Below are 57,671 nucleotides of genomic sequence, written 5' to 3' on the forward strand. Positions count from 1 at the left end.
ATTAATGTCGCTTTCGATTCAAAAATCACTTCAACTTCTTTAAGGCCGTTAGCTTCAAGCGTTGCACCTGTGGAGACCAAATCAGCAATTGCATCTGCGAGCCCAGCACGTGGAGCCACTTCCACTGAACCGGTTAACATACAAGTACTGAAATCGATACCTTGACGATCCATGTAAGCTTTCAGTAGTTGTGGATAGCTAGTCGCGATACGTTTGCCCTGAAGATCTTGAGGACCGTTGTATTCTTCATCTGAATCAATCGCAATCGATAAGTGACACCCACCAAAATCCATACGGCGTAATGTTGTAAAATCGTTAGGTTCATTAAGTGCTTTACGATCGAGGCGTACTTCTTCTAGTTCGTTTTCGCCAATAAACCCTAAATCAACAACACCATCCATAATCAGACCTGGAATATCATCGTCACGAACGAGCAATAGGTCAATTGGCATATTTACCGAGTGAACAACTAAACGTTCACCCATAATGTTGAAGCGGACACCACATTGTTTTAATAAGCTTTGGCACTCTTTTGATAGGCGGCCTTTCTTTTGAATCGCGATACGTAGACGTTGTGATTGCATACATTCTTCCTTTGCAACTTTTTGAATTTAAACCAGTTCTTGTTGGACCAATATGAAAAAACCCTCGGGATTTAATGCTCCCGAGGGTTTGAAATCTGGCTATAAACTGATTTGACCACCGGGAGATTCCTGCCTCCCGGGTATGCGTACATCTCCCGAAAGACTGATTAGGGATGATGATGGTGATGATGAATGTTCATATCGAAGTTACGCATACTTATTTACTGTTTTTCGTTGGAATGGAAACACACTAACTAAGCTTGGCCCTTTTTTCAAGCCCTAATCCGACTTTTTTTATGACTTTTTTATTTTGTTTGGATATGAAATTGACAACATAAAAAAAGGAGGCTTAAGCCTCCTTTGATTAACAATTCTTTAAACTAGCAGATTATTTCGCTAAAGATTCTTTTGGTAACATTTTGCATCTTGAGATGCGTATCATCACACAACAAACCACAGCAAAAGTCGCAAAAGTCGCCAAGAATGAGATGCCAATTGAATCAGTCATACCCAGTACGATGTAACCAACCAACGCAATAAATGCTGTTGCTAATGCATAAGGCAACTGAGTAGCTACGTGATCGATATGATTACAACGCGCGCCCGTCGATGACAGAATCGTGGTATCAGAGATTGGTGAACAGTGATCACCAAATACAGAACCAGCCAGCACAGCACCCAGCATAGGCAACATAAGGGCAATGTCCGTCGCTCCGGCCATGTCACCCGCAATTGGCAACATAATGCCGAAGGTACCCCAAGAGGTCCCAGTCGCGAATGCCATAATACCTGACAAGATAAACAAAATAGCAGGAAGCCAGTTAGCATCGATATTATCTTGCACTAACGACGACATATAAGCCCCCGTCTTCATATCACCAATCACAGAGCCAATGGTCCAAGCAAACACTAAGATGATAATAGCGCCAAACATGGATTTCGCCCCAACCCACAGAGTGTGACGAATTGCAGCCATCGCTAAGCGTTGTTTGAACACTGTGTATAGCGAAACAATTAAGCCAATCAGGCCACCGAATACCAAAGAAGTACCCACATCTGTATTTTCAAATGCTCCGAGCACGGCGAATGGCTTACCATCAGCGGCAAGAACTTGATTCCCCGTAAAGATCATCGCACTGACTGTCGCGATAATTAACATTACGATTGGCATAATCAAATCTGATACTTTGCCGTGATCACTTTCTTCAATATCAAGATCTTCAGTTAAATCTTTAATATTGCTATCACTATCAAACCCTACCCCATGAGAAGCATCAATTTCATGTTGACGCATTGGGCCTACATCCATTTTGAACCACACAACGGCAAATACCATAAGTAGTGCAAAGATAGCGTAAAAGTTCATTGGTACTAAGCGCATATAAGCGCCCAAAGGCGAATATTCTGTAATGCCATGAGAGACTAAGATTCCACTTACAATAGTCATAATGTAAGCACCCCAGCTCGATGCTGGCATAACAACACACATTGGAGCAGCGGTCGAATCCAGAATATAAGCCAGTTTTGCGCGCGATACGTAAAAGCGATCAGTGACAGGTCGTGCAATCGAACCCACTGCTAGGCTGTTAAAATAGTCATCGACAAAAATGAATACGCCTAAAAATGCAGCCAGTAATTTAGAACCACGTTTACTTTTAACGCGAACTTGTGCCCAATTTGCAAATGCACGTGTACCACCAGATAGCGTTAATAACGCTGTCATCATACCCAGCAATAACAAAAAGCACAGAATACTCATGTTCCACGTATTAAGACCACTATCTTCTATAAAGACACTTTTTACCTGTGTCCCTATATAAACAGCAGCATTAATTGGGGAATAATTAGCAAGCAGAAATGCACCTAAACAAATACCAACACCCAGTGATACCAAAACTCGGCGAGTGATAATAGCAAGACTCAACGCGATTACCGGAGGTAACAGCGCCAGTGGTGAGGCAGAAAAATCGATTAAATTCATGATCTTCAAAAACCAAAATAGTTGGCGAGAGATCTACTGCAGACTATTACACGTAATATTTTTTATAGTAACGCGTAATAATGTTGAACCAAGCGAAAGGGAAGCGAACACTTCACCCAACCCTACAGTAGCGCTCCATAGTTTAACAACAAAATAGACTATGGCAGTGTTGTATTTATTTAATACAACCCCAGCAGATAAACGTGATAGGTTTATTCACTTCGGCGGTATTGCCTTTTACTATGATTCATTGACATCACTCCAATCATAGCTACTGATCAATCCCGCGCCTCTACGTTGACGAAAACAATACCCTTATATAAATATTGAGTATTTAAGCTTCATCACATTAGGTGGCGCTATTGTACTTATAGAAAACATCAATGCAACTATCGATTTTTGTGATTAATGTTTAATCACACCTTAGTCTATTCATATTCTATTAGCTATAATTAAGTCACTTATGCAATAAAATTCTTAAAAAAGAGTATGATTTACGTTTGTTGACATTTATGAAAAAAAATAATTAGCGTTAATTGACACACTAATGAACTTTTTTATCCTTATTCAGTCTGAGTAGTTATATTTTTGGAAAATTTTACATATTAATTTCAATTTGAATGTTGTCAGAATAAATATCACGGTTTAGAATTACGTTGTTATTTAAATTATTTAATGGGAAACAGTAATGTCGGAAGTAACGAAAACTCTACTGAATATTCGTAGCCTACGTGCTTACGCTCGCGATTTAACTCTAGAACAACTAGAAGAAGCATTGGATAAATTATCCACTGTTGTTGAAGAACGCCGTAAAGCAGAAGAAGAAGAACGCGCAGAACGTGAACAACAAGAAGCAAAACTTTCAGCTATTGCAGAACAAATTGCGGCTGACGGTATTGACGTTGATGCTTTAATTTCAGCACTAGCTGGCGAAACTAAAAGCAAAGCAAAAGGTAAACGTGCGCCTCGTCCACCTAAATACAAATATATAGATACTAATGGCCAAGAAAAAACTTGGACAGGTCAAGGTCGTACTCCTTCTGTAATCCAGAAAGCGCTAGATGAAGGCAAATCCCTAGAAGAATTTGCACTTTAATCTCAATCTCTTTTATAAAAAAGGCTTCCATTGAGAAGCCTTTTTTTTGTCAATTATTTTGACAATTCTAATATAAGTTTTAGTTAATTTATCAAATTAGTTTGAATTAAGGGAACCATTCCTATTTTTGAAACCGTTCCCAAATTAATTACCTTATAACCTATCAGGAATTATCTTTCCCAATACGATTCTTCTAAACTGTCTTCTCTCTCAGGTAAACCTTTTGATAAACGTGGAGAATGTTGAGCGAGTACTTCATAACTTGCTCGATTAGAATATTTACACACTTGTGAAAAAGAAGAATAGGTCAAGAATTCATGCTGGTGCTTACTTGAATTAGGCACAATCTCTTTATGGTATTTATTAGCAGCCATATCGTGCAGTAATGCCGATAAAGCAGCGTCCCCTGCTCCATTGGTATTTTTAATTTGTTCAGGTCCCCCCATATAAGGAGCGATATGCGAATACACTTTTATCGGGTTTCGGCAGGTTATCTTCTTCGCAGGACGGCTAAATTCAAAGCGATTAAATTCAGGAATAGAACCCGGTAGTAAAGGCAGAGAGGTTTCACGTTTACTTTCATCTTCTGTATATCCAGCCATAAATAATCCGATTGGTCCGGCAGTACACAATACTAAATCGACCCACTCTAACGCTTTATTCGCCGCCATTAAAGGATCATGCTCACCCGTTAACGCTTCCGCTTCATCTTCATTCATAGCGACAACTGACACGTGCTCATTTAAAAAGTCACGCCAGAATTGTGGATCATCTTGAATAACAAACTTAGTTCCTAACGTTAATACAACGGGAACATGATGTTTTTTTGCATATTCAATCGCTCTCATCGTTGCAAGTGGCATAGGATCGCCTTCTTTACAACGAACTAAATACGCCGTTAATACTAAGGCTGACGCATTTTCGAAAATAGATTCAGGAATATTATCCGCATGCAATTGGTTCATTTGACCTTCACTAATTGCAAACGTTCGCTCTCCATCTTCTGTAATTAATGCAAAGCAGCGTCCAATTGCTCCATCAACACCTTGTAGATAATTTAAATCCACACGACTTGAGGTATTACACAAATAGCGATATCCATAACTGCCTATTTTAATGTCATTGCTCATTACCCCAAGTAACGTTGAGCGATCATCCGCTAATACAGAATAGTTATGCAGCGTATTACCAATAGTGCCACCAGCGTATTCATTAGTAATGAGTTGTTTTGTTTTTAATTCGTTATAAAGTTTTTCAGCAGTAACATCGTCAAGGACTAACGAATGCCCTTTACTTAATCCATAACGTTCAATTAATTCGCTTTCAACTCGTGCTTCAATATCAACCAATGTCTGATCAATACCTATTACGTGAGTACTCGACAAATTAACTTTTTCTTGTGCTTTAACAACTAATGGATCACGAGCGTGAACAGGAAAATAATGTTTTGACTTACGCCGGCCTGGAAATTTCATAATACCCTGCAATTCAATCTAGACAGATAGGGAGGGCGATTCTACATCGCAGTCTGATTCACGACAACTCACTGTATTATAGCAAACGATTTCATGATGAAAATTTTCACGATGCTGAGTTAAGTAACCGATTACAATAATAATTGTTTTCATTTAGATATATATTTATATCAACTGTTATTTCATTTAATAATAGATGTAATATCTAATATAGCTACAAATGTAATAGTACCTACCACATCTCATATTTGTATCGACTTTGTATCGACACCAAGACTTTCACATCAAATTTGCCAATTTTGTCAGCCACAGGGTGGTCTTATCTCTACTTTTATCCGACGAAACTACGCTATAACGTACGGAATCAACTGTCCTCAATTTTTTCTTTCTGTTAGAATCTGGCTCCAAGTTAATTTAGTGGTATTAAGTTATGTCAGAGAACCTCAACGCAAACAGTCAGAAAAAAGTGATTGTCGGCATGTCAGGTGGTGTTGATTCGTCCGTTTCTGCTTATCTTCTTCAGCAACAAGGCTATCAAGTAGAAGGCTTGTTCATGAAGAACTGGGAAGAAGACGACGGTGAAGACTACTGCACTGCCGCGCAAGATCTTGCCGATGCGCAGGCTGTTTGTGACAAACTTGGTATCCATTTGCACACAATTAACTTTGCTGCAGAATACTGGGACAACGTGTTTGAATACTTCCTTGCAGAATATAAAGCAGGACGTACTCCGAACCCAGACATATTGTGTAACAAAGAAATCAAGTTCAAAGCCTTCTTAGAATTTGCTGATGAAGTGTTGGATGCCGACTATATTGCTATGGGGCACTATGTGCGCCGTACATTCCCAGAACATGGGGAAAAAGCACAGTTACTTCGCGGCCTGGATGGCAATAAAGACCAAAGTTATTTCTTACACGCATTAACGGAAGCTCAAGTTGCTCGTAGTTTATTTCCTGTCGGAGAACTTGAGAAACCTGAAGTGCGTCGTATCGCTGAAGAGCAAGATTTAATCACAGCGAAAAAGAAAGACTCAACAGGGATCTGTTTTATTGGTGAGCGTAAATTCACTGAATTCCTTTCGCGCTATTTACCCGCTCAACCGGGTAAAATCGAAACGCCTGAAGGTAAAGTCATTGGTGAACACCAAGGTTTGATGTACCACACTCTCGGTCAACGTAAGGGTCTTCATATCGGTGGTATGAAAGATTCTAGCGATGAACCATGGTACGTCGCTGAAAAAGATCTTGAGCGTAATGTGTTAATCGCAGTTCAAGGTGCCGATCATCCCCTTTTGAAATCTAAAGGTTTGATCGCGTCTCAGGTGACTTGGATTAGCCAAGAACCTTTGCAAGATACCTTAACATGCACAGTAAAAACTCGTTATCGTCAAACGGATATACCATGCGTAGTGACCCCACTCGATGATAATACCGTTAGAGTGATATTCGATGAACCGCAAATTGCCGTTACACCAGGACAGTCCGCTGTCTTCTATCAAGGTGAAGTTTGCCTTGGTGGCGGTGTGATTGAAGAGCACTTGTCGTAACCGTAACTTAGGAGTAATTACGTGGCTAATACACTTTATGACCGTACAATTGCTTTTGCTGGGATCTGCCAAGCAGTAACATTAGTCCAGCAGACTGCAAGAAATGGTCAATGTGATTCAGACGCGTTTGAAGTTGCACTCCGTTCAGTTCTATGCATGAACCCAAAAAACACACTTGATGTTTTTGGCAATGAGGCCAACTTAAAAGTTGGCCTTGAATGCTTAGTGAAAGGCATAGACAGTACACCAGCAGGCAGTGAAATTACTCGCTATGTAATTAGCCTGATGGCATTAGAACGTAAGCTCACTCGTCGTCGTGATGCCCTATCACAACTTAGTGATCGTCTTGATACTTTAGAACGTCAAGTCGCTCACTTTGACCTTCTTGATGATCAAATGATCAGCAATTTAGCTAGTGTTTATCTTGATGTGATCAGTCCTATAGGTCCTCGTATTCAAGTCACTGGCACCCCTTCTGTATTACAACAACCTGCCAACCAAAGCAAAGTTCGTGCGCTATTATTAAGTGGAATCCGCTGCGCTGTTCTTTGGAGCCAAGTTGGTGGTAAACGTCGTCACTTAATCTTCGGCCGTAAAAAAATGGTTGAAGAAGCGCAACAGATCCTTAAGAGAATCTAAGCCATGACGTCGTCAAATCTTATTCACTCTCAACCTTAACTCATATATTCAGGAGAAGAACATGGAACTGTCAGCATTGACTGCTGTTTCACCGGTAGACGGCCGCTACGGAAGTAAAACGATTGCGTTACGCAGTATCTTCAGTGAGTATGGCCTCCTAAAGTACCGTACTATCGTTGAAATACGTTGGCTACAGAAGCTTGCAGCCACAGCTGAGATCGCGGAAGTCCCTGCCCTAAGCGATGAAGCGAAACAATTCCTTGATAATATCGCAGCAAACTTCAACGAAGAAGACGCAGCTCGTATCAAAGAAATTGAACGCACCACTAACCACGATGTAAAAGCGGTCGAGTACTTCTTAAAAGAGAAAGTGGCATCTGTTCCTGAACTACACGCAATCAATGAATTTATTCACTTTGCATGTACGTCTGAAGACATCAACAACACTTCACATGCGTTAATGCTTAAAGAAGCACGTGATACAGTGTTCCTTCCTGAAATTCGCAACATCATTGATGCGATTAAAAAACTTGCACATGATTTCCGAGACATTCCTCTATTGTCGCGTACACACGGCCAGCCAGCTTCTCCATCAACTATGGGTAAAGAAATGGCAAACGTGGCGTACCGCATGGAACGTCAATACAAGCAGATCGCTAACACTGAAATTCTAGCTAAAATCAATGGCGCGGTAGGTAACTACAACGCTCACCTTTCTGCTTACCCAGATTTAGACTGGCACAAATTCAGTGAAGAGTTCATCACTGAATCACTAGGCGTAAACTGGAACCCATACACCACTCAAATTGAACCGCATGATTACATTGCTGAACTATTTGATGCTATCGCACGTTTCAACACTATCTTGATCGATTTCGATCGTGATATCTGGGGTTATGTTGCACTGGGTCACTTTAAGCAAAAAACCATTGCTGGCGAAATTGGTTCTTCAACCATGCCACACAAAGTAAACCCAATCGACTTTGAAAACTCAGAAGGTAACCTAGGTCTAGCAAACGCGGTCTTGACTCACCTAGCACAAAAATTACCTATTTCTCGTTGGCAACGTGACCTAACTGACTCAACAGTTCTACGTAACCTTGGTGTTGGTGCTGGCTACTCAATCATTGCTTATACTTCAACATTGAAAGGCATCAGCAAGCTAGAGATCAACGAAGCAGCATTAGCTGATGAACTAGACCACAACTGGGAAGTTCTTGCTGAACCAATTCAAACAGTGATGCGTCGTTACGGTATCGAAAAACCGTACGAAAAACTGAAAGAGCTAACTCGTGGTAAACGTGTTGATGAAGCAGCAATGCACGCATTTATCGACGGTCTAGAACTACCAGAAGATGAAAAAGCTCGCCTAAAAACAATGACTCCAGGTAATTATATCGGACAAGCTGTTGAATTAACTGACAAACTATAATTCTATTGGATAGTTTGACTTTGAGTTAAAGGGGCTGCATATGCAGCCCCTTTTCTTTTAATTGGTCACTATTCGATACCGAATCATCCCTATCACTCCTTACTGAAAAACAGTGTCACCTTCCCCACTTCCACGCCCCATTTCGTAATCGAGGTTAAATTAAATAAGTGCTTGTCATCCTGACGATACATCCAATCATCGAAATGCACTTGGATTTCTCTTTCATCCGTTTTTAGCAAAAAATCGTAACGCCAACGTAACGCATTCCCGACTTCCACCCCAGTTGCATTGCCAATGATATCGGCTGCTTTACCGATATAGGTTCCATCATGATGACGAGTTATAGTCCACAGCCGACTGTCAGTTTCACCATCATCATAAAGAAACTGCTCATCCAGCGTTAATATGCCATCATTCACCGTACCAGTAATCACGACATGAAAGCGGCGTGTTTGTTGGTTGGTGTAATCTTGTACCATACCCCAAGCTTGAGTCTGCCCCGTAAAATATTGAAACAGATCAAACCGAGGTGATGTGCCTTTATAATCATTGATATCTGCACTGCAACTGGTTATCGATGCAATCATAAGAAACAGGCCGATCCAACGGAAGGCCTTAAATGATGAGCGAATAGCTGTCATTATTTTTCCCCGATCAACTGTAAGCGTAAATCTGGATATTCAGTATTAGTGGCAAGCCAAATTCCCAAAAATGCTCGATCCAATTCAGTATCGTTGATGGTGCCAACAAACTGTAATGTCTGTTTAACAGGATGGAAGTAGAGCTTGCCTTGCCCGCCTTGACTGACATAAATCAGTTGATCACCCTTAACTACAGATGGGAATAAGGTGGTAAGGTAGTTTATCCAACGATCAATCAGCGATTCGTTATAATCCATCTCTAACCACTGTTTACGTGTTGCTTTGAGTAGTTCTTGTGCGGAAATTTTGCGCTGGTATTCAATTTGCAAAGCTGCGGTTTTCCCTTCTCCATGATAAATACCATCAGGCGTTCTTAATGTTGATCGATAGACATCGAACCAAAACCATGTGAACTCAGCCTGCCCAACAATCGGCCATGATGCCCATCGATTATCTGCAACCTGTAATTGTAAGCCATCAAATGTCTTGGGCGATGAAGCAAAGCTCGTTGAACTGACTAACAACAACAGCATCACTAAAAAAACCTTTATAGACGTTGTGTACACCACTTATATCGCTCCTCAACAAACACTAGGCACAAGGTAACGACACTCCATTGCAAAAAAAGTATCGCTAATGTAACAGTGAGTGAATAGGTAAATGTAACGGCACCGAGTTCTAATCCTGCATAATAACTGGTGACGCCGCCTAGCCCACCAACCATTGCCATCAATAGCTTAGGCCAACGTGATAATACTGGCACCAGAAAATGGCAGTACCAAGCAAACGCAATCCACACACTCATCAACCAAATGGGAAATCCATCTGCGGCGAAACGAAACAGGTCAAAATGGATATTGAGTCCATCCAAACCAATGCCTAGTCCACTAAAGATGACAAGATGCCAACACCATTTTCCCCAAACGATGTGTAATAACCATGTACCGACCGCTCCGCCGAGCGCCCACCATTGCCACTCTGTTTGCCCCATCACACAGAGGAACCACAGTAATTGGAACCAAACCGAGGCGCAAAACACCACCATCGTATTACTGCGGGCGCTCTAAAGTCATATGAATGACCGAAATCGTGCGTGCACGAAACCCTCCTTCACAGTAACAAAAATAGTAACGCCATAAGCGAATGAACTTTTCATCATAGCCAAGAGAACGAATCGTATCTAACTGCTGTTCAAAGCGTTCGCGCCAAGCGTGGAGAGTTTTGCCATAATCAAGGCCAAAGTCATAAAGGTCACGGACTACAAAATCGGTATGGTGTGTTGCACAACAAGTCAGCGCAGTAATGGAAGGGAGAAAACCACCAGGGAATATATATTTTTGAATAAAATCAACATTGCTACTGTAGTAATCGTAACGTTGGTCAGCAATGGTGATAGCCTGAATAGCCATTTTACCACCAGGTTTGAGGCGCTCTTGGCACTGACGCAAGTAGCCTGCAAGATAACGTTTACCGACTGCTTCAATCATCTCTATCGACACCAATTTATCAAATTTCCCATCCAATAACCGGTAGTCCTGTTTAAGTAAGGTTATACGATCGTTCAATCCCGCTTGGTTAATTTTCTCTTTTGCGTACAGATATTGTTCTTCTGAAATGGTCGTGGTTGTGACCTGACAGCCATATTCCTGCGCCATATAAATCGCCATCGCTCCCCAGCCAGTTCCTATTTCTAACACTTGATCATCGGGCTTTAGATCTAACTGTGCACACAGCCGCTGCATTTTATTCACCTGAGCTTGCGTTAGAGACTCTTCTTCATGAAGATACAGGGCGCTTGAATACAACATGTGATGGTCGAGAAACGTTTCATACAAATCATTTCCAAGATCATAATGATCCATGATATTACGTTTCGCTTGCTTAACTGAATTGTGTTTAAGCCAGTGACCAAGCTTAGTTAGCCACTGTTTTATCTTGCCCGATTGCTGTTCGACACTGTCTAACATCGTGAGGTTTTTGGCGACTAATTCAACGACTGCCGTTAAGTTCGGACTATCCCATAACCCTTCGATATAGGCTTCTGCACCACCGATACTACCACCACGCAATACACGTCTATAAAACTCAATATCATGAACATGAATTTCAGCTTGAAGCTCAGTTTGTCCAGCACCAAACAACACAGTTTGCGGTTCTCCAGACGCAAAATATTCCACGATAGATAAAGAGCCAACATTAAGTCTTGCTAACCCTTTCAATAACAGTGAACGCGCTCCTTTTTGCATCAACGTTTCTTTTTTTGGTAACGGCATTGAGGAACTGCTTAACATGAAGGATTCTCCTTATCTTGCTTATCCGTTTTTTTAGTGCGATTGGGATGATCGTATATTGGGGCACCTTTCCACCATAATTTGCAGGCTTCCCAGTAAATCCCGGCCATAACCTTAACCGTCATGATAGGTGTACGTAGCAACAGACGAATTAGTTCAGTTGATTGGAAAGGACGCGCGCTTAACAACATCGTTGCATCGAATTCTTTTTGATCTCGATAACAGGCTAAATGAATAAACAAACGCTGTTGAAGTGGTTTTAAGCGCCAATGATATTGCTGTTGAATTGGGTTAAAAGGTGACACGTGAAATGCCTTATTGTGCACCCAATTTTCTCTATGCTCACCTTCATCTGCGGGTATCGCATAATAATGACGCTCGTTCCATGGGGTATTACTGACTTCGGCCAATAAGTATTGCCACACATCGTTTTCATCATATATGTAATAAAAATTAACCGGGCTAAAATACAGCCCGAGGTAACGTAAGTGCAGCACTGCCGACACTCGTCCAGAAAAACGTTCACCGGTCAGTTGATACACTTTATCGAGCACCGCTTGTTTTAAATCGCCGTTCCCCACATAATCACTACGCTTGAGTCTCGCCCAATGCCACCAGCGTTCTCCCAAGCCCCACACCCTTGATTGGAGCTCGGGCCATTCATCCAGGTCGATACATGGCATGAACAGTCCATATTTTAGTGAGTGCTTAATCGGCACATAGCGGCTGTGCTTTACTTCACCAACAAATAAGTGACTATGCTTGATAGCCATCAGGCTGCCCCTTGCGTATGTTTTGCATCAAACTGAGCTTCTAATTGCGCGACAACGTCTAACGCACTTCGCACGCCATCTTCATGAAAACCGTTATACCAATACGCGCCACAAAACCAGGTATGTTGCGCACCATTAATCACAGCCCGTTTGCTCTGTGCAGCGATAGCCTCGATGGTAAATACTGGGTGCTCATAGGTAAATTGACGCAAAATTTTACTTGGATTGATCGCTTCGGTGCGATTGAGTGTGACGCAAAACGTTTGTGGTGCACGAATATGCTGCAAAATATTCATATTGTACGTAACAGCTGGCAGCCGGGCCTCTTCCCCTTGTTTTCCCTCTAACCAATAATTCCATGAAGCCCAGGCACGATGACGTTTAGGCAAAAGATCAGTATCAGTATGCAACACCACTTCATTGGGCTGGTAGGTCAGCGAACTCAATAGATTGGTTTCGTCTGTGGTTGGATCATCAAGCATTGCCAAGGCTTGATTACTGTGACAAGCAAATATCACTTCATCAAATCGTTCTTTCACCCCATTACTGACCACTTCAACCCCCAGTTGCCCTCTAATGACGCGAGTAACTGGACTATTGAGCCGTATTTTATGCGCAAACCCTTTGGTTAACGGTTCAATATAGCTTCGAGATCCTCCCTCTATCACATACCACTGGGGACGATTAGTAATATCAAGCAGGCCATGGTTTTGAAAAAAGCGGAGAAAGAAGTCCAATGGGAAATGGCGCATATCTGCCATGGTTGATGACCAAATGGCTGCCCCCATGGGTAAAATGTAGTTTTCACAGAAGTAGTCACTAAATCCATTCTTTAACAGAAATTCACCTAACGTAGAGTAACGTTGGTGAGTTTTGGCTGACTCTTTAGCAAGCTGATTAAAACGCAAAATTTCACGGATGAAACGATAAAATGTCACATTAAACCAATTGCGTTTCTGCGCAAATAACGTGCTTAGCGTATGACCGTTATACTCCAACCCATTACTATCATTACGGACACTGAAACTCATTTGAGTTGGGCGGCGCTTAACCCCAATTTCATCCATCAAACGGATGAAATTAGGGTATGTGCGATCGTTATAGACAATGAACCCAGTATCGATTGCATATTGCTGTCCTGCGACGTTGATATCAACCGTTGCGGTATGTCCCCCAATGTAATCATTCGCTTCATAAACGGTAACATCATGATGAGCGTGTAGATAATACGCTGATGTTAATCCTGAGATTCCTGAACCGATAATCGCAATTTTCATTTATTGCTCCCCTGTTCGCGGATCAAATTCTTCATTAATCTTTGCTGCCATGAGTATGGTAGCAGCGCGATAAGTCTAATCATGGTTGTAAAAACGCGAGGTACATAAATGTGCGGTTTACCTTTAGCGAGGCCCTTTCGGATGCCTAGTGACGCTTGCTGTGCTGAAATCATCATTGGCATAGAGAAGGTATTTTGGGCAGTTAATGGCGTTGCAACAAACCCGGGATAAACAACTGAAATTTCTACATGACTCGGACGCCATGCCACTCTTAATGCTCGAGCCAAATAAGTAATTGCCACCTTTGATGATCCATAGGCTTCTGCGCGAGGCATAGCCAGTTCCCCTGCGATAGAGCTTACAATGGCCACCCTATGCCCTGAGCGTACAAGAGGTTGAATGCCTTCGATACAATTAACAACACCTTGAAAATTAACCGCCATAACTCGAGAAATTAGGTTGCTATCAATAATGCCGTTATCAATATATTCACAGACCCCAGCATTCAAAATCCACAACTCAGGTTGAAAAGGCAGGCATTGCAACGCTTTCTTTGTGTCATCGATGTTGGTCACATCAAACGCTAATGGTGTGATATTAGGGGCAACCTGCTGCAAATCATGCAGCGCCTGTTGGTTACGACCACACGCTATGACCTGTGCTCCTTCCTTGGCGTAGTCGGTCGCAAGTTGCTTACCGATACCTGAACTAGCCCCAGTGATAAAAACCTTGAGGCTCATTGTCCTAACCTCTGCTTAATGGTTCGAATGATAGCGCCAACGCAAGGTACATTTTCGTAAACCATTTCTCCTAAATCAAAATAGTCACGGTGGTAAATAACTTTGTCGTGCTCAAAACGAATTTGCGAAATCCCCTTCACTGAAATGGTCGCTCCCCCCTTGAGCTTTGGGTGCTCTAATGCCATTGTCCAGACCAAGAAACCTCCATTGCCGGTTTGATGAGCTTCATGAATCGTAAAGCGGCAACCGGTAACATTAAGATATAACTGCTCAAAATAATGTTCGAGTGAAGAAAGCCCATTAATCTGATGGGCTGCATCTTCAAAAACGATATCAGGGTGGTAGATTTGCGACAGGGTATTTAAATTACTTTTACCGAGCTGTTGATAAAACTCCGCGACCGATTGAACATCCATGCTTAACCTCAAGCTTATACAAAACAATCTTCGTATAACTGATTTAAAATTAGTTCAGCTAAACGAGTTGCACAAAGAAAAATGAATAACTTGTGATTGATGTTTACGATAACGCGGGAAAAAAGATCAGTGAGTAAAGAAATGACTAGCAATAAAAAAGCCAGCATAAGCTGGCTTTATAGAATTAATGTGTGTCGGTTAATTATAAACGACGTAATGCATCAATTCGTTTTTCCAATGGAGGGTGGCTCATCAGTAACTCAGTTAAACTGCGTTTACCGTTAATGCCAAATGCCATCATAGAACCTTCCAATTGAGATTCATGGCTCATTTTCAAACGCTCTAGTGCAGCAATCATCTTCTGCTTACCCACTAACGAAGCTGAGCCTGCGTCCGCATAATATTCTCGGCGACGGCTATACCACATGGTAATAAAGCTTGCTAGGAAGCCAAACACTAATTCCAATACCGTCGAGACAAGGAAATAAACCATAAAGTTATTACCGCCCTCACCCTCTTCAGAATCGCGGCTAGAAATAATATTCGCCACAAATCGTGACAAGAAAATCACGAAGGTGTTCACCACGCCTTGCATCAAGGTCATGGTCACCATGTCACCGTTGGCGATATGGCTAATCTCATGAGCCAACACCGCTTCCGCCTCATCGCGCGTCATGCTATGCAATAACCCTGTTGAAACCGCCACGAGAGACTCATCGCGTTTGGCTCCAGTCGCAAAAGCATTCATATCAGGCGAATCATAAATTGCAACAGTCGGCATTCCAATACCCGCTTGCTGAGCTTGACGGCTCACTGTTTGCACTAGCCAGTGCTCCATTTCATTACGTGGGTTCTCTATAACGGAACCACCCACCGACATAAGCGCCATTTTCTTTGACATCAATAGCGAAATGAACGCGCCACCGAAACCAAATATTGCAGCAAAAACCAGTAATCCGGTCAGACTACCTGGTTTCATTCCGGTCACGGCGTAAACAATATTCAAAACAACACTTAGCACCAATACAACAGCAAGGTTGGTTGCTAGGAATAACAGGATTCGCTTCATTAACTTTCTCCAGATAAGACAGCTTTATTGTTAGCATTAGCACACTTAATTAGCTGAAGTGCACTGAACAGCTTTTATAGTTCTCTAATACATATAGTCTTAAATTTAAAAACAAGGTTAAGCAATAAATTGCAACAATTAGTTACTAATCAAGTAGAAGTGTAAACTCATCTCTTTAATCGGCAGCACTATCTCGAGTGACATCAAGAACCGAACCGCATTCTAAATCGAAAATGCATACACTGCATTCATAAAAAATGATATGCACATCAAATTGATGCAACACCTACTACTCTAGTCGAATTGAGCAATCTTACATCGTTATCTAAATTAAAAACTGTGTTTTCAAACTATGCCTGTTTCACATGTCCATTCAAACAGGCTAGCCTCAAGGTAAATCAGTAATGATGAGTATTACTGATTTGCTATCGATGTCTTAAGGATACTTGTCTCACTAAGGAAACTATCATGGCTGAAATGAAGAATTATCAAATGGCAATCGATTTACTGCGCTGCCACTTAGGGCTCACCGAAGAAGAAGCTAAACATCAACTCGGTTTAGACAAAACAAAAACGGTTGAGAAAAAAGATACGTCTGGTGGTATTAATTGGTTGGATTACTCGGAAGAGTAATATTTACATACGATAAATTCAATTGAAAAGGCCCTGAGATACAGGGCCTTTTCTTGATTCCTCTAGGATAAACTACGCGGTAATTTCCTCCACAAGCGCATCTAGGTGAATATATTTACCTAAATCTTGTCTTCTTGCACTTAAAAGATAAGGAATCTCTCCAAGTTTAGGTGCACCTAAACGCTGTTCTAAAATGTCGATAATATCCGCGTAATGTTCAGTACCAGGATTGATTCGGTTAGCAACCCAACCCGCTAACTCTAACCCATCTGCTTTAATCGCTTCTGCGGTTAAAAATGCATGGTTTAAACACCCCAATTTAATACCAACGACTAAAATAACCGGGATTTTTTCCTTTTTTACCCATTCCGACAAACACTCGGTTCTCGAGATAGGCACACGCCATCCACCCGCGCCCTCTACGACAACCACATCGGCTTTCTTTTTATTCTCTTTTAAAGCAGAACTTAATACTGAATATTCAATACTGATATTTTCATAATCAGCAGCAATATGTGGTGACGCAGGCAACTCAAGCGCATAAGGGTTCACCTTTTCATAGGGTACCTCTTGTGTCGCCGCTTTCATGAGTTGCAATGCATCATCATTACGAAAGCCCTCGGTGGTTTTCTCACATCCAGCGGAAATGGGTTTATAACCGACCGTAGTTAATCCTTGGGCAGAAAACGCCTGAAGAATCGCTTTAGACGTCACTGTTTTGCCTACATCGGTATCCGTACCCGCTATAAAAAATACATGACTCATCGAAGAATAACCCCTAAACAAACTTGATAGGTAGCAGGCAATACACCGTCATCATTTTTGAACTCTTGATATGACTCTTCTAATCGAGCCAAAACCTGCTTATTGAATGCTGCCGTGATACGACCCGGAACGTGGTTAGCACCAATTCCCTTGAGATCTTTCATCAAAGAAACTGCAGTGTTATACCAAACCGTCATTGCTTGAAAGTTTAGAGTAGTGTCGAAATTGCCAGATTGCGCTAACGCAATTTTTACCTGATTAGCCGATAGGAAATGATTAATGTGTTGATATGAATCAACTGTTGACCATGCGATTTTTAATTCGTTGAGTGATCCATCCACCAAGGTAGAAAAAAAGCCTTTCCCTCCCTTTCTAAGTATTCTGTTCATTTCTTTCAATGGAATAGCGAGATCATCACACCACTGTAATGCTAAATTTGAGAAGACATAATCAATACTCTTATCAGCGAAAGGCAGTAGCTCAGCATCAGCAAGGTGATAACTCATCTGATTATTGCCACAACGCTCTTGGGCTTTAGTCAGCATATGGGATGATAAATCAACACATATCACCTGTGCTCCCCGAGATTTCAGTTCAGAAGAAAAGTAACCGGTGCCACAACCAAGATCGAGTACACACCGCCCTGTCAGATCGTCAGGAACCCGCTTTAATAGTTCGTGACCTACATCGCATTGAAAATGGGCATGGTTATCATAGTTATCTGCAGCTTTTGAAAAGGATTTCGCCACTTGCTGTTTATCTACCGAGAAGGTTAACACATTAGAATTACTCGTCATTTAAGGCCTCTTCATACAGACTTTCTAATACTCGACCAAGAGCAAAAACTTGCTTGGTAGTATGTGATGCATTAAGAGTAATTCTTAAGCGAGCACTTCCTTTTGGTACAGTAGGAGGCCGTATTGCTGTGGTCCAAAATCCTTTTTCTTTAAGGAAATGAGACCATTCCATCGCTGTGATATTACCTCCAACGATAAAAGGCTTGATTGGCGTTTCGGTGGCCACATAACCGGGTAAATGACTTGTGGCCTCACAATACGCTTGGTTGAGCTCAGCGAGATGTTCTCGGCGCCACGATTGAGTCTGTAACATAGTGAGCGAATGCGATAGCGCATAGGCTTGCGCCGCTGGCATTGCGGTTGAATAAACATAATGGCGAGCAAATTGCAGTAGATATTCAGTCACTGCATGGCTCGCTAACACAGCGGCTCCCGATATTCCCGCCCCTTTACCAAAAGTAACCACCAAAATATCAGGACTTATCCCTGCACGAGCACAACTTCCTCGACCATCGGGGCCCCAGACGCCAAGGCCATGAGCATCATCAACCATCAGCCATGCGCGGTCTTTCGTTTGCTGCATCATCTGTGCGAGTGGCGCTGCATCACCATCCATGCTAAATACGCCTTCAGTGACAACAAGCGTGTCCTCTTTCTCCGGCAGTAAGCGTTGTAAATGCCCAAGGTCATTATGTTTAAAACGGCGCATGGTCGCGGTAGATAACATGCCTGCTTCAATTAATGAGGCGTGATTAAGTTTGTCTTGTAAAACTACATCATCCTTTTCTAAAAGAGTCAGTAACACTGCTTGGTTAGCACTAAAACCCGAGTTAAATAGCACTGCACCTTCAAATCCCAACCATTCACATAACTGATCGGTTAATCGGGCGTGAGCTGGACTGAATCCAGTCACTAGTGGCGATGCGCCACTGCCACATCCGTACAAGCGAATGCCCTGTTGCCAAGCATCTGCCAGCTCTTTAGAGCTGGCTAACCCTAAATAATCATTACTTGAGAAGTTAATCGCTTGCCTCTGGTTAGAGGTAATTACCTGCTCTTTCACTCGTTCAAGTACCACTGGGCTGCGAGTCAATCCTTGTGCTTCACGCAGCGACAATGCCTCTTGAATGCGCCGTTTAAAGACTGGCATCATAGAATAGATCATCCTCACTAGGGCGAGCTACAACACGTTCAATCACTTGATCTAATAGTTCATTAGCCGTGATGTCATCCGGTTTTTGTGCCACTTCATGCCGATTAATACCGAGCTTTTTAAATAGTTGTAAGTCACTATCCTCATTCGGATTAGGCGTTGTTAGCAATTTACAGCCATAAAATATTGAGTTAGCACCCGCTAAGAAACAAAGCGCCTGCATTTGTTCATTCATCTTTTCTCGCCCGGCAGATAGGCGCACCGCAGAACGTGGCATCATAATTCTCGCTGCAGCGATAAGGCGAATGAAATCAAAAGGATCAACGTCATCAGAATTTTCTAACGGTGTACCTTTAACTTTGACCAGCATATTAATCGGTACACTTTCTGGCGGAACGGGCAAATTGGCGAGTTCGACTAGTAAGCTAGCCCGGTCTTGCTGGCTTTCCCCCATGCCAATAATGCCACCTGAGCAAATCTTCATTCCCGCATCACGCACATGTTCTAAGGTATCTAAACGGTCTTGGTAGGTACGAGTGGTAATAATTTGACCGTAATACTCAGGGGAGGTGTCTAAATTATGGTTATAGAAATCTAACCCTGCTGCCGCAAGCTCCTGTGCTTGGTGTTCATTAAGCATGCCGAGAGTCATACACGTTTCTAAACCTAGTTTTTTCACGCCAGTGATCATTTGCTTGATATAAGGCATGTCGCGCTCTTTCGGATTCTTCCACGCAGCTCCCATACAAAACCGGGTTGATCCTGCTTGTTTCGCTTTTTGCGCCGCTTCCAGCACTTGCTCAACTTCCATTAAGCGCTCTTTCTCCACCTGAGTCGTATAGTGCGCACTTTGTGGGCAGTACTTACAATCTTCAGGGCATGCACCTGTTTTGATCGATAACAAGGTACTGACTTGTACATGATTATGGGGATGATAAGTCCGATGTACGGTTTGAGCCCGATAAACGAGCTCCATAAACGGTAAATCGAGTAACTCAGCAACTTCAGAAACAGACCAGGTATGACGAACTTCCACGTGTAATTCCCTAATTTTTTTAGTTTTCTTGTTGGCTAGTCTATAACTAACCGCTAAACTGTCAACAAAATTTAATATTTAAAGTTTACAAGTGATCGCATTATGACAATTGATTTGGACTTTGATCGCCAACATATCTGGCATCCTTATACCTCGACCGTTGATCCACTCACTTGCTACCCCGCTCACTCAGCGCAAGGTGTATATATTTATCTTGAGGATGGTAAAAAACTGATAGATGGGATGTCGTCATGGTGGGCTGCCATTCACGGCTATAGCCACCCTCGCTTAGTTAACGCTGCCAAAAATCAAATTGATAAGATGAGCCATGTCATGTTTGGCGGGTTAACACATCAACCAGCCATTGATGTCTGCGAGAAATTACTGGCGTTGACCCCCGAACGTCTAGATAAAGTATTCCTCGCAGACTCGGGGTCGGTTGCCGTTGAAGTCAGCTTAAAAATGGCATTGCAATATTGGTATAGTCGCGGTGAATATCGCCCACAATTTCTGACAATTAGTAAGGGATATCATGGTGATACATTCGCAGCGATGTCGGTCACCGACCCTAATAATTCAATGCACAGTATGTATAAAGGCTTTTTGCCTCAACACATTTTTGCTGATGCGCCGCAATTAGGATTTAGGGATACGTGGGATTACCGCGATATCGAAAGTTTTGCTGACCAACTACGGGATAATCACCACAAGATCGCGGCGGTCATTCTAGAACCTATCGTTCAAGGGGCAATAGGGATGCGTATTTACCACCCGCAATTTTTGACCGAAGTTCGCCGATTATGCGATCAATATGGTGTGCTACTAATACTCGATGAGATTGCCACCGGATTTGGTCGAACAGGGAAATGTTTTGCATTCGAACACGCAAACATCGTTCCAGATATCCTCTGTGTAGGAAAAGCGTTAACGGGTGGGTTTATGACGCTATCTGCAACGATCACCACGACAAAAATTGCTGATACAGTCAGTGGTGGCAAAGCGGGTTGCTTTATGCATGGCCCAACCTTTATGGGGAACCCTTTAGCCTGTGCAGTCGCGGCTGAGAGCTTGAGTATGATAAGTGAGGGAACATGGCAGCGTGAAGTACAGCGCGTAGAAAACATTTTTGCCGATGAACTTCCCCGTATTAGCCAGCATCCCCAAGTTAAACATACCCGCTGGATTGGTGCCATTGCCGTGATTGAAACTCACCACCCCGTCAATATGGAAATTATCCAAGCACTATTTGTGGCTAATGGCGTCTGGATACGTCCATTTGGTCATCTTATTTATCTGATGCCTCCGTTTATCAGCCAAAATGAGCACATTTATGCGCTCATTTCAGCGATTGAGCTTGCGCTGAATACGCCAGAGTGCTTTAAGCCAATCGCAGCTTCTATTGATTAATTAAATCAACATAATGCTGCCACATTTCAAGTGCTTCATCGTAGGCTTTATCGCGATCTTGATATTCGGTAAACAGCAGCGCCGCTACCGTAGAAACAACACTATTTGCCATTGCGATATGCTGATCTGTAGGTGTGCCTAATTGACATTGAATGGGTGTCGATAATTGTTCACTATAGCGCTCTTGCCAGTAATGTTCTTCAACGCCTTGCGGCGTACTCACATAGAGAGTTTGGCTAACCTTGGGATTATATTCAGCTTCTCCAGATTGGCCTTTGATTGAAATAACCGTATGAGAGTTCTGCCCGACTTCATTTTCAACTTCAGCATGTAAACGAGCAAAACCGGGGTGGAAGCTACCACGAATGCCATAAGTGCCACCACCGGGATTTAAGGTACGTACCACCGTATTGATTGGCGATTTCAAACCAAACTTATGCTTCCAATTCAACATATGTAATGCTTTAGGGGCAAAAGCATGGAGTGGCAGATACACAATGTTCCCTTGGAGGAATAACTGTTTTGCATCTTCAGCCGACTCTGCCACTGGAATACTCAACGCCGCTAAATAGGGCTCAGCATATTCCCGTTCCACAGCAGGATCGTCGTAACCATGCAATAACACCTTTTTACCTTGCTTTGCCAATAAGGTAGCGGCAATCAAATACCAAGGTAAACCGGTCGCAGCGCGTTTTCCCGCATAAACTGGCCAGTCAATATCACAGCCAATAGCAGGAATTCGTTGCTGGAACGCTTTTACGAAGCCAGCAATTTCTTGTTTTGATTCATTTTTAACGCGAATAAGCATTAATAAAACACCCATCTGGTCATCATCAACCTGACCATTTAAATAATCATCCATCACTTGATAGGCTTGTTCAAACGTCAATGATTGACGACTACGCTCCCCACGCCCAACGGTGCGAATGCATTCCACTATATGACTCATTAGAACCTCAAGATAATTCCCTTTATGGTGATACTTATCGCAGACAGTAACCATAATTTAATCAGGGTTTTATTGTTATTACGCCACAGTTTGTCTGTTTATAGGGGGAGTTGCAATGAAGGTTTTACACTAATTTATTCTTAGATATACCAGAATCGCAGCCATTTTTATGGCAATAAAAAGGCGCAGCTTCAAAATGAATTCTGCGCCTTTGACAACAAGTTATCTTTAATCAAAGTAAGTAATGCACAACGCGTACCAACATCTACGTACGGAAATACAAGCCTTATTGACAATACTCTATCCCAATCACCCCAATTTGGTGCAATCAAGCGCCAAAAAGTTACTGAGATTTACTTTGGTTAATATCTTCATCAGAAGATTCGCGACCGATCGTCACAAATTCTTCAATTAAATCATCATCGCTATCACCGCGCAATATCTCTTCTTCGACTCTCTCAGCTTCTTGTTGAGCCAGTAACTCATCTTCAATGGGCTGAATTAAGGACTTCAATTCAACTAAGCAAGACCCACAGTTGGTCCCACACTTAAGATTTTGCTGAAGATCATTTAACGAAACTTGATTACTTTCTTCTATTGCTCCCAAAATATGATGATCTGTCACTCGATAACAAGCACAGATCAGGCGGCGGCGTACTTTTGAACTGGAAAAGGCCATTAACGGATCAAGGGCTAATGGTTGTCCAATTAGCGCGACACCTTGTAGATAATCCATTTCAATTGGCGCATCCGACACGGCGAGCAAGCCAGTAATTCTCATAAGACCAAGTGGTTCATCTCGTTTTACCGTGATCATCATCCAGCACTCGTCCAGTTCCCAGCGTAAAATCTTCTCACCACGAATCAAACGAAAGTCATCTTGAGTCAGCTGTTTTATGTTGGCAAAACGCCAAATGCCACAATGATGTTCCTGCTGAAAACAGCGATAATCGCTACTTGGCAAAGGGCGTTCATGACCGATATACAATCCATATGAGCCCATCTCTACCGCTTCAATTTCTACTGGCCAAGATTTGAAGGCGGGTTGTCCAGACAGATCATCAACCTCACATCCAATCGCACGATTCACGTTCGATTTTCCACCATAACGATTTGCCCAGTGGATGGACATGAACAATTGCTGACCGCGTAAACCATCATCTACGGCGACACGTGCGTATACAGGGGCAGAATATTTATCACGCCGAATTTGAGCAATATATCCAGGCGTTAAATAGAGCCGCTTTAAGCTAGCTGAATTTAGATAGACAGTGGGTTCGACCTCATTAGAAGCTAAGCGAGGGATAGAGCCAGTTCGGGTCATGGTATGCCATTGGTCGCGATGTCGCCCTGAATTCATCCACCACTGATCATTATTCACCTCTGGCGGAGAAACCCAGACAAAACGGGCGCGTCCATCTGGTGTAGAGAAAACACCGTCAGCAAAGGGACGTTTACTCTCAAAAGGCCACGCTCGAGGCTGCCAAGTAGAATATTGCTGATCAGTAATACCAGCCAAGCGCGATAAGTGAAACTGATACGGACTGGTTTCATTAATTGCGGTGAGTCCGGCATATTCGCGGAAAATAGCCGCTTCGTTAGGAAACTCAAATCCATTATGCGTCGCGAGTAACTCACACAGTTTTCCACCAACTTGGCAAATAGACCACCAATCCGGTTTGGCCATGCCAGGTGCTGAGGTAAAAGCACGCTGCCGGCTTAATATTCGGCCAGCATTCGTCACCATTCCGCGCTTTTCTCCCCATCCTGAAGCTGGCAAGACAACATCAGCGTACTCGAGCGTGTCACTATCAGCGCTAATATCGGACACAATGACGCAAGAGCAGCGCCTTAATATTTGTCTGACCTTGTCGCTATCTGGCATTGATATGGCTGGATTAGTACCAATAATCCACAGTACTTTGATCTGTCCAGCTTCGATAGCATCGAACATATCAATCGTTTTCAAACCTGGTTTATTGGCAATAACAGGCGATTGCCAATAATCTTGGACAGCTCGGGTAGATTGCGGATCGAACCCGCGATGCACCGCAAGTTGAGTCGATAGCACGCCAACCTCTCTCCCCCCCATCGCATTGGGTTGCCCAGTTAATGAGAAAGGTCCACATCCTGGTTTTCCAATTTTTCCAGAGGCCAGATGGCAGTTAATGATTGCGTTAGCTTTATCTACCCCAGTTTGAGATTGATTCACCCCTTGGCCAAACATCGTAATAGCGGTCAGACTGGTCATAAACCAATCATAAAACTTACGTAAATCATCCCATTCGACATTGAGATTGGCACCAATCGCATGCAGTTGATATTTCACTTCTTGTAAATGGCGCCATACATCGCCAAAGCCATCAGTACTTTGCTTGATGTACTTCGAATCAACCGCCCGATTGTCGATCATGTAACGTAGCAGGCCATTAAATAGCAACACGTCGCCTTCACTTTCAATGCATAAATGCAGATCAGCTTGACGAGATGTCACCGTTTCACGTGGGTCAATCACCACCAGCTTGAAATTGGGGTTGTTGGCGCGCGCCGCTTCAATACGACGATACAATACCGGGTGCGTCCAAACAGAGTTAGCCCCGACTAAAATGAGCATTTCAGTCTGTTCTATATCATCGTAATTAACCGGAACCACATCCTCGCCAAAAGCACGAATGTGGGCCGATACAGCCGACATCATACAAAGGCGAGTATTCGTTTCGATATTGGAAGAGCCAACAAACCCTTTCATCAGCTTGTTCGCAACATAGTAATCTTCGGTCAATAATTGTCCCGATAGATACATAGCAACCGATTCAGGACCATATTGGGCAATCGCGGAGAACATCCGCTCCGCTATCTCATCGGTGGCCTGTTCCCACGATACTTCTGTACCTTGAATTGTCGGCACAAGAAGGCGCCGAGGTGATTTGACACACTCCGACAACGCGGCTCCTTTTGTACAAAGTAGCCCTGCATTGGCCGGATGTGATTCATCCCCAACGATATCTGTTCGTTTGATTTCGATTCCGCATCCAACCCCACAATAAGGACACGTGGTTTTCATTGAATCTTTGGACATAAAGAGGCCGCTGAATCTCCTGAGCGAAAAAAGACTACTATTTTTATGGGAACGAATATTGGTACTAATGAAATGTCACATTCGCCCATTTTTATTGTAGACGTCGTTCGACGACTTAGGGTATTGCGGGGAATGTTTTAATGTACGGGGTAACTATATCGTTGGGTTATAGGAGTAAAATACCTCTATGGAGGTAAAAATAAAAAAAGCCAACGCTAGGCGCTGGCTTTAAACAAAGTCAATATCACTTAAGGGCGATTCATATTACCCAAATGTGTGATTAACCAATGTGAGTTTGACCATTCATGTACTTCTGTAGAACTTGTGGAATCTCTACACGGCCATCTGCTTGTTGGTAGTTTTCCAACACAGCAACCATAGTACGACCTACAGCCAAACCAGAACCGTTTAGGGTGTGTAGCAGCTCAGGTTTTTTCTCGCTTTTACGACGGAAACGAGCTTGCATACGACGCGCTTGGAAATCCCACATATTTGAACATGAAGAAATCTCACGGAATGTATTTTGCGCAGGAACCCAAACTTCCAAATCGTAAGTTTTACGAGCACCAAAACCCATATCACCCGTACATAGAACGACTTTACGGTAAGGAAGCTCAAGAAGTTGCAGCACTTTCTCAGCGTGACCAGTGAGTTCTTCAAGTGCGTTCATTGAATCTTCTGGTTTCACAATTTGAACTAATTCGACTTTATCGAATTGGTGCATACGAATCAAACCACGTGTATCACGACCGTAAGATCCTGCTTCAGAACGGAAACATGGTGTGTGAGCGGTCATCTTAAGAGGCAGTTGATCTTCCTCTAGAATTTCGTCACGAACCAAGTTAGTCACTGGCACTTCTGCAGTTGGGATCAAAGAAAGACGGCGTAGCTCTTCATCATCAACTTTTTCTGTTAGTGGTTCTGTGTGGTAAAGATCAGCGCCAAATTTTGGTAGCTGACCAGTGCCGTACAAGCTGTCTGCGTTCACTAGGTAAGGAACGTATAGTTCTGTGTAACCGTGTTGCTCTGTGTGCAGGTCCAACATGAATTGTGCGATTGCGCGATGCAAACGAGCAAATTGACCTTTCATTACTACAAAACGTGCACCGGTCAATTTGGTTGCGCTAGCGAAATCTAGCCCATCACCCATTTCACCGAGATCAACATGATCTTTCACTTCAAAATCGAAAGTTTTTGGTGTACCCCAACGTGAAACTTCTACGTTGTCGTTTTCGTCTTTACCATCCGGTACTTCATCCGCAGGGATATTAGGGATGCCAAGAGCAATTGAATCGAGTTCAGTTTGAACAGCGGCCAATTCCACTTTTTTTGCATCCAAATCGTCACCTAAAGTGCCGATCTGTTTTTTGATCTCTTCAGCGCCATCTTTATCGCCGGCAGACATCAATTGACCAATTTGTTTGGAGATGGAGTTACGCGTGGATTGTAAATTTTCAACTTCGACTTGAATGGATTTGCGTTTCTCTTCAAGTGTACGAATAGTGTCTACGTCGAGCTTATAGCCACGACGCGCGAGTTTTGCTGCTGTTTCATCCAGCTCAGCACGAAGTAATTTAGAATCCAGCATTGCTAATCCTATGCTTTATTTGATTAACGAAAAGATACACTTGCGCATTTTTTGACCACGTAAATGTATATTGAAATTTACCTTGTCAAAGATAACGAAAAGCCACTATTTTTCATAGCGCTTTTGTTGGCTTTTTGCGTCTAAATCGGCCAAATACTCTAACTTTTGTCCAATTTTAGTTTCCAACCCTCGATTTGTTGGTTGGTAGTAGCAAGTTCCGGTCATTTCTGGGGGTAAATAACGCTCACCCGCAGCGTATGCACCCGGTTCATCATGGGCGTATCGATATTCAGCGCCGTAGCCCATATCTTGCATCAAAGAAGTGGGGGCATTTCGCAAATGCAACGGAACGTCATATTCAGGCCCGTTTTGAGCATCAGCAAGTGCTTGTTTCCAAGCGCTATAAACCGCATTACTCTTCGGTGCGCAAGCTAAATACACAATGGCTTGAGCAATGGCACGCTCCCCTTCAGCGGGTCCAACACGAGTAAAACAGTCCCAAGCAGACAGCGCCACTTGCATCGCACGCGGATCGGCATTACCAATGTCTTCTGATGCAATAGCCAGTAAACGACGGGCGATATAAAGAGGATCGCATCCAGCTGTCATCATCCGAGCTGCCCAGTAAAGAGCGCCATCTGGGTTAGAACCACGAATTGATTTATGCACAGCAGAAATAAGGTCATACCACATATCACCTTTATTATCGAAGCGGGATACTTTTTCTCCAGCGACTTCGGCTAATAACGCGAGTGTAATCTGCTTTGTACCTAATGCATCCTCTTGCGCCATATCATAAAGCAACTCTAGATAATTGAGCGACATACGGGCATCACCATTAACTAGCTCAGCCAAACGCTCTAGGGCATTGTCATGGAATTGGGCTGATATGTTACCTAAACCCCGCTCTTTATCGGTAATGGCTTGATTTAGTGCCTCGAGAATTTCTTCTTTATTGAGTGATGTCAGCTTGTAGACACGAGCGCGTGAAAGCAATGCATTATTGAGCTCAAATGAGGGATTTTCTGTCGTCGCCCCAATAAAAGTGACCGTGCCATCTTCAATGTGTGGCAAAAAAGCGTCTTGTTGCGATTTATTGAAACGATGCACTTCATCGACAAACAGAATCGTCCGTCGCCCCGTCATCTTGTTTTCGCGCGCCTTCTCAATCGCAGCGCGAATGTCCTTCACCCCTGAAGTTACAGCAGAAACACGCTCGACTTCAGCATTGGCATAGTGAGCTGCCACTTCAGCCAAAGTGGTTTTCCCCGTGCCTGGTGGTCCCCACAAAATCATAGAGTGAATATGACCAGATTCTAAAGCTCGACGCAGTGGTTTACCCACGCCTAAAATATGTTGCTGACCAATATATTGCTCCACCGTTTGTGGACGCATACGTGCAGCAAGGGGACGAAAATCTTCGTCCCCTGAAAAATCTAAACTGTAGTTATTGTTCACCGTCACGACTCCCCTATTTCAGCTCACTGAGAGCGTCATACTGAGTGGGTGTTGAATAGGTGGGATTATTTACGTTGGTCGTCAACTTCTACGCCTTCAGGCAGTTGGAATATAAATAAACCGGCCTCTGGTTTTCCTACCTTAACATCACTAAAAGTAAACAAGCTTTTTTGCCCATCCTGCTCAATCACATTAAAGCCTTTAACGATACCTTTGGCAGTAATGTCGATTTGAAACTGGCCTTGGTTAGTATCCGCATCGGTAGGAATAAGCGTAAAGACATCGCCTTTTTCTTGGACTCGGTAAGCATCCCAGTCACTCTTACGATTACGGGTTAATAACACAAATGGTGTCTGTTCAGTCGCTTGATCAGGATTATAAATAGTGACTTGTTCAATAAATGGATTGTAATACCATAACGTTTTACCATCAGAAACTAGCAGGTTTTCATCCGGAGTCTTAGTTTCCCAACGAAAAAGATTCGGACGAGAGATGTTCACATAGCCATTGCCATCTACGACGACTTCTCCATCTGGGCTGATGACTTTTTGTTGAAACTTAGCACTGAACCCATCGGTCAACGCCAAACGATCACTTAATACATCTTTTGGTGCAGCCAAAACAGAAAAACTACAAAACGCCAATGCGGCAACCCATTTTTTCATTATTTAATCTCTCCAAGATTTTTAAGCCAACTGATATTTTATGACTAACGATGACTCGTGCATTACGGGGCGAGACCCTCATATATAATAATTATTGCCAACGTTAGTGTCAGTGTCGTGTTTGAATTTTTGTTTTAACGTCCACAACACTGTTTGAATTTTTTCCCGCTACCGCAAGGGCAACTGTCGTTACGCCCCACCGTTTTATACGGATTAATTTTCTGCGCCTGAGCCCCTAATAAACATTCATCGGCTGCCATAGCGACTTCCTGTACCATCACATCAAGCTGCGGTAGCAAATCACTTAATTGCGGTGGATGTTCAATCCCTGCAGCGCGCATTTGTGCTTGGGTTTGCTCTTCATCAAGCGCCAACATAAATGTGGTTAATAACGCTTGCAACATGCGCAAGGCACCATCACTGACGACAGCCTGCTGCCACTTGTCTTCAATCAGCGGCCATAAAGCCATAAAACCCGAGGCAAGTTCACTGAGGACATCAGAATCACTTTGAATAAGCTCAAGCAACGGATATTGATTCGCTTTAATGACTTGATATTGAGTTTGCAGATGATCATGAACTTGTTTAACAAACACCGAGTCTGCATCAGGAAACAGCTCTGATAACCAACGATTTGGATCTAAAGGTTCAGTGGTAAAGTTAGCCGCTAAGACTACCCCTTCAATAAACGGCGCCGACACATCATATTCAGCCACATTCAGTTCAATAAATTGGTAACTCATACCGCTCTCTTATCAATAGTTAAGTCGAGCATTATACCCAAGTGTTTGCCAGATGCACGCATCGCCCGTGGTTGCCTATGCTTTAACCAAACTGAAATCAACATCGACCAAGTCGTGACATTTGTATCACTCCACACTACAATCTCGCGTCCCAAATACCAAGATAGACGATTATGCGTGTAATTTTAGGCCCGATGGAGGGCGTGTTAGATCATTTGATGCGAGAAATGCTGACAGAAATCAACGATTATGATTTCTGCGTAACAGAGTTCGTGCGGGTCGTTCACCAACCACTCCCCGACCATGTGTTCTATCGCCTCTGCCCAGAGTTAAAGAACGGTTCACGTACGCAAGCTGGTGTGCCCGTTAAAGTTCAACTCCTTGGCCAAGAGCCTAAATGGATGGCAGAAAATGCCGTTCGCGCCGCAGAATTGGGGGCCTATGGTATTGACCTCAATTTCGGTTGCCCAGCTAAAACCGTCAATAAAAGCCGCGGTGGCGCAGCACTCCTGCAAGAGCCTGAGTTAATTTATCAAGTGGTTAAAGCTTGCCGTGATGCGGTAGACAGCCGTATCCCAGTTTCGGCAAAAATTCGTTTGGGTTGGGAAGATCCTAACGACTGCTTTGAAATCGTTGATGCAATCGATCAAGCTGGATCAGATGAGCTAACGATACATGCCCGCACCAAAGTTGGCGGTTATAAAGCGCATGAAATTAAGTGGGAATACATCGACGACATCCGCAAAAAAACCGCGATGCCGATTATAGCGAATGGAGAAATTTGGTCTTATCAAGATGGCCAAGATTGTATCGCAGCCACTGGGGTGCAAGATGTCATGGTATGTCGAGGGGCATTTAATATTCCTAACCTTGGTAATATGGTGAAACGTAACGAAGCTCAAATGCCTTGGGTAGACGTGGTTGATTTGTTATTGCGCTATTCCCAATATGAAGTTCGCGGCGACAAGCACAAATACTATCCAAACCGAGTTAAACAGTGGTTCACCTATTTACGCAAAGCGTATCCGGAAGCAAAAGAGCTGTTTCACGATATTCGTACGTATATGGAAGTAGAACCGATTGTGGAACATATCGAGCGTTATCGCGACAGTTTAGACAAATAGCAGAGATATAAAAAGAGAGCGCAACCGCGCTCTCTCATCATTGGAGGCAATAGAAAGGTACTAAGACAGTAGCAGAGCATCGTCAGTCAGCTCTTCTCCACGTACTTTAGTAAACATCTCTAACAGATCTGGGACATCCATATTAGCGCGTTGCTCTCCTGCGACATCAAGCACAATATTCCCCTGATGAAGCATCACTGTACGATCACCACACGCTAACGCATCTTTCATCGAGTGTGTCACCATCATGACCGTCAACTTAAATTCTTCAACGATGCGTTTCGTCAAGTCGATGATAAACGCGGCCATTCTTGGGTCCAACGCTGCGGTATGTTCATCAAGTAACAGCAATTGACTATCGGCCAGTGTTGCCATCACCAAACTGACCGCCTGCCTCTGACCACCAGACAGTAAGCCAATACTGTCACTCAAACGATCTTCCAGCCCTAATCCTAATATACTGATGCGCTCTTGAAAGAGCTTACGGCGATTCCCTGATAGAGAAAGGCTCCAGCCACGACGTTTACCACGCATGTAGGCTAGCGCCATATTCTCTTCAATGGTTAACGATCCGCAGGTACCGGCAAGTGGATCTTGGAAGACTCGCGCACAGAGGCTAGCACGTTGATCAACAGTAAGACGAGTCACGTCTTTTTCACCAATCAACACTTTGCCCCCCACCATAGGGGTTTCACCGGTGACGGCCCCTAACAAGGTCGATTTACCCGCCCCGTTTGAACCAATAACCGTCAAAAACTCACCTTTTGGCACTTCTAAATTCACGCCACGTAAGGCCCTATTTTCCAAGACAGTACCCGGGTTAAAGGTGACTTGAATATCTTCTAAACGAATCATGCCGCACCTCCAGATACTTTTCTCGCTTGTAATTTTCCTTTCATTTTTGGCATAACGAGCGCAAGTGCAACCAATATGGCCGTTACTAAGTTAAGGTCCGATGCTTGTAAACCGAACATGCCAGAACTTAGCGCAAATGCTACAGCTAACCGATACAACACCGAACCGACAATCACCGCTAAGATAGCTACCCAGATTTTCTTGCCGGGAATCAAAGTTTGCCCCAAGATGACGGCAGCCAATCCCACTACAATCGTACCGACACCTGAAGTCACATCAGCAAAGCTATTGGTTTGGGCAAATAGTGCCCCAGCAAAACCAACAAAACCGTTTGATAACGCTAAACAAAAGTAGGTGTAGAAACCCACACTGGCCCCTTGAGCCGCTACCATACGTGTATTTACGCCAGTCGCACGCATCCCAAGGCCAAAATCACTGTTTAATAAACGCACGATAAACCATGCTGAGAACAGTACTAATACCCCCACCACAATTGGCCGGACATACATAGGATCACCCCACGCTTCAAATGGCGTGAGTATGGTATCTTGTCCTAACAGTGCAATATTAGGGCGTCCCATAATACGAATATTGATTGAGAAGGCAGCAATACTTGTCAAAATAGATGCCAATAAATTTAGAATGCCACAACGAACCGTTAAAAACGCCGTCACCCATCCTAGTGCTGCACTGACAATGATCGCCATGATAGTGGCAACCCATGGATTAATGCCCGCGACAATGGCTGTTGCAGCAACAGCGGCACCCATAGGAAAGGTACCATCGACGCTTAGGTCGGGAAAATCCAACACACGGAACGTAAGGTAAACGCCAAGAGCAACCAATCCGTAAATTAATCCGAGCTCTAATGCACCAAAAAACGCAAAAGCAGACATACTTACTCCCTTTTCTGCTTAATAAAATAACGAGGCTTGGGTCTTGTCATCACTAATGATGAGAGACAATGAGCACTCCTTAGCTCATTAATATTCAATCACCAAAGCGAAGGCGACCCGCCTTCGCTTTGGTGTATATCACTATTTAACGATGAATTGTTCTTATAATGTCTTAGTCGCGCGATCTAATACCGATTGTGGAATTTTAAAGCCGAGTTTGTCTGCAGCGGTTTTGTTAATCACTAAGTCAGACCCCGTTGCAACTTTCACATCAATATCACCGGGCTTCTTACCATTTAAGATATCAACGACATAATCCGCAGTTTGCAAACCGATTTGGTAATAATCAAAACCAAGGCTAGCAATCGCACCACGTTTCACGTAGGAAGTTGCCGCACCAAACACAGGGGTTTTAGCCTGATTGGCAGCCACAACCATGCCCTCAAATGCACTGGCAACGGTGTTATCAATCAAAGCATAAATAATGTCGGATTGGCCAGCAATTGCCTGAGTCGCAGATTGAACGTCAGCACTTTTCAACGCAGTGGCTTTCACAATTTTAATGTTGTTTTTTGCTGCTGCGACTTCCAAAAGTTCCATCAGACTGACTGCATTAGCTTCACCCGGATTGTATACCACTCCCACTTTTTTCACGTTTGGCATTAACTCTTTAATTAACGCGATATGCTGTGCGACTGGTGAAAGATCGGAAAGTCCGGTTACATTTTTTCCAGGGTGTTTCAGCGTTTTCACCAGCTTAGCACCAACAGGGTCGGTCACAGCGGTGAATACGACGGGAATTGTCCGTGTCATCGCAACTAGCGCTTGAGCGGTTGGCGTGGCAATACCCACTAACACATCTGGCTTTTCACCCACAAACTCGCGGGCAATTTGCACGGCTATCGCAGGATTCCCTTGTGCAGTTTTATAATCGAATTTGAGGTTTTTACCTTCGATATAACCTTTTTCTTTTAAACCATCGAGTAGCCCTTGGCGAGTTGCGTCTAAAGCGGGGTGTTCAACAATTTGAGAGACGGCAACCGATACTGTTTTGGCAAGAATGGTTGGGGAAGAGAGTAATGTCGCCCCTGCAAGAACTGCGGTAGCGAATAGTTGGCCTGCTTTCATCTTAACTCCTTGATTACATACCTAAACGTACACGTCAATCACATCAACAACCTTGTCAGTGATTCACAACGAGTGTTCATGCCTTGTACGGCACATTAGGTAATAAAGCACACATATTCTTCTGAACAATTTGGCTTTAATAACGCGTATCATCGACATTACAGTAGATAGACGCGGTTACCTCAGCCATCGTGATTAATAATAATTTTTCATACAAAAACTGCATTCACTGCAGTTATGCCATTATTACCAGCATCAATAGACAAAAGGAAGCATCAAAGTATCAATATGAAAGAAAAACAGTAAGGAAAAAGATAAACGAGGGAAAAACAATTAGGCACTTGAATAATAAGCAGTCTAGCTACCACTCAGATCACAAGCACCCGAATTTAAATTTGTGTGCGAAAACAGACTATCACGCCTCCCCTGCACACAGGTTATCCAATCTCTTCAATTCAAAACCAACGTTCTAAAGAAGATTCATCTAGATGGCGAAAAGCACGGTTTAATACGGTTGCTAACTCTTTATAGCGCGGCCGTGATTTTGCAGGTTCTAAAGCAAACCCAGATTCAGTGATTTTCTGATGAATTTCACGATACCAAGACGCTAAACTCGGTGGTAAGTGAGTGTTTGCTCGCTGTCCTAACCACCACATCCCTTGCAAAGGCATACTGAGCGCGAACAGAGCGATGATAATCGATTGAGGCATTGCTCCCGCATTGTGGAATACCATTTGCGTTAACACACTAATCGCAGCAACAGCAGGCATGACTTTGATACCGAACTTGGTCGCTTTAATAATGCGCTGTTCCGGAAAAATGAGGTTGAGCTCCTTGCGTACAGGCCAGATATCCATGTATTTCTGACCATCTTTTAAACAGTAGATGATGCCGACTCTGTTACTCATAAGCAGTTTCTCACTCTCTAATGCGGCCATTTCTTAAAAAATAGTTGAATGATTCAACAAATGACGCAAAAATTTGACTAAAGCTAATATTGATTCAAATTTTTTTTGTTATATTAGCCCATTGTCGCTATCCTTTGCGGACTTTTTTCGCTTCATTGTTGCTCGATATACTAAGTATGGCAACTAAGAAGCAAATTAGCACGGAATGCTAAGACGATTTTTTGACTTTATCACGTCTTTTACAGATGGATTTTATTTTTTTATTGACCAAGATTAGTACGTATCCCCAAGGATTGCACTACTCTTGGGAAAATTTTTACCCTTACGAATAAACAGGTAGTTACTCATGTCTAAGCTAGTTTTAGTTTTAAACTGCGGTAGTTCTTCGCTTAAGTTCGCAGTCGTGGACGCTGATAACGGCAACGAGCACCTTTCAGGTTTGGCAGAATGCCTTCTGCTTCCAGAAGCTCGCATCAAGTGGAAACTTGATGGTAAACACGAAGCGCAACTTGGCAACGGAGCCGCTCACGATGAAGCACTTGCTTTCATCGTCGAAACTATTCTTGCTTCTAAGCCAGAATTGGCAGAGCAGCTAAAAGCAATTGGTCACCGTGTTGTACACGGCGGCGAAAAATTCACTCAATCTGCATTGATTGATAACGACGTACTACAAGGTATTGAAGATTGTGCAGCACTTGCACCACTTCATAACCCAGCACACATTGTTGGTATCAAAGCAGCACAAAAAGCATTCCCAGCACTGAAAAACGTTGCTGTGTTTGACACTGCTTTCCACCAAACGATGCCTGAAGAGGCTTACCTATACGCTCTACCATACAGCTTGTATAAAGAGCACGCTATCCGTCGTTACGGTATGCACGGTACTTCTCACCTATTCATCGCTCGTGAAGCGGCTGAACGTCTAGGCAAACCAGCTAATGAACTTAACATCATTAACTGTCACCTAGGTAACGGTGCATCTGTGTGTGCAATCAAAAACGGCCAATCTGTTGACACTTCAATGGGTCTAACTCCTCTTGAAGGCCTAGTCATGGGTACTCGTTGTGGTGACATCGATCCTGCGATCATTTTCCACCTACACGACACACTTGGTTACTCTGTAGCAGACATCAACAAAATGTTGACTAAAGAATCTGGCCTACAAGGTCTAACTGAAGTGACTTCTGATTGCCGTTTCGTTGAAGAAAACTACGGTCAAAAAGAAGAAGCGACTCGCGCAATGGACGTATTCTGCCACCGTTTGGCGAAATACGTTGCAGGCTACACTGCAAGCCTTGACGGTCGTCTAGACGCTATTGTCTTCACTGGTGGTATCGGTGAAAACTCTGCACCTATCCGTGAAATGGTTCTTAACCGTCTTGCAATCCTAGGTGTGGAAATTGATGGTGAAGCAAACCTTAAAGCACGCTTCGGCGGCGAAGGTGTGATCACTTCTGACGCAAGCCGCGTTCCAGCAATCGTTATTTCAACTAACGAAGAATTAGTTATTGCTGAAGATACTGCTCGACTAGCAGGTATCTAATTTCTACTCTACTGGCTAACGAAATTCGTTAGCCAGTGTTTCATTGGGGCTTAACTCCTATTCCACCAATTAATTAGGAATAAGTAGTTAGGCTTTGTGTCCTCTCAATCTAAGTGATTAGATTGCAATCAATTGTTAGAGGTATTGAACGAATGTCCCGTACTATTATGCTTATCCCTATCAGCTCAGGTGTTGGTTTAACCAGCGTGAGCATGGGTACCCTACGCGCAGCTGAGCGCAAAGGTGTAAGCGTTTCTTTCTACAAACCAATTGCCCAACCTCGTCAAGGTGGCGATCAACCAGACCTGACTTCTACTATTGTCGGTAAAGACATTAAAATCGCGGAACCAATCGCGATGTCAGTGGCTGAAAATTGGCTTGGTACTGAACAAACTGACGTTCTTTTAGAAACTATTGTTGAACGTTACAACCAAATCAATGACGCTGATGTTACTCTTATCGAAGGTCTAGTACCGACTCGTAAACACCCATTTGCTAACCAAGTGAACGCGGATATCGCGGCAACTCTTGGCGCAGAAATCGTGTTTGTTGCTAGCCCTGGCTTAGATAACCCAACTCAGCTTAAAGAGCGTATCGAAGTAGCATGTTCTAACTTCGGCGGCACTAAAAACAAAAACATCAAAGGCGTTATCATTAACAAACTTAACGCTCCTGTTGATGAAGCTGGCCGCACTCGCCCAGACCTATCAGAAATCTTTGATGGTTCTGACGCAGCACAGCAAGCTAACGTTGCTGTAATGGAAATTTTCAACTCTAGCCCTATTCGCGTGCTAGGTTGTGTGCCTTGGAATATCGATCTAATCGCAACTCGTGCTATCGATATGGCTAAGCACCTAAATGCTGACATCATTAACGAAGGTGAAATCAATACTCGCCGCGTTAAAAGTATCACTTTCTGTGCTCGTTCAATCCCTAACATGATTGAACACTTTAAACCAGGTTCACTGCTTGTTACTTCAGCTGACCGTCCAGACGTTATCGTTGCTGCTTCTCTTGCTGCAATGAACGGCGTTGAAATCGGTGCGCTATTACTAACTGGCGGTTACGACATCCCTGCAGAGATCGTTGACCTATGTAAACCTGCGTTTGAATCTGGTCTTCCAGTAATCAAAGCGCAAGGTAACACTTGGCAAACATCGCTAAACCTTCAAAGCTTCAGCCTAGAAGTTCCTGCAGACGATAAAGAACGTATCGAGCTTGTAAGCGATCACGTTGCTGGTCACATTGATGGCCCTTGGATCGATTCTCTAGCAGAAGGCACTCAAGGTATTCGTCGTCTAAGCCCACCAGCATTCCGTTACCAATTAACTGAGTTTGCACGTAAAGCAGCGAAACGCATCATCCTTCCTGAAGGTGATGAACCTCGTACTGTTAAAGCAGCGGCACTATGCGCTGAACGTGGTATTGCAACTTGTGTACTTCTAGGTAACCCAGAAGAAATCAAACGCGTTGCAGCTCAACAAGGTGTTGAACTAGGCGCTGGAGTTGAAATCATCGATTCTGATGCAGTACGTGAAAACTACGTTGCTCGTCTCGTTGAGCTTCGCGCTAAGAAAGGCATGACTGAAGTTGTTGCTCGTGAAAAACTAGAAGATTCAGTTTTCCTAGGCACAATGATGTTAGAAGCTGGCGAAGTTGATGGTCTAGTTTCTGGTGCGGTTCACACGACTGCGAACACTATCGTACCTCCATTCCAAATCATCAAAACAGCACCTAACGCGTCTATCGTGTCTTCTGTGTTCTTCATGTTACTCCCTGACCAAGTATTGGTTTACGGTGACTGTGCAATCAACCCAGATCCGACGGCTGAGCAACTAGCTGAAATCGCAATCCAATCTGCAGATTCTGCTAAAGCATTCGGTATTGACCCACGTGTTGCAATGATCTCTTACTCTACTGGTACTTCTGGTAAAGGCGCAGACGTTGATAAAGTACGTGAAGCAACCAAACTGGCTCAAGAGAAACGTCCTGATCTTGTTATCGACGGTCCTCTACAGTACGACGCTGCAATCATGGAAAACGTAGCTGCTTCTAAAGCACCTAACTCTCCAGTAGCAGGTAAAGCAACTGTATTTGTATTCCCAGACCTAAACACTGGTAACACAACTTACAAAGCGGTACAACGTTCTGCGGACCTAGTCTCTATCGGTCCAATGCTTCAAGGTATGCGTAAACCAGTTAACGACCTGTCTCGCGGCGCGTTGGTTGACGATATCGTTTACACTATCGCTCTTACTGCAATCCAAGCAGATCAAGCTGAAAACGCTTAATCTCTTCTTATTAAGTAAGACTGAATAGACAAAGCCCTCGCAATGCGAGGGCTTTTTTATATCAATCATCGAATTGAAATCAGCTTAAGAATGCGTGTCGTTTAAATTTGCCACTGTGTTGGAGACATTCTCGGCTCCAGAATAGATTTCATCCATTACTTCAGAGACACTGGCGATTTTTTCATTACCTTCAACAGCAATATGACTGACTGCATTCATCATTTCAGTGACTTCTGCCAGTTGTGTGCGGTTTTTGCCTACCACATTCTCAATTTCATGGGTGGAATCCCCAGTTCGAGACGCTAATTGCCTTACTTCATCAGCAACCACGGCAAAGCCTCGGCCATATTCCCCTGCACGTGCAGCCTCAATCGCCGCATTTAACGCCAGCAGATTGGTCTGTTCTGCAATGTTCTTGATGGTTGATACCATCGCTTCAATATTTTCTGAACTGGCATTTAATCCAGAAACCTTCTCGACTGTTTGACTCATGCTATCCGTCACGCGTTGCGATATCGCCACGGATTGCTGCAGCATTTTAGCACCATCTTGGGCTATCTGAGCGGTTTCAACTGAGGTGGTATAAGCCACTTCAGCTGCTTGAGTCACCGCGAGGTTTTTCCGTACTCGCTCGGTAATATCAGAGGCAAACTTCACCACTCGACTTACCTGACCTTTCTCGTCTAAAACAGGGTTATAGGTTGCTTCAATCCAAACTTCTTCACCATGTTTACCGCGACGTAAAAAACGCCCTGCTTTAAACTGCCCTTTACGCAAATCATCCCAAAAGGTTGGGTTTTCCTGATAAAACTGTTCAAAACAGAAAATTTGGTGGTGCTTCCCTTTAACTTCACTCACATTGCTATAACCAAGAAGGCTTAGAAAGTTAGGATTGGCATGCGTGATCGTACCTGATGGGTCAAATTCAATAACCGCCAACGATTTATCCAACGCACCTAATAGGGCTTGGTTTTGCTGGTCGTTTTCAAATAACGTAGTAATGTCTGACGCAATTTTGGCAACGCTGGTGACCCTGCCTTGAGCATCCATAATTGGGAAATAGGTTGCTTCTAATACCACAGTATGTCCAGACTTAGTAATCCGGTGAAACTTACCTTCTTGCGGTTCGCCTCGAGCCAGAGCTTGCCAAAACGATTGGTAGCGTGAAGAGTTAACTAATGATTTATCACATAAAATCTGATGATGTTGACCAATGAGCTCTTGCTTTGAATAACCCACTACGTTTAAAAATAACGCATTGGCATCCACAATTTCGCCAGCAACAGTAAATTCTATCCAAGGGACAAACTTAGACACTGACCGATAGATATTGTCGGCATGGGAAGACACAGCCTCTTTGATGGGTTTGCGCTTAAAAAACATTAGGTTCTCCAAGTAAACACCTGATAACGTCGATGCAAAGCTTCTCCTCACACCGTGTAATCAATAAGTTACTTATATAAATATATTAATTAATACCTAATGGGTATGATTGATAGTATTTTTCATTAGCGCAACTTAAATTAGACATTTTGTACCATTTAGTGGCTAATAAGCCACCAAATAGAGACATAGTTCACATTTAGCTTAACCTTGCACGGTCATGGGGAGCATCTAAATCAAGCTCTGGGCCATTCGGAACCACTTGAGTGGGGTTAATCATAGTATGGCTAAAGTAATAGTGACGTTTTATGTGGTAGAAGTCCGTCGTCTCTTTTACACCAGGGTATTGATATAACTCTTTCAGGTAATTGTGCAGGTTAGGATAATCAGCAATGCGCTTTTTATTACATTTAAAATGGCCAACATAAACCGCATCAAACCGCACCAAGGTAGTAAATAGGCGCCAATCAGCCTCTGTAAGCTGCGTTCCAGCCAAATAGCGATTCACGCTTAAGTGATGTTCTACTTTATCTAACGCTGCAAAAAGGGATTCATAGGCATCATCATATGCATCTTGCGTCGTCGCAAAACCACAGCGATACACACCGTTATTAATATTGGGATAAATGAAATCATTCCACTCGTCAACCACACTACGAAGCGCCGCAGGGTAATAGTCATCGTGATTACCCGTCACATCATTGAATGCACTGTTAAACATACGAATAATCTCTGATGATTCGTTGCTTACAATAGTGTGCGTCTTTTTATCCCACAAGACTGGCACCGTGACACGTCCGGTGTAGTCCGCTTTAGCTTCCGTATAAATTTGATGCATTTTCGTGTGACCAAATAGAGGTTCGGGAATACCGAACTTCCAACCATCTTGCATCATATCAGGACAGACAATCGTCACATCAATGTGTTCTTGTAACTGTTTTAGTTCACGAAAGATCAAAGTACGATGTGCCCATGGACAAGCCAAGGAAACATACAGGTGATAGCGACCCGATTCTGGAGCAAACTGAGCATCGGGTTTGTTTTCAATCCAACCACGAAAGCCTGCGTCTTCACGAACAAATTTACCGCCGGTACTTTTTGTGTCGTACCATTGATCGTGCCAAACGCCTTCTACTAATCTGCCCATAATCGACCTCACTTTCTCTTTGTTCTCAGTTTATGACTCCATTATAAGAAAGCGAAATAAAGCCAAAACCCTTAGATCTTGGCTTACTTATTCAAAAATTTTGAACAGGCATAAAAAAAGCGCGACCCAAAAGGAGCCGCGCTTAAGCCCGTCACAGGCTGAATTTAAGCGTCAACATGCAGACAAGAAACGCTGTGAGAGTCGTTACCTTTGATCTGCGGTTTTGTTTTCGCACATTCTTCCGTCGCCTGAGGACAGCGTGTGCGGAAGACACAACCTGACGGCGGACTGATTGGAGAAGGAAGATCACCTTCTAACATTTGAATGGTTTTATTGCGTTCTAAGCGTGGGTCTGGGATTGGTACAGCCGACATCAACGCTTTCGTATATGGATGCAACGGATTAGCAAATAGCTCATCAGAGGTACCCAATTCCACGGCATTGCCCAAATACATCACCAATACGCGATCTGAAATGTGTTTAACCACAGACAAATCGTGCGCGATGAACACTAAGCTTAGACCCAGCTCTTGTTGCAATTCTTTCAACAAGTTCACCACCTGCGCTTGAATCGATACGTCCAACGCCGATACCGGTTCATCACAGATGATCATTTTTGGTTTCAGAATCAATGCACGAGCTATACCAATACGTTGACACTGACCACCAGAAAATTCGTGTGGGTAACGGTTGATCACGTTAGGCAATAAACCAACGCGATCCATCATTTCTTTAACCCGTAACTTAACTTCCTGTTTTGAAAGCTCTGGGTAGAACGTTTGTAGTGGCTCAGCAATGATGTCACCGACGGTCATACGAGGGTTAAGAGATGCCAGCGGATCTTGGAAGATCATCTGGATTTCTTTGCGCGTATTACGACGTTGAACATCTTTCATACGAGTAAGGTCTTGGCCTAACCAAACAACTTCACCCGCGGTAGATTCAACCAAACCGATAATGGCACGAGCAAATGTCGATTTGCCACAACCAGACTCACCGACTACACCCAGTGTTTCACCTTCATATAAACGTACATCAACGCCATCAACCGCTTTTAGCTGAGAAGGTTTGCTCCATGGCCATGCAGATTTTGCTGCAATGCTAAAGTGAACTTTTAGATCTTTGATATCTAGAATGACTTTCTTATCGCTCATTTTTTCCAAGCCTCCCAGTCAGAAAAACACGCACGTTGGCGACCATCACCGAACGGAGTCAGGATTGGCGCTTCACGTTTACAACGGTCCATTACACGGTGACAACGTTCTTGGTAAGGACAACCTTGAGGCAAACGCAACAAGTTTGGCGGGTTACCAGGAATAGTCGGTAGTACTTCACCTTCAGAATCTAAGCGAGGAATCGCTTTTAACAGACCTTCTGCATATGGGTGACTTGGTTGATAGAAGATTTCATCAACTGAGCCATATTCCATGGTACGACCGGCATACATCACAAGTACTTTGTCACAAGAACCTGCAACCACACCAAGATCGTGCGTAATCATAATAATCGCAGTATTGAACTCAGTTTTAAGTTCATTAAGCAGATCCATAATCTGTGCTTGCACAGTTACATCCAACGCGGTGGTTGGCTCATCGGCAATCAACAGTTTTGGACGACACAACAGTGCCATTGCAATCATTACACGTTGACGCATACCGCCCGAAAATTCGTGCGGATACATGGTAATACGCTTGCGCGCTTCTGGGATTTTTACCGCTTCTAACATACGAACAGACTCTTCAAAAGCTTCTGAACGCCCCATACCTTTGTGAAGCATTAACACTTCCATCAACTGCTCGCTGACTTTCATGTACGGGTTAAGCGATGTCATTGGGTCTTGGAAAATCATAGCAATCTGCTGCGAACGAACTTTATTTAGCTCCTTCTCAGGCAGGTTAAGAATTTCGTTACCTTCAAATTTTGCGCTACCTGAAATGATGCCGTTTTTTGCCAACAGCCCCATGATAGCGAATACCGTTTGGGATTTACCTGAACCAGATTCACCCACGATACCTAACGTCTCACCTTGATTAAGTGAGAAGTTCAAATCGTTAACTGCAGTGACGATACCATCTTGTGTGGTAAATTCGACACGCAGATCTTTTACGTCCAACAAGCTCATCATTGCTTCCTTAATCTATTGTCTTTTTATTTTATTATCTGTCTTTAGGGTCAAGTGCGTCACGTAGACCATCACCGACGTAGTTAAAGCAGAACAGTGTTAGAACCATAAATAGAGCTGGGAAGATAAGTTGCCAAATTGCGACTTCCATTGTGCTTGCGCCGTCTTGCAGCAAAGCACCCCAACTTGTCATTGGCTCTTGTACACCCAGACCAAGGAAAGATAAGAATGATTCGGTCAGAATCATACTCGGAATCAGTAGGGTTGAGTAAACCGCTACTATACCTAATACGTTTGGTACGATGTGACGCGTGATAATTTTCCAATTACTTACACCACATACGTGTGCCGCTTCGATAAATTCTTTACTACGCAAGCTTAGAGTCTGACCACGAACAATACGTGCCATATCCAGCCACGCGATTGCACCAATTGCGACAAAGATTAAGTAAATATCACGGCCAAAGAATGTTACTAGTACGATCACTAGGAACATAAATGGAATCGCATACAGGATTTCCAACACACGCATCATAATGCGGTCAACTTTACCGCCAATGAAGCCTGATGCAGCACCGTAAAGTGTCCCGATAATCACCGCGACTAACGCGCCCATGATACCGACCATCAGCGAGATACGGCCACCAATCAAAGTACGCACAAACAGGTCACGACCTAAGGAGTCGGTGCCAAATAAATGCTCCATCGATGGCGCAGCATGTATCGCATACCAATCAGTATCATCAAATGCATACTGAGAGAACATTGGCAGGATAATCACTGCTAATGTAATTAAAACCAGGATAAACAAGCTGACCATTGCCGCTTTGTTGCGCATAAAACGAATACGCGCATCCTGCCATAAACTGCGACCTTCAATTTCTAAGTTTTCAGAGAATTTCTCGATCGCTTCAACATTTTCTTTTTTCGTCAACATAGCTCTCGACTCTCTTAGTAGCGAATTTTCGGATCAATGTACGCCAATAGGATATCAACAATGGCATTAAACAAAATAAACAAGAAACCGATAAGAATCGTTACGCCCATTACCAGTGAATAGTCGCGGTTAAAGGCTGCATTCACAAACAATTTACCGATACCAGGTAGACCAAAAATGGTCTCTACCACTACCGAACCTGTTATGATACCAACGAACGCCGGTCCCATATAAGAAACAACTGGGAGTAACGCTGGGCGCAGAGCATGTTTTAATACGATGTAGCCGTAGCTTAATCCTTTTGCACGTGCAGTACGGATAAAGTTACTGTTCATGGTTTCAATCATTGAACCACGGGTAATACGAGCAAACGTTGCTACATACATAAGTGACATCGCCAATACTGGCAACGCCATATATTTAAAGGAACCATCGATCCAACCACCAGCGGGAAACCAGTGTAGATTAATGGAGAAGAAATAAATCAGAAGTGGAGCGAGCACAAAGGAGGGCAAGACCACCCCAATCATCGCAATGGACATAATCGAGTAATCCATCCATGTATTCTGCCTTAAGGCCGCTATTGTTCCGATTGCAATACCCACAATCACAGTAAAGATAAAGGCTACAAAGCCAACTTTTGCTGATACAGGTAGAGCCGAACTAACCAGTTCATTCACCGAATAGTCTTTGTATTTAAATGAAGGTCCAAAGTCACCTTTAAGGACGATGTTCGTCAAATATGTAAAATATTGTTCAGAAATAGGTTTATCTAAGCCATATTTCGCATTGATATTTTGCATAACTTCTGGAGGTAATGGGCGCTCTGAAGAAAACGGATTACCGGGTGCAAAACGCATAAGGAAAAAAGAGATTGTAATCAAAACCAACATAGTTGGAATTGCTTCTACAATTCTTTTGAAAATGAATTTAAGCATAAACTCACTCTTTCAGTCTGTGACATAAAAATAAATCGAATGGTGGTATACAAGGCGTATACCACCTATAGATCATTAAAAAATATTATTTTGCTTTTATATACATATCTTTTGAGTACAAGTTATCAGCCGCATTATGCATAGGATAACCCCCGACGTGAGTAGAAACTAGTCGAGTTTTAACATACTGATAAATCGGTGCAATCGGCATATCTTTTGCTAGGATTTCTTCAGCCTTAGTATAAAGCTTACTACGCTCTTCTTCTGAAGTCGTAGTCAATGCTTTAGCCATTGTTGCATCGTACTCTTTGCTCTTATAACGCTGATCGTTAGACGCGTTATTAGATTGCATCAAAGATAAGAAAGTTGACGCTTCGTTGTAGTCACCATTCCAACCTGCGCGAGTAACGTCATAGTTCCCATCACGACGAGTATCTAGGAAGGTTTTCCACTCTTGGTTTTCAAGCTCAACGTGAACACCCAATGATTTTTTCCACATTGACTGGATAGCCGTTGCAATTTTTTTGTGGTTTTCATTGGTGTTGTAAAGCAAAGTGAAACTCAGAGGATGATTCGCATCAAACCCAGCTTTTTTCAGTAACTCTTTTGCTTTCTCCACACGTTCTTTCTGTGTCCATTTAGCATAAGCTGGCAATTTAGGATGGAAACCCGCTGTGATTTCAGGAGTCAGTGTGTATGCTGGTTTTTGGCCTTGGCCAAGAATGATATTGGAGATGATGTTGCGGTCGATTGCGTAAGAAAGCGCCTTACGAACATTCGCGTTATCAAATGGTTTCTTCTGGGTATTGAAGCCGTAGTAGTAAGTGGCTAGGTTACCAACAACCTTCAGCTCTTGAGGGTGTTCTTTTTTCAAACGACGATATTGTTCTAGCGGTACGTCATCTGTAAAGTCTAATTCACCTGACAAGAACCGGTTCATTTCTGCAACTTGGTTTTCAATAGGTAAGAAGGTTACCTTATTGAGTACCGTATGCTTGTTGTCCCAGTAATTTTTATTGCGCACAAGTACCATACGTTCGTTGACAACCCACTTGCTTAAAGTAAATGCACCGTTACCAACAAAATGTTCTGGTTTAGTCCACTCTTCGCCCCATTTTTCAACTGCTTTTTTGTAAACGGGCTCCATCGTAGTATGGGCCATCATTTTTACAAAATACGGGACAGATTCTGTCAGGCTTACTTGCAACGTATAATCGTCTAGCGCTTTCACACCGAGAGTCGATTTGTCTTTTTTGCCCGCGATGATCGCCGCTGCATTTTTCATGGTAGTCATCTCGATGTACCATGAATATGGTGAAGCTGTCACAGGATCAACAGCGCGCTTCCAAGAATATACAAAATCGTGTGCAGTAACAGGAGCACCATTTGACCACTTAGCATCATGTCTAAGATGGAACACGAAAGTTTTGTTGTCTTTAGTTTCCCAAGATTTAGCAACTCCAGGAACGATATTTCCGTAGTCATCTTCAGTGACGAGGCCTTCATATAAGTCTCGTGCAACAGCAGAACCAGGAACACCTTCTATTTTCGCTGGATCGATTGAAGCGACCTCAGCGCCATTACCTCGTACAAGTTCTTGTACTTTAGCTAATTTAGTACCAGCAGGAACATCTGCTGCTAGAGACGAGAAAGAAGCAGTCGCCACTGCAAGACCCGCACTTAAGATCAGTGCTTGGGTGATTTTGTTTTTATACATGCATAAACTCCAAGTTTTAATTCTGCATCCATGACATCTCTATAGAGTTTCTAGAACGGCTAGTGTGTACAAGGTTGATGCTCACAGATAGTCAACGCTTCTACCCCTACGGAGATTTCGGCACACATTATCAATCATCGGCGTAATTTACCATAACAAATGGAGCTTATTTACTGCACAGTTATTAGTTTAATCAATAACTGTTTGGCTCTTTCGTCTACGCAAATTACTGAAAAAGTAATATAAATCAATGAAATTACCTGAGAAATCAATGTGCTAAAAATTCGACATCGCCATTATTCCAAATGAGCATGTCAAAATTTTGCAAAGAATTTATCACTTGATGTGCTGCACGTCTAATGAATTATGATATTTAATGAAGAATAACCATGCATTTTGTAAAATTTGTCACCGCCTGCACTGTGTTGGTTCACGAATGATTGAATAAATGCACAAGTTTTGAATAAAAAAGCATCATGAACATATAAAGGTGGACAACATTCAATATTATTGAACACATTTACATTCATCGCAAAGCCCCGTACTTACTAAGTTCAGAGCCCATAAATAGCTACTTTATATGAATTATCATGCTAATATTATGCCTACTAACAATAATATTTATTAATTAAGGCAAAACTTGTTCAATGCATTAGAGGCCGTTTTTTAGCATTTTATTTTTTAACCTAGTCAGACCGCTGATGAAATAATAAGCAATTTATTTATTATTGATACTTTTTAGCGATTAGTTTGAATACTCAATATTTCAATATTAATAATGAAAACGATATGTTTAGCCGCTGTTTTAATCAATTGCCCGTTTCATCCACCCTATCCTCATTAACTTAAAAGTTACAACGTGATTAATTTTTGGCAACAACCGGAGTGAGTGCCGCTTTAAATACAAATTGGGAACGTGCCCAAAAATCAATATTTTTCGTCTTTTTTTCTTCATTTCACTTAAGATGATCACGTTTTCAACAATCTCAATACTCAAACCTGATGAGACCACTTCAGCTCGGTTTAGCGCTGATTTACACTGCGCTAAACAATTAATGAGGATGACGAAAATGAGTCGAGTATGGGTAACAGGTGATGCAGTCGTAGATTTGATCCCTGATGACGACAAACGTTATTTAAAATGCCCTGGTGGCGCTCCAGCTAACGTAGCTGTAGCCATTGCACGTTTATCTGGTGACAGTGCTTTTTTTGGTCGAGTTGGCAACGACCCTTTTGGACAATTTTTACGTACCACACTTGAACAAGAAAACGTAAATTGTCATTCCTTAGTTTTGGATCCTATTCATCGCACATCGACTGTCGTCGTTGATCTTGATGATAGTGGTGAACGCAGTTTTACGTTTATGGTAAAACCAAGTGCCGACCAATTCTTCTCTACATCAGACATTCCTGCTTTCGCGCAAGGCGAGTGGTTACACTGTTGCTCCATCGCGCTAGCTAATGAGCCTAGCCGCGGTGCGACGTTTGCAGCGATTGAACAGATGAAATCGCAAGGCGGTTTTATCAGTTTTGACCCTAACTTACGTGAAGAAGTCTGGGCAGAACCTGATTTGCTAATCGACACCGTAATGAAAGTGGTTAAACTTGCGGATGTAGTAAAATTCTCAGAAGAAGAGCTGCTTCTTCTTACCGGCACTCACACACTTGAGCAAGGCATTGCCGCATTAACGCCATTCAATATTCCTGTTGTCATCATTACTCAGGGCTCTTTGGGTGCCTTGGTGATTAATCAGCATCAACAGACACTCGTACCAAGTCATAAAGTCTCTCCCGTAGATACCACCGGTGCAGGCGACGCCTTTGTCGGCGGATTGTTAAGCCAGTTGGCGAAATTGGACAATTGGCGTGACGAAGATGCTCTTATTGAAGCGGTACGTCTAGCGAATGGTTGTGGGGCATTAGCCACCACACAAAAAGGCGCAATGACTGCCTTACCAGACAGCGCAACCTTAGCGACCTTCGTCAATCAATAATTGCTTTCCTTAACGCCTATCTAGCACAAATATCAAAGCCGCTGATACTCTCATGAGTATTAGCGGCTTTTTCTTGATGACAAATGATCACTCTCCCCTACTCGGTTATCGATCGGTTTCTCCCGATAAAACACACCACAAAAATTACCTGGAAAACCTTTATTGACGCAGCTCACAAAGCGATTTATTTCGTGATACAGCTTGTATTTCTCATTATTTTTAGGGAACGTTCCCTAAAATTTAGGTATAGTCCACCTCAAAGCTAGCCTGCTAACGGATTTAACGAGTAGAACCATCGCTTGTAAGCCGTTCGTGCAAGGCTAATATCCGGCATTGTTGAATTATTTATTGGGAACGTTTGCAGACCAATCCAATACGAGATTCATCCTTATCGGAGCAATAATAAATGAAAACAAAAGTACTGACTCTAGCAGTGGCTGCCGCCCTACTCCCTACAACTTCAGCTTGGGCAGCACCAACCATTAGTGATTTAGAAGCGAGAATCAATGATCTAGAATCACGATTAACAACTAACGAGCAACAAACCCAGCAAGCAGAATCAAGTGCCTCTGCATTTGAATTCCATGGGTATGCACGTTCTGGTTTATTAATGAACGAACATCGCACTGGCGCAACAGACACTGGTCCTTACATGACAGCGGCTGGCGACTTGGGCGCTCCAGTGGGTCGTTTAGGTTTAGAAGACACCAACTACCTTGAAGCGAACTTGATCCACAACCGTAAACTGGATAATGGTTCAAGTGCCTTTTTCAAAATCATGCTAGCGGATGGCGTTGAAACCAGTAACGATTGGACAGCCGATGACAGTGATTTAAACGTTCGTCAAGTGTACGCCCAGTTCTCTAATCTACCTACTTTTACTGGTGCATTTGAAAATTCTACGGTTTGGGCAGGTAAACGTTTTGACCGTGATAACTTCGATATCCACTTCCTTGATTCTGATATCGTTTTCCTAGCAGGTACCGGTGCAGGTATCTATGACGTACAAATGTCTGATGACTGGAAAGCTAACTTCTCTATTTACGGCCGCGATTTTGGCTCAGTAGAAAGTGCGGGAACAGATGTTGAAAACTACGTGGCGACCATGAACAACCATATTGGTCAATGGCAAGTTATGTTCAGTGCGATGGATTCCAAAGACAACGAAGACGTAACTGATGATTCAACGGCAACTCACCGTGCGAAACACGGTCTACATGCCCTATTAGCCTACCATGCGGACAGTTTTTATGGCTTACAAGATGGTTGGTCTAAATCCGGCGTGTTAATCGGTTCTGGCCTAGGCGCGCAACTGAAAGCGATTGGTTCAGATGGTAACCTAAACGACGACGCAAAAGCTGTACGTGCGTTCACGTTCGGTGTGAAAGACATCAACAAGACTTGGAGTGTTGCACCAGCCCTAATGGCGGAATACAGCCAAGACCGTATTAAAGACAACGATGAGTTCAAATGGGGTACGTTTAACGTTCGCGTTTCGCAAACCTTTACTGAAAACTTTGAAATGGTGTACGAAGGTTCATACCAATACATGGATCTTGATAACTCAGTAAGCTCTGCGAAAGGTAGCTACTATAAAGCCACTATTTCACCAACACTGAAACTCGATACGGCTGCTGGCTTCTTTGAACGTCCAGAATTGCGCTTCGCAGTCAGCTATGTTGACTGGAGTTCAGATTTAGACAACTACTCAGTCAGCACCGCAACTGGCGCATCAACTATGGGTAATGGTGGTGAAACCTTGTTTGCTCTACAAATGGAAACTTGGTTCTAACTCCCTTCACCGACAATAAGCGGCAAGCCTAGCGCTTGCCGTTTCTGCTTTTTCTTTTTGCCTGCACTAAGTTACGGTTACCCCCTGCGTAGTAGGCTTGTTTAGCTCGTGATCTCACGGGCTTTTTTTTGCCCTACTTTCTTGTCCCACAAAGCCTCTATCAACACTTGTAGCTTCTATCAATACTTTTCTACATGCTAACTCTATCCCTTTCAACGTCATTGGACGCCGAAATAGGCTGGTTGATTCACTCCCAATGGGCGAGTGTTCGTCGTTCCTAACCTGTGTAACTGATTTTCAACGCAGAATAACTCTATCTTCAAATCTCTGCCTTGCTTAGCGGTGAATACATTCACGCTGAGACAGCATCTTGAGGTTATTTGGATATAGATAATGAATAGAATGGGTAAACCACAGGCATAAAAAAACGCAGCCCGAAGCTGCGTTTACTTAAAAAATAAATACTACACGCTAGGATATGGCGCACGAGCTGCTTTCAACGGATAGTAACTCATTGAGATTGGCTCACCAGAGACCAAACGAATATTCGTGGCATCTTGCGGTGTAAATACGCGCCCGGTCATCACTTTTTCACCATCATTAATGAAAATTTCCAACGATGAATTATCGGCCAAAATGGTCAACGCGATGGTATCACTCTCTAGTGGCAACTCACGGATCACATCCCCTTCGCGAATTTCTGTTTGGTGACGGTCAAAGCGCAACACACCTTTTTCTGCATCCGCAACTAAACTGACGTGGTAATCGCTATTTTGCATCAATTGGAGCTCTGAACCCCATGCAAGGTTTAGGTGAAGCTCAACACTCTTCGTTCCGAGATCAATCGCCTTATTATCAACAGTAATGTTGACCTTATCACCACGTAGCTCTGCTAGCTCTTTAGCTGGGCGCTGTTTCACTTTACCGTCTTGCCAATACAGCTCACGCAACGTTGTTAATTGATGAATCCAGCCATGATCACAGCTTGGTTGATTCACCTCATCAGGTAAACCCATCCAACCGATCATCAAACGACGACCATCCGCAGCTTCCATACTTTGTGGAGCATAAAAATCGAAGCCAGCATCTAATTGCCATCCTTCAATCAGATGCAGCGCATCATCCTGATCAAGAGACATACGGAAAATGCGATTTTGATGCCCTATCGTGTGGTTAGGGTTACTGTCTTCGATACCTTGAGGACCAAAGACAATAAACTGCTCATCACCCAATTTAAACCAATCTGGGCATTCCCACATGTAGCCAAACGGCGCTAACTCATCGCCGTATAAACGGTCATATGTCCAATGAACAAGATCCTCTGAGTGGTAAACCGCTAAACGACCTTGTAGATCGGTCGTTTGTGCACCCAATAACATAAACCATTTATCATTGGCGAAAACCAGTTTTGGATCGCGAATATGTTCAGTCACACCCGGTGGCAATTCACGAATCACAGGACCATGTTTTTTGAAATTCAAGCCGTCGGCTGCGAATGCCATACATTGCGTCGTTTGACGGTCGCGCTGCTCGCCGATTCGTACGTTACCCGTATAAAACAACCATAACCCATCATCTTGGCTAACGGCATGGCCAGAGAATACACCGTGACTGTCAAACCAATCAGAAGGCGTCAATGCAATCGATTGATGGTGCCAGTTAATGAGATCTTGGCTTTTTAGATGAACCCAGTGTTTGTCTTTGTGCTCGCACGCATATGGATACCATTGATAAAACAGATGGTATTCTCCCTTGTGGTAGATAAAACCATTGGGATCGTTTACCAACCCTTGAGGAGGTGAGATATGCCACTGAGGGCGATAATGGGATTCGGTAGGCTGCAAATACGGTTCGACTTGCTCGCGTTGATGTTGAGCAATGCTCTCCCCTACGGTTTGTAACTCTTCATCCGTCACCTCTCCTCTCGCCGTGCTCAGTTGCAACTCACCGAGCACTGTTTGCGCGGTAATCGACTCGGGTAAAGGACGGACTAACTCATCATTATGAACGGCAACTATTACTTTGCCTTTTGGCGCTAAGATCCGGCGAATATTGGTTTCACCACCAGCCAATTCAATGAGGTCAATTAAAGACATAGTCTTACCTAATTTAAATTTTTGGGAACGTTTGCAAAAATATAAAAATAGCCTCTTATGCGCAAGCTTTTACACTTATTCTGACTAATAGGTTAACGTGGATGTGAGGCATGGCACATTTATAATGACAAAAAATTGCTGATAAACGTGCCACAAAGTCTATTTCAATTACGGGCAGGTTTGGCGAACAACATCTTGAAAGGTGAGTGTTACCTTACTCATCTCTTCCCCTTGACCACCAATACGATTTAACAGCATTTTTGCAGCATTTTCGCCCGCTTTATCAAAGGCATAATTGAATGTCGATAAACTTGGCGTACTGACATAAGCTAATTCATCATTCCCCACTCCCAATACTTTAACTTGAGTTCCAGCCTCAATATTGGCTTCACTTAACGCCTTTATTGCACCGACTGCTAGACGGTCGGTGGCGCAAAACAAGCCATCCAAAATAGGATGTGCTGCAATGGCTTTTTTCGCCATCTCATATCCCGATTGAATGGAGAAATCACTGCGCTCATGAAATAACAGCGTTAATTTATGTTGGTTAAGAGCTTGCACTAAACCTTCAGATCGCAGCTTATCGACCGCAATATCATCACTTTGCACACCAATAAATCCGATGTTAGAACACCCCGCTTTCACCAAGCGCTGCCCCGCCTCGTAACCTACTCGAGTATCGTCGTGGACAACACTCGGAATGTTATACATAGAACCATCTTGTCCTACGAGTACAACGGGCACCGCTGACGCTTGAATTGTCTCGATCAGGGGGGTATCCAAATGCGTGGCATAAAAAACGATACCCTCTACCCGCTTTTGGTTAAAAATTTGAATGTAATCGAGCTCTTTATCATGTAGCTGGTGCGTATTCGCCAACAAAACATGCTTACCCGCCTGTTCAAATACTGCCGTCAAACCATCAACACCTTGTGCGGTGGCATGGGATGAAACACGAGGAACAATGACACCAATGAGATTAGTTCGCTGTGACTTAAGATCCTTTGCCACTTGGTTTACGACATAACCACATTCAGAAACAGCTTTTAAGACTTTGATTTTAGTTGATTCTTTTACACCATACTCATCATTAATCACTCGTGAAACAGTCGATTTTGAAACGCCGGCCAACCGCGCCACATCATATAAACTTGCCATTCATATTCCTTGTTGTTGTATTCAGAGAATGGAGTGCCTGATGATACACTATTCTGCATAAGAACGTGATTCTACCCTTGTTTTGTTGATTAGGATGATAGTAATTGTCGATCATATTCACAGAATTAGTTTGATCGTTTTGACCGCGAGAAAAACTTCCTCAAAAATACGCCTTGCAAACGTTCCCAAAAATAGAAAAACAATAAATACTCTACTTGATGAATAACAATAACTGGGGTGTGTTATGGACTTTCCTGTCATAGCAAAACAACTACTAGAGCAACTTGGGGGCAAAGAAAACCTACAAGCTTTGGCTCACTGTGCAACTCGCTTGCGTCTGGCTCTGAAAGACGACTCCATCATTGATGAAGCTGCCATTGAAAATATTGAAGGTGTAAAAGGCCAATTTAAAGTGGCAGGCCAATACCAAATCATTTTCGGTTCGGGAACGGTCAATAAAGTACACGCAGAACTCGCTAAACTCACAGGTATGGCAGAGATGTCCACCCGTGATGTTGCAGCGGCTGGTGCTGAGAAACAAAATATCCTTCAACGCCTAGTGAAAGGCCTATCTGATATCTTTATGCCAATTATTCCAGCCATTGTAGCTGGCGGTTTATTGATGGGGCTGTATAACGTTTTTACGGCCAAAGGGCTATTTATTGATAACTTATCAATTATCGATGTCAATCCAGGCCTTGCTGACCTTGCAAGTATGCTGAACACGTTCGCTAACGCACCGTTTGTGTTCCTACCTGTTTTGTTAGCATTCTCAGCATCGAAAAAATTCGGCGGCAACCCATTCTTGGGTGCAGCACTTGGTATGTTGATGGTTCACCCTGACCTATTAAGTGGCTGGGGCTTTGGTAGTGCTGCCGTACATGGCAACATTCCAACTTGGAACATTCTTGGCTTCGAAATCCAGAAAGTCGGTTACCAAGGTTCGGTACTGCCAGTGTTGGTGAGCTGTTTTATCTTAGCTAAGGTAGAAACCACATTCCGCAAATTTACGCCATCAATGCTTGATAACCTAGTAACGCCACTATGTTCAATCTTGATTACCGGCATTATTACTTTCACGCTAGTAGGCCCTATCACTCGTGATGCAGGTTTCTTACTGGGTGACGGTTTAAGTTGGATCTACGATAACGTTGGTTTTGTCGGCGGCGGTATTATGGGCTTCTTGTACGCACCATTTGTTATTACTGGGATGCACAACAGCTTTATTGCGATTGAAACCCAACTACTAGCAGATGTTGCTCGTACTGGTGGTACGTTCATCTTCCCTATCGCGGCGATGTCTAACGTTGCTCAGGGTGCTGCGGCTCTTGCGGTTGCACTAACAACAAAAGATAAGAAGATGAAAGGTATCGCAATGCCTTCTGGTATTACCGCGCTACTAGGTATCACAGAACCAGCAATGTTCGGTGTCAACCTTAAACTACGTTACCCATTCTTTGCTGCCATCATTGGTGCAGGTGTAGCCAGTGCCTTCATTACGCTTTACCACGTAAAAGCGTTAGCGCTAGGTACTGCAGGTATTCCAGGTGTGATTTCAATCGTACCAAGCAAATTGAGCTACTATGTGATTGGTATGGCGATCGCTATCATCATCTCTTTCACTGTTACGGTTGCACTAAGCTTACGTAACAAGAAAAAAGCCGGCGTAAAAGCAGCGGCATAATATAACGAGATTGCATGCTCGTCTGTTTTTGCCCATCAGTCTACTGATGGGCATTTTTCGTCATTGGCCGAAAATCAATGAACACCTCGCGACCATGATCCGTATCCAATGTACTGTAGTGCCAATCGTATTGACGAATAATTCGATTGGTTAATTCCAATCCTAAACCGAACCCTAACGACTCATCATCTAACGTACCATCGTTGTGGTTCACAATACTCACTTTGGTTCCCTTCTGGGATATAAAGACCTTACCAGAATGGGTATGCTGATAGGCATTACGAATCAAGTTTGCAATGACAATCCGGCACAGTGTCTTAGGCAATTCATAGGTAGCTTCTTGAATATTAATTTCCACTTCTACCGATTTATCACGCAACAGATAATTCAATTCTCGGCTTACTTGGTCAACCAAGTTCGCTAAGCTTACCTTACCTAAAGGCAACTCACTTTGCTCTCGTCGATTAAGCCACAATAACGTTTCACATAAATCTGTCATCGTGATACCCGCTCGGAGAATCCGCTGCATCACCTGCTTTTGTTTTTCATGATTATCTTCATTGTGAGGCTTATCGATCAGTTTGTTCATCAACTCCGCATTGCTGCGTACCACCGCGATGGGGGTACGTAATTCATGGCTAGCATTAGCCAAAAAGCTACGTTCCCGCTTCAAAGAGACCTGTACTGATGACAAACTGCTTTTAATAATATCGGCCAAGCGATTGAGTTCATTAAAATAGAAATCTGGCCGCTCAAGCTCCAACTGCTCAGGGGTAAGATTTCTCGCCCAATCCACCAACTTTTCCTGTGGGCGCGCAATGTGACGAAACAGAAAATAGAGCCCCGCAGCAAAGAACACCAAAGCAAGGAATGCGTAAAGAATGAGATTCATATCATAACTACTGCTTTCTTCATGAAATGAATCCTTAATCGTCTGGTCGGTATCTAAACGGTCAAACACCCGCGAGATATACACGGTCTGACCATTCTCGCGATCATAACGCAACAGAAAGAAAGCTCGTGTAGGTGGATGAAACCACCCAGTGTTATCCAGTTTTTTCTGAAATTCTAAATGTTCATTTGGTCGATGAAATACACGTTTTATCTCAGGTTGAACGTCGTTCCAGCTGGTCGTTAATTGATAACCGAGCATGTATTCAGGTTTATTATTGCTGGTGTCGACGTGTTTGACTATCCCAAGCATTGAGTAACGTAAGCTAATATCCATCCCTGCGACATAATAGTTAGCCGCTAACGTTGAAAAGCTCACCACAGTAACCGTCGCGATCGCCATGACGGCACAAATAAAATAAATTTTTAAACTGCGGCTAATCTTCATAAAGCACCACTTGATTAATCATGAAGGGATTACTGTTTTAGGCAAAAACCAAACCCAGGGACAGTATGAATAAGAGGAGTCAAACCAGGCTTATCGATATGTTTACGTAAATTAAAGATATGAACTTTAAGACTGTTACTATCGGGCTGTTCATCCCCCCAAACCGCCTGAACAATTTTTTCTCGTGAGACACCCGAAGGGTATTCGCGCATTAACACCTCAAGAATTTTGAGAGCAATGGGGGACAATTTGACGTCTTCACCATTTCGACTAACTTGCCTATGAGTCAGATCAAGCTCTAACTCACCCACACGCAATTTTGATATTTGGCCACTTCTGCGTCGTGACAAGGCCTTCAAACGTACAATCAATTCTTCCGTAGC

Annotated in this window: 49 protein-coding genes, 1 riboswitch and 1 other annotated feature (2 of these 51 only partly in view); of the genes, 12 read left to right on the forward strand and 37 right to left on the reverse strand. The window is 43.2% G+C overall.

The genetic code is table 11. From position 1 onward, the window contains the following. Both hisG and I1A42_RS09490 read right to left on the reverse strand, forming a co-directional pair. A protein-coding gene (gene hisG, locus I1A42_RS09485; protein ID WP_161157941.1) for an ATP phosphoribosyltransferase crosses the window boundary here: on the reverse strand, nucleotides 1-584 show its 5' portion. The gene continues 313 nt to the left of window position 1, outside the view; only the first 584 of its 897 coding nucleotides appear in the window; the start codon lies at nucleotides 582-584; its stop codon lies off the left edge, out of view. 52 nt (nucleotides 585-636) lie between these two features. Continuing rightward, nucleotides 637-773: a sequence feature (His leader region), on the reverse strand. A gap of 199 nt (nucleotides 774-972) precedes the next feature. Continuing rightward, entirely contained in the window at nucleotides 973-2,565 is a 1,593-nt protein-coding gene (locus tag I1A42_RS09490) for a Na+/H+ antiporter NhaC family protein (protein WP_196123317.1), read from the reverse strand. Between the two features lie 120 nt (nucleotides 2,566-2,685). Next, a riboswitch (Lysine riboswitch) is annotated at nucleotides 2,686-2,868 on the reverse strand. A gap of 385 nt (nucleotides 2,869-3,253) precedes the next feature. Here I1A42_RS09490 and I1A42_RS09495 point away from each other — a divergent pair. Further along, nucleotides 3,254-3,661, forward strand: a complete 408-nt coding sequence (locus I1A42_RS09495) for an H-NS family histone-like protein (RefSeq protein ID WP_161157572.1) — start codon at nucleotides 3,254-3,256, stop codon at nucleotides 3,659-3,661. Nucleotides 3,662-3,831: 170 nt separating this feature from the next. On the opposite strand, the gene I1A42_RS09500 is transcribed toward I1A42_RS09495, so the two are convergent. After that, entirely contained in the window at nucleotides 3,832-5,136 is a 1,305-nt protein-coding gene (locus tag I1A42_RS09500) for an inosine/guanosine kinase (protein ID WP_161157573.1), read from the reverse strand. 430 nt (nucleotides 5,137-5,566) lie between these two features. Here I1A42_RS09500 and mnmA point away from each other — a divergent pair, with 430 nt between their 5' ends. The 3 genes from mnmA to purB all read left to right on the forward strand — a co-directional run bounded on the left by mnmA (nucleotide 5,567) and on the right by purB (nucleotide 8,756). Beyond that, the gene (gene mnmA, locus I1A42_RS09505) at nucleotides 5,567-6,685 is read left to right on the forward strand and encodes a tRNA 2-thiouridine(34) synthase MnmA (protein ID WP_161157574.1); all 1,119 of its coding nucleotides are present in this window, start codon (nucleotides 5,567-5,569) and stop codon (nucleotides 6,683-6,685) included. A gap of 21 nt (nucleotides 6,686-6,706) precedes the next feature. After that, a complete protein-coding gene (gene hflD, locus I1A42_RS09510) occupies nucleotides 6,707-7,324 on the forward strand; it encodes a high frequency lysogenization protein HflD (RefSeq protein ID WP_196123318.1) in 618 nt (205 codons plus the stop codon). Between the two features lie 61 nt (nucleotides 7,325-7,385). Then, nucleotides 7,386-8,756, forward strand: a complete 1,371-nt coding sequence (gene purB, locus I1A42_RS09515; protein WP_161157576.1) for an adenylosuccinate lyase — start codon at nucleotides 7,386-7,388, stop codon at nucleotides 8,754-8,756. Between the two features lie 92 nt (nucleotides 8,757-8,848). Here purB and I1A42_RS09520 read toward each other — a convergent pair whose 3' ends face one another. The 9 genes from I1A42_RS09520 to htpX form a co-directional block, all read right to left on the reverse strand. Continuing rightward, a complete protein-coding gene (locus tag I1A42_RS09520) occupies nucleotides 8,849-9,343 on the reverse strand; it encodes a DUF3833 domain-containing protein (protein WP_196123815.1) in 495 nt (164 codons plus the stop codon). A gap of 53 nt (nucleotides 9,344-9,396) precedes the next feature. Next, a complete protein-coding gene (locus tag I1A42_RS09525; protein ID WP_230389459.1) occupies nucleotides 9,397-9,930 on the reverse strand; it encodes a chalcone isomerase family protein in 534 nt (177 codons plus the stop codon). A gap of 14 nt (nucleotides 9,931-9,944) precedes the next feature. Beyond that, entirely contained in the window at nucleotides 9,945-10,442 is a 498-nt protein-coding gene (locus I1A42_RS09530; RefSeq protein WP_268982047.1) for a DUF2878 domain-containing protein, read from the reverse strand. A 4-nt stretch (nucleotides 10,443-10,446) separates the two neighbouring features. Next, nucleotides 10,447-11,688 carry an SAM-dependent methyltransferase gene (locus I1A42_RS09535; protein ID WP_196123320.1) on the reverse strand — a complete coding sequence of 414 codons (1,242 nt, stop codon included), beginning with the start codon at nucleotides 11,686-11,688 and terminating at the stop codon, nucleotides 10,447-10,449. After that, the gene (locus tag I1A42_RS09540; protein ID WP_196123321.1) at nucleotides 11,682-12,461 is read right to left on the reverse strand and encodes a DUF1365 domain-containing protein; all 780 of its coding nucleotides are present in this window, start codon (nucleotides 12,459-12,461) and stop codon (nucleotides 11,682-11,684) included. The genes I1A42_RS09535 and I1A42_RS09540 overlap by 7 nt, the downstream gene beginning before the upstream one ends. Continuing rightward, on the reverse strand, nucleotides 12,461-13,738 hold the full coding sequence (locus tag I1A42_RS09545; protein WP_196123322.1) for an NAD(P)/FAD-dependent oxidoreductase: 1,278 nt from the start codon (nucleotides 13,736-13,738) through the stop codon (nucleotides 12,461-12,463). The genes I1A42_RS09540 and I1A42_RS09545 overlap by 1 nt, the downstream gene beginning before the upstream one ends. Continuing rightward, entirely contained in the window at nucleotides 13,735-14,478 is a 744-nt protein-coding gene (locus I1A42_RS09550; protein WP_196123323.1) for an SDR family NAD(P)-dependent oxidoreductase, read from the reverse strand. Before I1A42_RS09550 ends, I1A42_RS09545 begins: the two co-directional genes overlap by 4 nt. Then, nucleotides 14,475-14,894: a nuclear transport factor 2 family protein gene (locus I1A42_RS09555; protein ID WP_196123324.1), complete on the reverse strand. Its 420-nt coding sequence runs from the start codon at nucleotides 14,892-14,894 to the stop codon at nucleotides 14,475-14,477. Before I1A42_RS09555 ends, I1A42_RS09550 begins: the two co-directional genes overlap by 4 nt. Nucleotides 14,895-15,096: 202 nt before the next feature. Then, the gene (htpX, locus tag I1A42_RS09560; RefSeq protein ID WP_196123325.1) at nucleotides 15,097-15,963 is read right to left on the reverse strand and encodes a protease HtpX; all 867 of its coding nucleotides are present in this window, start codon (nucleotides 15,961-15,963) and stop codon (nucleotides 15,097-15,099) included. A gap of 468 nt (nucleotides 15,964-16,431) precedes the next feature. On the opposite strand from htpX, the gene I1A42_RS09565 reads away from it, so the two are divergent. Further along, complete coding sequence (locus I1A42_RS09565; protein ID WP_196123326.1) at nucleotides 16,432-16,596, forward strand: hypothetical protein; 165 nt, start codon at nucleotides 16,432-16,434, stop codon at nucleotides 16,594-16,596. 72 nt (nucleotides 16,597-16,668) lie between these two features. On the opposite strand, the gene bioD is transcribed toward I1A42_RS09565, so the two are convergent. From bioD to bioB, 4 genes are read right to left on the reverse strand one after another with little or no spacing between them, the layout of a single operon-like run. Next, on the reverse strand, nucleotides 16,669-17,382 hold the full coding sequence (bioD, locus tag I1A42_RS09570) for a dethiobiotin synthase (protein ID WP_196123327.1): 714 nt from the start codon (nucleotides 17,380-17,382) through the stop codon (nucleotides 16,669-16,671). Further along, entirely contained in the window at nucleotides 17,358-18,158 is an 801-nt protein-coding gene (bioC, locus tag I1A42_RS09575) for a malonyl-ACP O-methyltransferase BioC (RefSeq protein ID WP_196123328.1), read from the reverse strand. Before bioC ends, bioD begins: the two co-directional genes overlap by 25 nt. Beyond that, nucleotides 18,148-19,308, reverse strand: coding sequence for an 8-amino-7-oxononanoate synthase (bioF, locus tag I1A42_RS09580; RefSeq protein WP_408063530.1), 1,161 nt, complete (start codon nucleotides 19,306-19,308; stop codon nucleotides 18,148-18,150). The genes bioC and bioF overlap by 11 nt, the downstream gene beginning before the upstream one ends. Continuing rightward, a complete protein-coding gene (gene bioB, locus I1A42_RS09585) occupies nucleotides 19,295-20,347 on the reverse strand; it encodes a biotin synthase BioB (RefSeq protein ID WP_196123330.1) in 1,053 nt (350 codons plus the stop codon). The genes bioF and bioB overlap by 14 nt, the downstream gene beginning before the upstream one ends. Nucleotides 20,348-20,455: 108 nt before the next feature. Here bioB and bioA point away from each other — a divergent pair, with 108 nt between their 5' ends. Beyond that, a complete protein-coding gene (gene bioA, locus I1A42_RS09590) occupies nucleotides 20,456-21,754 on the forward strand; it encodes an adenosylmethionine--8-amino-7-oxononanoate transaminase (protein ID WP_196123816.1) in 1,299 nt (432 codons plus the stop codon). Here bioA and I1A42_RS09595 read toward each other — a convergent pair. The 6 genes from I1A42_RS09595 to I1A42_RS09620 form a co-directional block, all read right to left on the reverse strand. Next, entirely contained in the window at nucleotides 21,744-22,703 is a 960-nt protein-coding gene (locus tag I1A42_RS09595) for a glycosyl transferase family protein (RefSeq protein WP_196123331.1), read from the reverse strand. The two genes, bioA and I1A42_RS09595, sit on opposite strands and share 11 nt — an antisense overlap. A 343-nt stretch (nucleotides 22,704-23,046) precedes the next feature. Next, nucleotides 23,047-25,782 carry a nitrate reductase gene (locus I1A42_RS09600; RefSeq protein ID WP_196123332.1) on the reverse strand — a complete coding sequence of 912 codons (2,736 nt, stop codon included), beginning with the start codon at nucleotides 25,780-25,782 and terminating at the stop codon, nucleotides 23,047-23,049. Nucleotides 25,783-26,062: 280 nt separating this feature from the next. Further along, a complete protein-coding gene (gene serS, locus I1A42_RS09605; RefSeq protein WP_196123333.1) occupies nucleotides 26,063-27,370 on the reverse strand; it encodes a serine--tRNA ligase in 1,308 nt (435 codons plus the stop codon). A gap of 105 nt (nucleotides 27,371-27,475) precedes the next feature. After that, a complete protein-coding gene (locus I1A42_RS09610) occupies nucleotides 27,476-28,765 on the reverse strand; it encodes a replication-associated recombination protein A (RefSeq protein WP_196123817.1) in 1,290 nt (429 codons plus the stop codon). A 128-nt stretch (nucleotides 28,766-28,893) separates the two neighbouring features. Continuing rightward, nucleotides 28,894-29,493: an outer membrane lipoprotein chaperone LolA gene (gene lolA / locus I1A42_RS09615; RefSeq protein WP_196123334.1), complete on the reverse strand. Its 600-nt coding sequence runs from the start codon at nucleotides 29,491-29,493 to the stop codon at nucleotides 28,894-28,896. 134 nt (nucleotides 29,494-29,627) lie between these two features. Further along, complete coding sequence (locus I1A42_RS09620; protein ID WP_196123335.1) at nucleotides 29,628-30,236, reverse strand: SEC-C metal-binding domain-containing protein; 609 nt, start codon at nucleotides 30,234-30,236, stop codon at nucleotides 29,628-29,630. 173 nt (nucleotides 30,237-30,409) lie between these two features. On the opposite strand from I1A42_RS09620, the gene dusC reads away from it, so the two are divergent. Further along, on the forward strand, nucleotides 30,410-31,360 hold the full coding sequence (gene dusC / locus I1A42_RS09625) for a tRNA dihydrouridine(16) synthase DusC (RefSeq protein WP_161157595.1): 951 nt from the start codon (nucleotides 30,410-30,412) through the stop codon (nucleotides 31,358-31,360). Between the two features lie 60 nt (nucleotides 31,361-31,420). Here dusC and I1A42_RS09630 read toward each other — a convergent pair whose 3' ends face one another. The 4 genes from I1A42_RS09630 to yfbV all read right to left on the reverse strand — a co-directional run bounded on the left by I1A42_RS09630 (nucleotide 31,421) and on the right by yfbV (nucleotide 35,147). Beyond that, the gene (locus I1A42_RS09630) at nucleotides 31,421-32,215 is read right to left on the reverse strand and encodes an ABC transporter ATP-binding protein (protein ID WP_196123336.1); all 795 of its coding nucleotides are present in this window, start codon (nucleotides 32,213-32,215) and stop codon (nucleotides 31,421-31,423) included. Next, nucleotides 32,212-33,111 carry an ABC transporter permease gene (locus tag I1A42_RS09635; RefSeq protein ID WP_196123337.1) on the reverse strand — a complete coding sequence of 300 codons (900 nt, stop codon included), beginning with the start codon at nucleotides 33,109-33,111 and terminating at the stop codon, nucleotides 32,212-32,214. Before I1A42_RS09635 ends, I1A42_RS09630 begins: the two co-directional genes overlap by 4 nt. 162 nt (nucleotides 33,112-33,273) lie before the next feature. Next, complete coding sequence (locus I1A42_RS09640; protein WP_196123338.1) at nucleotides 33,274-34,239, reverse strand: ABC transporter substrate-binding protein; 966 nt, start codon at nucleotides 34,237-34,239, stop codon at nucleotides 33,274-33,276. 455 nt (nucleotides 34,240-34,694) lie between these two features. Then, on the reverse strand, nucleotides 34,695-35,147 hold the full coding sequence (yfbV, locus tag I1A42_RS09645; protein ID WP_196123339.1) for a terminus macrodomain insulation protein YfbV: 453 nt from the start codon (nucleotides 35,145-35,147) through the stop codon (nucleotides 34,695-34,697). A 346-nt stretch (nucleotides 35,148-35,493) separates the two neighbouring features. On the opposite strand from yfbV, the gene I1A42_RS09650 reads away from it, so the two are divergent. Next, nucleotides 35,494-36,690, forward strand: coding sequence for an acetate kinase (locus tag I1A42_RS09650; protein WP_196123340.1), 1,197 nt, complete (start codon nucleotides 35,494-35,496; stop codon nucleotides 36,688-36,690). A gap of 152 nt (nucleotides 36,691-36,842) precedes the next feature. Further along, the gene (pta, locus tag I1A42_RS09655; RefSeq protein WP_196123341.1) at nucleotides 36,843-38,981 is read left to right on the forward strand and encodes a phosphate acetyltransferase; all 2,139 of its coding nucleotides are present in this window, start codon (nucleotides 36,843-36,845) and stop codon (nucleotides 38,979-38,981) included. Nucleotides 38,982-39,065: 84 nt separating this feature from the next. Here the strand turns inward: pta and I1A42_RS25195 are convergent, their stop codons facing one another. The 7 genes from I1A42_RS25195 to I1A42_RS09690 form a co-directional block, all read right to left on the reverse strand. Then, nucleotides 39,066-40,364: a methyl-accepting chemotaxis protein gene (locus tag I1A42_RS25195; protein ID WP_196123342.1), complete on the reverse strand. Its 1,299-nt coding sequence runs from the start codon at nucleotides 40,362-40,364 to the stop codon at nucleotides 39,066-39,068. Between the two features lie 199 nt (nucleotides 40,365-40,563). Continuing rightward, nucleotides 40,564-41,511: a glutathione S-transferase family protein gene (locus I1A42_RS09665; protein WP_196123343.1), complete on the reverse strand. Its 948-nt coding sequence runs from the start codon at nucleotides 41,509-41,511 to the stop codon at nucleotides 40,564-40,566. A gap of 164 nt (nucleotides 41,512-41,675) precedes the next feature. Further along, entirely contained in the window at nucleotides 41,676-42,665 is a 990-nt protein-coding gene (gene oppF / locus I1A42_RS09670) for a murein tripeptide/oligopeptide ABC transporter ATP binding protein OppF (protein ID WP_329604815.1), read from the reverse strand. After that, nucleotides 42,662-43,633: an ABC transporter ATP-binding protein gene (gene oppD / locus I1A42_RS09675; protein WP_196123818.1), complete on the reverse strand. Its 972-nt coding sequence runs from the start codon at nucleotides 43,631-43,633 to the stop codon at nucleotides 42,662-42,664. Before oppD ends, oppF begins: the two co-directional genes overlap by 4 nt. Before the next feature lie 34 nt (nucleotides 43,634-43,667). After that, nucleotides 43,668-44,570: an oligopeptide ABC transporter permease OppC gene (oppC, locus tag I1A42_RS09680; RefSeq protein WP_196123345.1), complete on the reverse strand. Its 903-nt coding sequence runs from the start codon at nucleotides 44,568-44,570 to the stop codon at nucleotides 43,668-43,670. Nucleotides 44,571-44,584: 14 nt separating this feature from the next. Beyond that, the gene (oppB, locus tag I1A42_RS09685) at nucleotides 44,585-45,508 is read right to left on the reverse strand and encodes an oligopeptide ABC transporter permease OppB (protein ID WP_196123346.1); all 924 of its coding nucleotides are present in this window, start codon (nucleotides 45,506-45,508) and stop codon (nucleotides 44,585-44,587) included. Nucleotides 45,509-45,593: 85 nt separating this feature from the next. Then, entirely contained in the window at nucleotides 45,594-47,225 is a 1,632-nt protein-coding gene (locus tag I1A42_RS09690; protein ID WP_196123347.1) for an ABC transporter substrate-binding protein, read from the reverse strand. A 1,070-nt stretch (nucleotides 47,226-48,295) separates the two neighbouring features. Between I1A42_RS09690 and I1A42_RS09695 the strand changes: the two genes are divergently transcribed. Then, on the forward strand, nucleotides 48,296-49,219 hold the full coding sequence (locus I1A42_RS09695; RefSeq protein ID WP_196123348.1) for an aminoimidazole riboside kinase: 924 nt from the start codon (nucleotides 48,296-48,298) through the stop codon (nucleotides 49,217-49,219). Nucleotides 49,220-49,625: 406 nt separating this feature from the next. Then, nucleotides 49,626-51,011: a carbohydrate porin gene (locus tag I1A42_RS09700; protein ID WP_196123349.1), complete on the forward strand. Its 1,386-nt coding sequence runs from the start codon at nucleotides 49,626-49,628 to the stop codon at nucleotides 51,009-51,011. Nucleotides 51,012-51,475: 464 nt separating this feature from the next. On the opposite strand, the gene I1A42_RS09705 is transcribed toward I1A42_RS09700, so the two are convergent. After that, on the reverse strand, nucleotides 51,476-53,107 hold the full coding sequence (locus I1A42_RS09705; RefSeq protein WP_196123350.1) for a glycoside hydrolase family 32 protein: 1,632 nt from the start codon (nucleotides 53,105-53,107) through the stop codon (nucleotides 51,476-51,478). Between the two features lie 168 nt (nucleotides 53,108-53,275). Continuing rightward, entirely contained in the window at nucleotides 53,276-54,265 is a 990-nt protein-coding gene (locus I1A42_RS09710) for a LacI family DNA-binding transcriptional regulator (protein WP_196123351.1), read from the reverse strand. Between the two features lie 244 nt (nucleotides 54,266-54,509). Here I1A42_RS09710 and I1A42_RS09715 point away from each other — a divergent pair, with 244 nt between their 5' ends. Beyond that, a complete protein-coding gene (locus I1A42_RS09715) occupies nucleotides 54,510-55,949 on the forward strand; it encodes a sucrose-specific PTS transporter subunit IIBC (RefSeq protein WP_196123352.1) in 1,440 nt (479 codons plus the stop codon). Between the two features lie 40 nt (nucleotides 55,950-55,989). Here the strand turns inward: I1A42_RS09715 and I1A42_RS09720 are convergent, their stop codons facing one another. After that, nucleotides 55,990-57,288 carry a sensor histidine kinase gene (locus tag I1A42_RS09720; protein ID WP_196123353.1) on the reverse strand — a complete coding sequence of 433 codons (1,299 nt, stop codon included), beginning with the start codon at nucleotides 57,286-57,288 and terminating at the stop codon, nucleotides 55,990-55,992. A gap of 29 nt (nucleotides 57,289-57,317) precedes the next feature. Then, on the reverse strand, nucleotides 57,318-57,671 hold the 3' portion of the coding sequence (locus I1A42_RS09725) for a response regulator transcription factor (RefSeq protein ID WP_161157777.1). It continues 312 nt past the right edge of the window; only the last 354 of its 666 coding nucleotides appear in the window; its start codon lies off the right edge, out of view; it ends in the stop codon at nucleotides 57,318-57,320.

It is taken from the genome of Vibrio nitrifigilis, from assembly GCF_015686695.1.
Taxonomy (GTDB): domain Bacteria; phylum Pseudomonadota; class Gammaproteobacteria; order Enterobacterales; family Vibrionaceae; genus Vibrio; species Vibrio nitrifigilis.

Bases quoted from the DNA above. Each gene is read 5' to 3' on its own strand.
- I1A42_RS09565 (WP_196123326.1), top strand. From the start codon at position 16,432: ATGGCTGAAATGAAGAATTATCAAATGGCAATCGATTTACTGCGCTGC.
- I1A42_RS09705 (WP_196123350.1), bottom strand. From the start codon at position 53,107: ATGTCTTTAATTGACCTCATTGAATTGGCTGGTGGTGAAACCAATATT.
- I1A42_RS09640 (WP_196123338.1), bottom strand. From the start codon at position 34,239: ATGAAAGCAGGCCAACTATTCGCTACCGCAGTTCTTGCAGGGGCGACA.
- I1A42_RS09550 (WP_196123323.1), bottom strand. From the start codon at position 14,478: ATGAGCCTCAAGGTTTTTATCACTGGGGCTAGTTCAGGTATCGGTAAG.
- I1A42_RS09525 (WP_230389459.1), bottom strand. From the start codon at position 9,930: ATGCTGTTGTTGTTAGTCAGTTCAACGAGCTTTGCTTCATCGCCCAAG.
- I1A42_RS09720 (WP_196123353.1), bottom strand. From the start codon at position 57,288: ATGAAGATTAGCCGCAGTTTAAAAATTTATTTTATTTGTGCCGTCATG.
- I1A42_RS09665 (WP_196123343.1), bottom strand. From the start codon at position 41,511: ATGGGCAGATTAGTAGAAGGCGTTTGGCACGATCAATGGTACGACACA.
- serS (WP_196123333.1), bottom strand. From the start codon at position 27,370: ATGCTGGATTCTAAATTACTTCGTGCTGAGCTGGATGAAACAGCAGCA.
- I1A42_RS09700 (WP_196123349.1), top strand. From the start codon at position 49,626: ATGAAAACAAAAGTACTGACTCTAGCAGTGGCTGCCGCCCTACTCCCT.
- I1A42_RS09490 (WP_196123317.1), bottom strand. From the start codon at position 2,565: ATGAATTTAATCGATTTTTCTGCCTCACCACTGGCGCTGTTACCTCCG.
- I1A42_RS09535 (WP_196123320.1), bottom strand. From the start codon at position 11,688: ATGTTAAGCAGTTCCTCAATGCCGTTACCAAAAAAAGAAACGTTGATG.
- dusC (WP_161157595.1), top strand. From the start codon at position 30,410: ATGCGTGTAATTTTAGGCCCGATGGAGGGCGTGTTAGATCATTTGATG.
- I1A42_RS09710 (WP_196123351.1), bottom strand. From the start codon at position 54,265: ATGGCAAGTTTATATGATGTGGCGCGGTTGGCCGGCGTTTCAAAATCG.
- I1A42_RS09595 (WP_196123331.1), bottom strand. From the start codon at position 22,703: ATGAGTCATATAGTGGAATGCATTCGCACCGTTGGGCGTGGGGAGCGT.
- I1A42_RS09715 (WP_196123352.1), top strand. From the start codon at position 54,510: ATGGACTTTCCTGTCATAGCAAAACAACTACTAGAGCAACTTGGGGGC.
- I1A42_RS09530 (WP_268982047.1), bottom strand. From the start codon at position 10,442: ATGGTGGTGTTTTGCGCCTCGGTTTGGTTCCAATTACTGTGGTTCCTC.
- I1A42_RS09610 (WP_196123817.1), bottom strand. From the start codon at position 28,765: ATGCGTCCACAAACGGTGGAGCAATATATTGGTCAGCAACATATTTTA.
- I1A42_RS09620 (WP_196123335.1), bottom strand. From the start codon at position 30,236: ATGAGTTACCAATTTATTGAACTGAATGTGGCTGAATATGATGTGTCG.
- purB (WP_161157576.1), top strand. From the start codon at position 7,386: ATGGAACTGTCAGCATTGACTGCTGTTTCACCGGTAGACGGCCGCTAC.
- I1A42_RS09555 (WP_196123324.1), bottom strand. From the start codon at position 14,894: ATGGATGTTCAATCGGTCGCGGAGTTTTATCAACAGCTCGGTAAAAGT.
- I1A42_RS09540 (WP_196123321.1), bottom strand. From the start codon at position 12,461: ATGGCTATCAAGCATAGTCACTTATTTGTTGGTGAAGTAAAGCACAGC.
- oppF (WP_329604815.1), bottom strand. From the start codon at position 42,665: ATGAGCGATAAGAAAGTCATTCTAGATATCAAAGATCTAAAAGTTCAC.
- lolA (WP_196123334.1), bottom strand. From the start codon at position 29,493: ATGAAAAAATGGGTTGCCGCATTGGCGTTTTGTAGTTTTTCTGTTTTG.
- I1A42_RS09650 (WP_196123340.1), top strand. From the start codon at position 35,494: ATGTCTAAGCTAGTTTTAGTTTTAAACTGCGGTAGTTCTTCGCTTAAG.
- oppB (WP_196123346.1), bottom strand. From the start codon at position 45,508: ATGCTTAAATTCATTTTCAAAAGAATTGTAGAAGCAATTCCAACTATG.
- I1A42_RS09695 (WP_196123348.1), top strand. From the start codon at position 48,296: ATGAGTCGAGTATGGGTAACAGGTGATGCAGTCGTAGATTTGATCCCT.
- I1A42_RS09545 (WP_196123322.1), bottom strand. From the start codon at position 13,738: ATGAAAATTGCGATTATCGGTTCAGGAATCTCAGGATTAACATCAGCG.
- mnmA (WP_161157574.1), top strand. From the start codon at position 5,567: ATGTCAGAGAACCTCAACGCAAACAGTCAGAAAAAAGTGATTGTCGGC.
- pta (WP_196123341.1), top strand. From the start codon at position 36,843: ATGTCCCGTACTATTATGCTTATCCCTATCAGCTCAGGTGTTGGTTTA.
- I1A42_RS25195 (WP_196123342.1), bottom strand. From the start codon at position 40,364: ATGTTTTTTAAGCGCAAACCCATCAAAGAGGCTGTGTCTTCCCATGCC.
- bioF (WP_408063530.1), bottom strand. From the start codon at position 19,308: ATGCCAGTCTTTAAACGGCGCATTCAAGAGGCATTGTCGCTGCGTGAA.
- oppC (WP_196123345.1), bottom strand. From the start codon at position 44,570: ATGTTGACGAAAAAAGAAAATGTTGAAGCGATCGAGAAATTCTCTGAA.
- I1A42_RS09630 (WP_196123336.1), bottom strand. From the start codon at position 32,215: ATGATTCGTTTAGAAGATATTCAAGTCACCTTTAACCCGGGTACTGTC.
- htpX (WP_196123325.1), bottom strand. From the start codon at position 15,963: ATGAAGCGAATCCTGTTATTCCTAGCAACCAACCTTGCTGTTGTATTG.
- I1A42_RS09690 (WP_196123347.1), bottom strand. From the start codon at position 47,225: ATGTATAAAAACAAAATCACCCAAGCACTGATCTTAAGTGCGGGTCTT.
- I1A42_RS09500 (WP_161157573.1), bottom strand. From the start codon at position 5,136: ATGAAATTTCCAGGCCGGCGTAAGTCAAAACATTATTTTCCTGTTCAC.
- I1A42_RS09635 (WP_196123337.1), bottom strand. From the start codon at position 33,111: ATGTCTGCTTTTGCGTTTTTTGGTGCATTAGAGCTCGGATTAATTTAC.
- oppD (WP_196123818.1), bottom strand. From the start codon at position 43,633: ATGAGCTTGTTGGACGTAAAAGATCTGCGTGTCGAATTTACCACACAA.
- I1A42_RS09520 (WP_196123815.1), bottom strand. From the start codon at position 9,343: ATGATTGCATCGATAACCAGTTGCAGTGCAGATATCAATGATTATAAA.
- I1A42_RS09495 (WP_161157572.1), top strand. From the start codon at position 3,254: ATGTCGGAAGTAACGAAAACTCTACTGAATATTCGTAGCCTACGTGCT.
- yfbV (WP_196123339.1), bottom strand. From the start codon at position 35,147: ATGAGTAACAGAGTCGGCATCATCTACTGTTTAAAAGATGGTCAGAAA.
- bioC (WP_196123328.1), bottom strand. From the start codon at position 18,158: ATGACGAGTAATTCTAATGTGTTAACCTTCTCGGTAGATAAACAGCAA.
- I1A42_RS09600 (WP_196123332.1), bottom strand. From the start codon at position 25,782: ATGTCCAAAGATTCAATGAAAACCACGTGTCCTTATTGTGGGGTTGGA.